This window comes from Methylosinus sp. DMC45, from assembly GCF_056313885.1.
Genome location: NZ_JBQUZK010000056.1, coordinates 1 through 57353 on the forward strand (window position 1 = coordinate 1; position 57353 = coordinate 57353).

49 protein-coding genes (1 of these 49 running past the window's edge) are annotated in these 57353 nt (G+C 66.0%); 17 read left to right on the top strand and 32 right to left on the bottom strand.

Features of this window, described 5'->3' with window-relative positions; genetic code table 11:
* The 4 genes from ACT53T_RS19130 to rpsL form a co-directional block, all read right to left on the bottom strand.
* Positions 1–563 (bottom strand): GTP-binding protein (locus tag ACT53T_RS19130; RefSeq protein ID WP_476162455.1); only part of this gene is annotated, 563 nt, incomplete at its 3' end.
* A 42-nt stretch (positions 564–605) separates the two neighbouring features.
* Positions 606–2681, bottom strand: coding sequence for an elongation factor G (gene fusA, locus ACT53T_RS19135; protein ID WP_400769699.1), 2076 nt, complete (start codon positions 2679–2681; stop codon positions 606–608).
* 35 nt (positions 2682–2716) lie between these two features.
* A complete protein-coding gene (rpsG, locus tag ACT53T_RS19140; protein WP_018266642.1) occupies positions 2717–3187 on the bottom strand; it encodes a 30S ribosomal protein S7 in 471 nt (156 codons plus the stop codon).
* 12 nt (positions 3188–3199) lie between these two features.
* The gene (gene rpsL, locus ACT53T_RS19145) at positions 3200–3571 is read right to left on the bottom strand and encodes a 30S ribosomal protein S12 (protein ID WP_003610013.1); all 372 of its coding nucleotides are present in this window, start codon (positions 3569–3571) and stop codon (positions 3200–3202) included.
* 488 nt (positions 3572–4059) lie between these two features.
* On the opposite strand from rpsL, the gene ACT53T_RS19150 reads away from it, so the two are divergent.
* On the top strand, positions 4060–5103 hold the full coding sequence (locus ACT53T_RS19150) for an HpcH/HpaI aldolase/citrate lyase family protein (protein ID WP_476162456.1): 1044 nt from the start codon (positions 4060–4062) through the stop codon (positions 5101–5103).
* A gap of 108 nt (positions 5104–5211) precedes the next feature.
* Positions 5212–5544, top strand: a complete 333-nt coding sequence (hspQ, locus tag ACT53T_RS19155) for a heat shock protein HspQ (RefSeq protein ID WP_024881014.1) — start codon at positions 5212–5214, stop codon at positions 5542–5544.
* A gap of 240 nt (positions 5545–5784) precedes the next feature.
* Here hspQ and ACT53T_RS19160 read toward each other — a convergent pair whose 3' ends face one another.
* On the bottom strand, positions 5785–6513 hold the full coding sequence (locus tag ACT53T_RS19160) for an invasion associated locus B family protein (RefSeq protein WP_476162457.1): 729 nt from the start codon (positions 6511–6513) through the stop codon (positions 5785–5787).
* Positions 6514–6823: 310 nt separating this feature from the next.
* Here ACT53T_RS19160 and ACT53T_RS19165 point away from each other — a divergent pair, with 310 nt between their 5' ends.
* Together ACT53T_RS19165 and ACT53T_RS19170 are read left to right on the top strand one after the other, a co-directional pair.
* Positions 6824–8644 carry an extracellular solute-binding protein gene (locus ACT53T_RS19165; RefSeq protein WP_476162458.1) on the top strand — a complete coding sequence of 607 codons (1821 nt, stop codon included), beginning with the start codon at positions 6824–6826 and terminating at the stop codon, positions 8642–8644.
* Entirely contained in the window at positions 8641–9669 is a 1029-nt protein-coding gene (locus ACT53T_RS19170; RefSeq protein ID WP_476162459.1) for an AMP-dependent synthetase, read from the top strand. The genes ACT53T_RS19165 and ACT53T_RS19170 overlap by 4 nt, the downstream gene beginning before the upstream one ends.
* Here the strand turns inward: ACT53T_RS19170 and ACT53T_RS19175 are convergent.
* From ACT53T_RS19175 to ACT53T_RS19185, 3 genes are all read right to left on the bottom strand, one after another.
* Positions 9663–10091, bottom strand: a complete 429-nt coding sequence (locus ACT53T_RS19175; RefSeq protein ID WP_476162460.1) for a DUF1810 domain-containing protein — start codon at positions 10089–10091, stop codon at positions 9663–9665. The genes ACT53T_RS19170 and ACT53T_RS19175 overlap by 7 nt on opposite strands.
* Before the next feature lie 157 nt (positions 10092–10248).
* On the bottom strand, positions 10249–11310 hold the full coding sequence (locus ACT53T_RS19180) for a quinone-dependent dihydroorotate dehydrogenase (RefSeq protein ID WP_476162461.1): 1062 nt from the start codon (positions 11308–11310) through the stop codon (positions 10249–10251).
* Positions 11307–11651 (bottom strand): DUF952 domain-containing protein, encoded by a 345-nt coding sequence (locus tag ACT53T_RS19185; RefSeq protein ID WP_476162820.1) that lies wholly within the window; start codon positions 11649–11651, stop codon positions 11307–11309. Before ACT53T_RS19185 ends, ACT53T_RS19180 begins: the two co-directional genes overlap by 4 nt.
* Positions 11652–11855: 204 nt before the next feature.
* Here ACT53T_RS19185 and ACT53T_RS19190 point away from each other — a divergent pair, with 204 nt between their 5' ends.
* Together ACT53T_RS19190 and ACT53T_RS19195 are read left to right on the top strand one after the other, a co-directional pair.
* Positions 11856–13085, top strand: coding sequence for a multidrug effflux MFS transporter (locus tag ACT53T_RS19190; protein ID WP_476162462.1), 1230 nt, complete (start codon positions 11856–11858; stop codon positions 13083–13085).
* Positions 13082–13369 carry a hypothetical protein gene (locus tag ACT53T_RS19195; RefSeq protein WP_476162463.1) on the top strand — a complete coding sequence of 96 codons (288 nt, stop codon included), beginning with the start codon at positions 13082–13084 and terminating at the stop codon, positions 13367–13369. The genes ACT53T_RS19190 and ACT53T_RS19195 overlap by 4 nt, the downstream gene beginning before the upstream one ends.
* A gap of 106 nt (positions 13370–13475) precedes the next feature.
* Here ACT53T_RS19195 and ACT53T_RS19200 read toward each other — a convergent pair whose 3' ends face one another.
* The gene (locus ACT53T_RS19200; RefSeq protein WP_476162464.1) at positions 13476–14465 is read right to left on the bottom strand and encodes a bifunctional riboflavin kinase/FAD synthetase; all 990 of its coding nucleotides are present in this window, start codon (positions 14463–14465) and stop codon (positions 13476–13478) included.
* Positions 14466–14870: 405 nt separating this feature from the next.
* Between ACT53T_RS19200 and ACT53T_RS19205 the strand changes: the two genes are divergently transcribed.
* Positions 14871–15395, top strand: coding sequence for a restriction endonuclease (locus ACT53T_RS19205; RefSeq protein WP_476162465.1), 525 nt, complete (start codon positions 14871–14873; stop codon positions 15393–15395).
* A gap of 38 nt (positions 15396–15433) precedes the next feature.
* Here ACT53T_RS19205 and ACT53T_RS19210 read toward each other — a convergent pair whose 3' ends face one another.
* The 5 genes from ACT53T_RS19210 to ACT53T_RS19230 form a co-directional block, all read right to left on the bottom strand.
* Positions 15434–15964, bottom strand: a complete 531-nt coding sequence (locus ACT53T_RS19210; RefSeq protein WP_476162466.1) for a hypothetical protein — start codon at positions 15962–15964, stop codon at positions 15434–15436.
* Positions 15965–15994: 30 nt separating this feature from the next.
* Positions 15995–16882 (bottom strand): transglutaminase family protein, encoded by an 888-nt coding sequence (locus ACT53T_RS19215; protein ID WP_476162467.1) that lies wholly within the window; start codon positions 16880–16882, stop codon positions 15995–15997.
* Positions 16879–19398, bottom strand: coding sequence for a circularly permuted type 2 ATP-grasp protein (locus tag ACT53T_RS19220; RefSeq protein ID WP_476162468.1), 2520 nt, complete (start codon positions 19396–19398; stop codon positions 16879–16881). The genes ACT53T_RS19215 and ACT53T_RS19220 overlap by 4 nt, the downstream gene beginning before the upstream one ends.
* The gene (locus ACT53T_RS19225; protein ID WP_476162469.1) at positions 19388–22684 is read right to left on the bottom strand and encodes a transglutaminase family protein; all 3297 of its coding nucleotides are present in this window, start codon (positions 22682–22684) and stop codon (positions 19388–19390) included. The genes ACT53T_RS19220 and ACT53T_RS19225 overlap by 11 nt, the downstream gene beginning before the upstream one ends.
* A gap of 178 nt (positions 22685–22862) precedes the next feature.
* Positions 22863–24056 carry a diguanylate cyclase domain-containing protein gene (locus ACT53T_RS19230; RefSeq protein ID WP_400769720.1) on the bottom strand — a complete coding sequence of 398 codons (1194 nt, stop codon included), beginning with the start codon at positions 24054–24056 and terminating at the stop codon, positions 22863–22865.
* Positions 24057–24200: 144 nt separating this feature from the next.
* On the opposite strand from ACT53T_RS19230, the gene ACT53T_RS19235 reads away from it, so the two are divergent.
* From ACT53T_RS19235 to metH, 3 genes are read left to right on the top strand one after another with little or no spacing between them, the layout of a single operon-like run.
* Entirely contained in the window at positions 24201–25214 is a 1014-nt protein-coding gene (locus ACT53T_RS19235; protein ID WP_018266659.1) for an ArsR/SmtB family transcription factor, read from the top strand.
* Positions 25214–26110: a methylenetetrahydrofolate reductase [NAD(P)H] gene (metF, locus tag ACT53T_RS19240; RefSeq protein ID WP_400770312.1), complete on the top strand. Its 897-nt coding sequence runs from the start codon at positions 25214–25216 to the stop codon at positions 26108–26110. The genes ACT53T_RS19235 and metF overlap by 1 nt, the downstream gene beginning before the upstream one ends.
* Complete coding sequence (metH, locus tag ACT53T_RS19245) at positions 26107–29829, top strand: methionine synthase (protein WP_476162470.1); 3723 nt, start codon at positions 26107–26109, stop codon at positions 29827–29829. The genes metF and metH overlap by 4 nt, the downstream gene beginning before the upstream one ends.
* A gap of 227 nt (positions 29830–30056) precedes the next feature.
* On the opposite strand, the gene ACT53T_RS19250 is transcribed toward metH, so the two are convergent.
* On the bottom strand, positions 30057–30506 hold the full coding sequence (locus ACT53T_RS19250; protein ID WP_024881032.1) for a GatB/YqeY domain-containing protein: 450 nt from the start codon (positions 30504–30506) through the stop codon (positions 30057–30059).
* A gap of 135 nt (positions 30507–30641) precedes the next feature.
* On the opposite strand from ACT53T_RS19250, the gene carA reads away from it, so the two are divergent.
* Entirely contained in the window at positions 30642–31832 is a 1191-nt protein-coding gene (gene carA / locus ACT53T_RS19255) for a glutamine-hydrolyzing carbamoyl-phosphate synthase small subunit (RefSeq protein ID WP_476162471.1), read from the top strand.
* A 19-nt stretch (positions 31833–31851) separates the two neighbouring features.
* On the opposite strand, the gene ACT53T_RS19260 is transcribed toward carA, so the two are convergent.
* The 10 genes from ACT53T_RS19260 to ACT53T_RS19305 all read right to left on the bottom strand — a co-directional run bounded on the left by ACT53T_RS19260 (position 31852) and on the right by ACT53T_RS19305 (position 42474).
* A complete protein-coding gene (locus tag ACT53T_RS19260) occupies positions 31852–32595 on the bottom strand; it encodes a hypothetical protein (RefSeq protein WP_476162472.1) in 744 nt (247 codons plus the stop codon).
* Between the two features lie 155 nt (positions 32596–32750).
* A complete protein-coding gene (locus ACT53T_RS19265; protein WP_400769724.1) occupies positions 32751–32933 on the bottom strand; it encodes a BrnA antitoxin family protein in 183 nt (60 codons plus the stop codon).
* 58 nt (positions 32934–32991) lie between these two features.
* Positions 32992–33291 carry a BrnT family toxin gene (locus ACT53T_RS19270; protein ID WP_476162473.1) on the bottom strand — a complete coding sequence of 100 codons (300 nt, stop codon included), beginning with the start codon at positions 33289–33291 and terminating at the stop codon, positions 32992–32994.
* Positions 33292–33351: 60 nt separating this feature from the next.
* Positions 33352–34140: a peptidoglycan editing factor PgeF gene (pgeF, locus tag ACT53T_RS19275; RefSeq protein ID WP_476162474.1), complete on the bottom strand. Its 789-nt coding sequence runs from the start codon at positions 34138–34140 to the stop codon at positions 33352–33354.
* Positions 34137–35219, bottom strand: coding sequence for a class I SAM-dependent methyltransferase (locus tag ACT53T_RS19280; RefSeq protein WP_476162475.1), 1083 nt, complete (start codon positions 35217–35219; stop codon positions 34137–34139). Before ACT53T_RS19280 ends, pgeF begins: the two co-directional genes overlap by 4 nt.
* On the bottom strand, positions 35216–36037 hold the full coding sequence (lgt, locus tag ACT53T_RS19285) for a prolipoprotein diacylglyceryl transferase (RefSeq protein ID WP_400769728.1): 822 nt from the start codon (positions 36035–36037) through the stop codon (positions 35216–35218). The genes ACT53T_RS19280 and lgt overlap by 4 nt, the downstream gene beginning before the upstream one ends.
* A 66-nt stretch (positions 36038–36103) precedes the next feature.
* Positions 36104–37150 carry an aldo/keto reductase gene (locus tag ACT53T_RS19290; protein ID WP_476162476.1) on the bottom strand — a complete coding sequence of 349 codons (1047 nt, stop codon included), beginning with the start codon at positions 37148–37150 and terminating at the stop codon, positions 36104–36106.
* Entirely contained in the window at positions 37150–39357 is a 2208-nt protein-coding gene (locus ACT53T_RS19295) for a 3-hydroxyacyl-CoA dehydrogenase NAD-binding domain-containing protein (protein ID WP_476162477.1), read from the bottom strand. The genes ACT53T_RS19290 and ACT53T_RS19295 overlap by 1 nt, the downstream gene beginning before the upstream one ends.
* Positions 39358–39382: 25 nt before the next feature.
* Entirely contained in the window at positions 39383–40591 is a 1209-nt protein-coding gene (locus ACT53T_RS19300; protein ID WP_476162478.1) for an acetyl-CoA C-acetyltransferase, read from the bottom strand.
* Positions 40592–40683: 92 nt separating this feature from the next.
* Entirely contained in the window at positions 40684–42474 is a 1791-nt protein-coding gene (locus ACT53T_RS19305; RefSeq protein WP_476162479.1) for an acyl-CoA dehydrogenase C-terminal domain-containing protein, read from the bottom strand.
* Positions 42475–42877: 403 nt separating this feature from the next.
* On the opposite strand from ACT53T_RS19305, the gene ACT53T_RS19310 reads away from it, so the two are divergent.
* Positions 42878–47272: a hypothetical protein gene (locus ACT53T_RS19310; RefSeq protein WP_476162480.1), complete on the top strand. Its 4395-nt coding sequence runs from the start codon at positions 42878–42880 to the stop codon at positions 47270–47272.
* Positions 47273–47396: 124 nt separating this feature from the next.
* On the top strand, positions 47397–48260 hold the full coding sequence (locus tag ACT53T_RS19315) for an ATP-binding protein (RefSeq protein WP_476162481.1): 864 nt from the start codon (positions 47397–47399) through the stop codon (positions 48258–48260).
* A 1-nt stretch (position 48261) separates the two neighbouring features.
* Here the strand turns inward: ACT53T_RS19315 and ACT53T_RS19320 are convergent, their stop codons facing one another.
* From ACT53T_RS19320 to ACT53T_RS19340, 5 genes are all read right to left on the bottom strand, one after another.
* Complete coding sequence (locus ACT53T_RS19320; RefSeq protein WP_476162482.1) at positions 48262–49326, bottom strand: sensor histidine kinase; 1065 nt, start codon at positions 49324–49326, stop codon at positions 48262–48264.
* A 220-nt stretch (positions 49327–49546) separates the two neighbouring features.
* A complete protein-coding gene (locus ACT53T_RS19325; RefSeq protein WP_476162483.1) occupies positions 49547–49945 on the bottom strand; it encodes a hypothetical protein in 399 nt (132 codons plus the stop codon).
* A 165-nt stretch (positions 49946–50110) separates the two neighbouring features.
* Positions 50111–50347, bottom strand: coding sequence for a 30S ribosomal protein S18 (gene rpsR / locus ACT53T_RS19330; protein WP_018266677.1), 237 nt, complete (start codon positions 50345–50347; stop codon positions 50111–50113).
* Positions 50347–50793 (bottom strand): 30S ribosomal protein S6, encoded by a 447-nt coding sequence (gene rpsF / locus ACT53T_RS19335; protein WP_024881051.1) that lies wholly within the window; start codon positions 50791–50793, stop codon positions 50347–50349. The genes rpsR and rpsF overlap by 1 nt, the downstream gene beginning before the upstream one ends.
* A gap of 218 nt (positions 50794–51011) precedes the next feature.
* Positions 51012–52226, bottom strand: coding sequence for an alpha/beta hydrolase family protein (locus ACT53T_RS19340; RefSeq protein ID WP_476162484.1), 1215 nt, complete (start codon positions 52224–52226; stop codon positions 51012–51014).
* A gap of 186 nt (positions 52227–52412) precedes the next feature.
* Between ACT53T_RS19340 and ACT53T_RS19345 the strand changes: the two genes are divergently transcribed.
* From ACT53T_RS19345 to hemH, 4 genes are all read left to right on the top strand, one after another.
* On the top strand, positions 52413–52991 hold the full coding sequence (locus ACT53T_RS19345; protein ID WP_476162485.1) for a L,D-transpeptidase: 579 nt from the start codon (positions 52413–52415) through the stop codon (positions 52989–52991).
* 80 nt (positions 52992–53071) lie between these two features.
* A complete protein-coding gene (locus tag ACT53T_RS19350; RefSeq protein ID WP_255461795.1) occupies positions 53072–53197 on the top strand; it encodes a hypothetical protein in 126 nt (41 codons plus the stop codon).
* A gap of 66 nt (positions 53198–53263) precedes the next feature.
* Positions 53264–54073 (top strand): 3-methyl-2-oxobutanoate hydroxymethyltransferase, encoded by an 810-nt coding sequence (gene panB, locus ACT53T_RS19355; protein WP_476162486.1) that lies wholly within the window; start codon positions 53264–53266, stop codon positions 54071–54073.
* Complete coding sequence (hemH, locus tag ACT53T_RS19360; RefSeq protein WP_476162487.1) at positions 54070–55065, top strand: ferrochelatase; 996 nt, start codon at positions 54070–54072, stop codon at positions 55063–55065. The genes panB and hemH overlap by 4 nt, the downstream gene beginning before the upstream one ends.
* A 6-nt stretch (positions 55066–55071) precedes the next feature.
* Here hemH and ACT53T_RS19365 read toward each other — a convergent pair whose 3' ends face one another.
* Together ACT53T_RS19365 and ACT53T_RS19370 are read right to left on the bottom strand one after the other, a co-directional pair.
* Positions 55072–56694: a cyclic peptide export ABC transporter gene (locus tag ACT53T_RS19365; protein WP_476162488.1), complete on the bottom strand. Its 1623-nt coding sequence runs from the start codon at positions 56692–56694 to the stop codon at positions 55072–55074.
* Positions 56695–56724: 30 nt separating this feature from the next.
* Positions 56725–57353: the 3' portion of a hypothetical protein gene (locus ACT53T_RS19370; RefSeq protein ID WP_476162489.1), read on the bottom strand. It continues 1669 nt past the right edge of the window; 629 of the gene's 2298 nt are visible here — the last part of the coding sequence; its start codon lies beyond the right edge, outside the window; it ends in the stop codon at positions 56725–56727.

Below are 57353 nucleotides of genomic sequence, written 5' to 3' on the forward strand. Positions count from 1 at the left end.
TGGCCGATCTCGGGCGTCTTATTCTCGAGCGCCGCCAGGGCCGAGCCCTTGGTGATCGGAATATCGTCGCCGGGGAATTCGTATTTCGACAGAAGCTCGCGAACCTCGAGCTCGACGAGCTCGAGCAGCTCGGGATCGTCGACCATGTCGACCTTGTTCAGGAACACGACCAGCGCCGGCACGCCGACCTGACGAGCGAGCAGGATGTGCTCGCGGGTCTGCGGCATCGGGCCGTCGGCGGCGGAGACGACGAGGATGGCGCCGTCCATCTGCGCGGCGCCGGTGATCATGTTCTTCACATAATCGGCGTGGCCGGGGCAGTCGACATGGGCGTAATGGCGATTGGCGGTCTCATACTCGACATGCGCCGTCGAGATGGTGATGCCGCGCGCGCGCTCTTCCGGGGCCTTGTCGATCTGGTCATAGGCCGTGAAGGTCGCGCCGCCCGTCTCGGCCAGAACCTTGGTGATCGCCGCCGTCAGCGACGTCTTGCCATGGTCCACGTGACCGATCGTGCCGATGTTGCAATGCGGCTTCGTGCGTGAGAATTTTTCCTTGGCCATGGCCACACTCCTTTAGAGACTGATTCCGCGACGTCGAGACGATCAGGCGTATTTCGCCTGAACCTTCTTCGATTCCGCCTCGGGGACCTGGTCGTAGTGGTCGAATTGCATCGTGTAGTTCGCGCGTCCCTGGGTGAAGGAACGCAGCTGATTGACATAGCCGAACATGTTGGCGAGCGGCACCATCGCATCGACGACGACCGCATTGCCGCGCATGTCCTGACCTTGGATCTGCCCGCGCCGCGAGTTGATGTCGCCGATGACCGAGCCCGTATATTCCTCGGGCGTCACCACCTCGACCTTCATGATCGGCTCGAGCAGCACCGAGCCGCCCTTCTGCAGCGCGTCGCGGAAGGCTGCGCGCGAAGCGATCTCGAAGGCGAGCACCGACGAGTCGACGTCGTGGAAGCCGCCGTCGATCAGAGTCGCCTTGACATCGACGACGGGGAAGCCCGCGAGAATGCCGGACCCCATCACGCTGTTGATGCCCTTCTCGACGCCGGGGATATATTCCTTCGGCACCGAGCCGCCGACGATCTTCGACTCGAAGACATTGCCGGCGCCGGGCTCGTTCGGCTCGAAAATAATGATGACGCGGGCGAACTGGCCGGTGCCGCCGGTCTGCTTCTTATGCGTGTAGTCGATCTCGACGCGCTTCGTCAGGCGCTCGCGATAGGCGACCTGCGGCGCGCCGATATTGGCGTCGACCTTATAGGTGCGCTTCAGAATATCGACCTTGATGTCGAGATGCAGCTCGCCCATTCCCTTCAGAATGGTCTGGCCGCTCTCCTGATCGGTCGAGACGCGGAAGGACGGGTCCTCGGCGGCGAGCTTCTGGAGCGCAATGCCGAGCTTCTCCTGATCGGCCTTGGACTTCGGCTCGATGGCGATCTCGATGACCGGCTCCGGGAACTCCATGCGCTCCAGAATCGCGGGCTTCAGAGTGTCGCAGAGCGTGTCGCCGGTGCGGGTCTCCTTGAGGCCGGCGAGAGCGACGATGTCGCCAGCATAGGCCTCCTTGATGTCCTCGCGGTTATTGGCGTGCATCAGCAGCATGCGGCCGACGCGCTCTTTCTTGTCCTTGGTCGAGTTGAGCACGGTGGTGCCCGACTCGATCTTGCCGGAATAGACGCGGCAGAAGGTGATGGTGCCGACGAAGGGATCGTCCATGATCTTGAAGGCGAGCATGGAGAAAGGCTCGCTGTCGGACGGATTGCGCACCAGCTCGTCGCCGGTGTTCATGTCCACGCCCTTGATCGCCTCGCGATCGACCGGCGACGGCAGATAGTCGACGACCGCGTCGAGCAGCGGCTGCACGCCCTTGTTCTTGAACGCCGAGCCGCAGAACACCGGATGGAAGGCGGTATAACGCACGGCTTTGCGGACGAGGCGCTTCAGCGTCTCCTCGCTCGGCTCCTGGCCGTCGAGATAGGCGGCCATGGCGTCGTCGTCGAGCTCGACCGCCGCCTCGATCAGCGTGGTGCGATACTCTTTCGCCTTGTCCAGCAGATCGGCCGGAATCTCTTCGTCGTGATATTTCGCGCCGAGGCCCTCGTCGTCCCAGACCACCGCCTTCATGCGGACGAGGTCGATGACGCCCTTGAACAGATTCTCGGAGCCGATCGGCAGCTGCAGGCAGACCGGCTTGCCGCCGACCTTGGTGACGATATCGTCGACGCAGCGATAGAAATCGGCGCCGATCTTGTCCATCTTATTGACGAAGACGACGCGCGGAACCGCATATTTGTCGGCCTGACGCCACACGGTCTCGGTCTGCGGCTCGACGCCCTGATTGCCGTCGAGAACGCAGACGGCGCCGTCGAGCACGCGCAGCGAACGCTCCACCTCGATGGTGAAGTCGACGTGGCCGGGCGTGTCGATGATGTTCAGGCGCTTGCCGTTCCAGAAGGTCGTCGTCGCGGCGGACGTGATCGTGATGCCGCGCTCCTGCTCCTGCTCCATCCAATCCATCGTCGCGGCGCCTTCATGCACCTCGCCGATCTTATGGCTCTTGCCGGAGTAGTACAGAATACGCTCGGTCGTCGTCGTCTTGCCCGCGTCGATGTGGGCCATGATGCCGAAGTTGCGATAGTCTTCGATGGGATGGCTACGGGGCATTTGAGATGTCCTCGATCAGAGGGCGACGAAAAGGGTTACCAGCGATAGTGCGAGAAGGCGCGGTTCGCTTCCGCCATGCGGTGCGTGTCCTCGCGCTTCTTCACCGCATTGCCGCGGTTGTTGGAGGCGTCGAGCAGCTCCGCCGAAAGACGATCGACCATCGTCTTGTCGTTGCGGGCGCGCGCCGCCGTGATGATCCAACGGATCGCCAGCGCTTGACGGCGCTCATTGCGAACCTCGACCGGCACCTGATAGGTGGCGCCGCCGACGCGCCGCGAGCGAACCTCGATGGCCGGCGCGACATTCTCGAGCGCCGATTTGAACACCTGCAGAGGATCGCTCTTGGCCTTGGCCTCGATGATGTCGAAGGCTCCGTAGACGATCGCCTCGGCGACCGACTTCTTGCCGTCGTACATGATCGAGTTCATGAACTTGGTGACGACGGAATCGCCGAACTTGGCGTCCTCGATGATTTCCCGCTTCTCGGCGCGATGGCGACGCGACATGTCTCTCGCTCCTTACTTCGGACGCTTCGCGCCGTATTTCGAACGGCGCTGCTTACGGTCCTTGACGCCCTGCGTGTCGAGCACGCCGCGCAGAATGTGATAGCGCACGCCGGGAAGGTCCTTCACGCGGCCGCCGCGGATCATGACCACCGAGTGCTCCTGGAGGTTATGGCCCTCGCCGGGGATGTAGCCGATGACCTCGAAGCCATTGGTCAGACGCACCTTGGCGACCTTGCGGAGAGCCGAGTTCGGCTTCTTCGGCGTCGTCGTATAGACGCGCGTGCAGACGCCGCGCTTCTGGGGGCAGGCCCCGAGATGGCGGGACTTCTCGCGGTAGGTCTTCGGTTGCCGCGGCTTGCGGATCAACTGGCTGATCGTCGGCATTCCAGTTCCTTCGCTCCAGATCAGACGCACGATTTGCGCGCCCGGCGAATTGGCGAATAATCGATACACCGCCCACGTTCGCTAGAACGCAAGCGAGCTGAGCGCCCTCGGCCCTCCGGCCCAAGGCGCTCCTCATGCAGAGGACCCCGTTTCCGGGGTCGTGCCTTCCTGGAGGACGCTCGCGCGCCCCATGATTACCAACTGCTTGGCAGTCTCAGGTGAGGCCGACAGCGTTTAAGTTCGAAGGGTTGCGAGCGCGGCGCTTGCAACGACGTGAACTTACTGCCTGTCGAAAGTGGGCGGAACCTAATGGCGCGTTACCTCCGCGTCAAGCGCAGATTGTGTCATGTAGAAGAAAATTAGTGGTTCGCGGAAATCGAGGCGAAAGCCGCGCCTTAGAGAGAACGCGAGCGCAGGCGCGCCCTATTCCCTCCGCGGAAAAGACCGGCTATCGCTGCGGCCACTCCCTTACGAGAAAGAGCCGCACGATGAAACTCCCCAATCAATTCTACCGCCCGCTCGCCATTGGCGCGCCGGCGCCCTTGCGCGAGCTTCCGGTCAAGGTCGAGCGGATGATCCATTTCGTGCCGCCGCATTTGGAGAAGCTGCGCGCCAAGGTGCCGGAGCTCGCCCGCCAAGTGGATGTGGTGCTCGGCAATCTCGAGGACGCCATTCCTGCGGACGCCAAGGAGGCGGCGCGCAAAGGCTTCATCGAGATGGCCAAATCCACGGATTTCGGCTCCACCGGCCTGTGGACGCGCATCAATTCGCTGAACTCGCCCTGGATTCTCGACGATCTGATCGAGATCGTCGCCGCGGTCGGCAATAAGCTCGACGTGGTGATGCTGCCCAAGGTCGAGGGGCCCTGGGACATTCATTATCTCGACCAGCTGCTCGCCCAGTTAGAGGCCCGCAATGGCGTGACCAAGCCCATTCTCATTCACGCCATTCTGGAGACGGCCGAAGGCGTGAAGAATGTGGACGCCATCGCCGCGGCGAGCCCGCGCATGCATGGCATCAGCCTCGGCCCGGCCGATCTCGCCGCCTCGCGGGCGATGAAGACGACGCGCGTCGGCGGCGGCCATCCCGATTATCGCGTGCTGGCGGACGCCGATCCGGGCCAGGGCCTGCGCCCCTCCTATCAGCAGGATTTGTGGCATTACACCATCGCCAAGATGGTGGACGCCTGCGCCTCGGCGGGAATCAAGGCGTTTTACGGGCCCTTCGGCGATTTCTCCGATTCGCCGGCCTGCGAATCGCAGTTCCGCAACGCCTTCCTGCTCGGCTGCGCGGGCGCCTGGTCGCTGCATCCGACGCAGATCGCCATCGCCAAGCGCGTCTTCTCGCCCGATCCGGCGGAAGTGGCCTTCGCCCGCCGCGTGCTGGAGGCGATGCCGGACGGCACCGGCGCGGTGATGATCGACGGCCGCATGCAGGACGACGCCACCTGGAAGCAGTGCAAGGTCGTCGTCGATCTCGCCCGTCAGGTCGCCGCCAATGACCCCGATTATGCGGCGATCTACGGCTTCTGAGCCCTACGCGCGGGCGGTTCGCCGCCCGCGCTTTACAGCGTTGACGCCAATGGCGGCGCTGCGCTACCGTTTCCTCCAGTATGCAGCGTAACAATGGCGTCGATCGATATGACGAGAGAATGTAGCGCCAAATTCACGATCGGGCAGGTCGTCAAGCACCGTCGCTATCCGTTTCGCGGCGTGATCTACGATGTCGATCCCGAATTCGCCAATACGGAAGAATGGTGGCTGTCCATTCCCGAGGAAGTCCGGCCGCGCAAGGACCAGCCCTTCTACCATTTGTTCGCCGAAAATTCCGAGACGGAATATGTCGCCTATGTCTCGGAGCAGAATCTCCTGCCCGACAATTCCGGCGATCCGGTGCGCCATCCGCAGGTCGAGGAGACCTTCGAGCGCTCCTCCGACGGCTATTATCGCGTGAAGTCGGCCAAGCGGCACTGAGACAGCCGCAAGAGAGGCGTCGATGCTCTGAATTCCCGGTCGGGCCCGCGCCCGGCCAGGCATGACGGCGTCATCTCGAATGCGAACCCACTCCGTCATTGCGAGCGAAGCGAAGCAATCCAGAGCCGCGGGGCGGCCCCTGGATTTGCTTTGTCGCTGCGCCGCTCGCAATGACGGCCGAGGGGACGAGGCCCGGCGCTCGCCCCCAACCGGGAGATCGAAACGCCGGCGCCTGCGAAGTTACTTCCCGGCGGGCGCGGCCGGCTTCTGCTGGCTCTCGAGCTTCTTGCGCTCTTCCTCGGCCTTCTTCTGCAGCTCGTCCTGAAGCTTCTTCTGCTGCTCCTCGAGGACCTTGGGGTCGACGGGCGGGCCGTCGAAGGACTTTCCGAAGCCCGTCAGCGGCAGAAGGAAGGTCACTTCATTGTTGACCTGGTTCTTGACCACAATGGTCATCTTGTCGGCCTTCTTCATCTGGTCGATGAGCGCCGCCTTGACCTTCGCCTGAGCGAAGCAGCCGTTGGGGAAGCAGATCTCGAACTCGCCGGCGTCCAGCGCGCCGGCGCCGACGGCGAAACGGAAGCCCGGCTTCAGCAGCAGGCCCGGCGGCAGCAGCAGGCGGATGATCTTGGTGTCCTCGCCCTTGGGGTCATAGACGGCGAGCGCCAGCAGCGGCTGATCGGCCTGAGCGCCGAAATCGCGCGTCGTGTAGCAGATTTCCTTCTTCGTCTGCTGATCCGCGCCGCAGACCTTGGTCCACTCCGGCTGCACCGGGACGAGATCGGCCTTGATCGGCCCTTGCGGAGCCTGCTGCTGCGCCGCGGGGGCGGCCGGCTGAGCCGGAGCGGCGGGGGCGGGAGCCGGCGCCGCAGGCCTGGGAGCCGGCTTCTGCTGAGCCTGCGCCACGCCCGCCGAAACGAGGAGAGCCCCCGTCAGAACCGCAGCGACGATCCGCGGAAATTGAATTGGCATAAGTCGTCCTTTCGAGTAGTGCACGATCGAGTGGGCGCACGGGGCGTCATTCGCGCGAGGAAAGAGCCTCTTACCTCCCCGTCCTCGGTCTTCGCCCTGGGACGGGGCGAAAGGTAGACGGCTAGCCTCATACAAAATCGACGCGCCGAATTCCAGCGGCCTGCGCGAGCCTCGAGCGAGACCGCCCCGCGCCGGGCGGCGAGACGCCCAAGCCTGCGCAGCCCTCGTATTTCCAAGAACATATGTGAATACCCCGAGTCCGTCCAAGACGTCTTGTCCCGGTCCACCCGCCCTGGAATATGGTCTGCCCATGACGATTCGAGCGATTCGCGCCGCAATTCTCGCCACGCTTTTCCCCTTGTTCTTCGCAGGGGCGCAAGGCGCGAGCGCCGTCGCCGCCGAGAGCCACGGCCTCGCAATGCATGGCGAGCCGGCTCTCCCGGCCGATTTCGACCATCTGCCCTATGCCGATCCGCAGGCGAAACAGGGCGGACGGCTGCGAATCGGCCTGCAGGGCGCCTTCGACAGCCTCAATCCCTTCAACCTCAAGGCCGGCTCGACCGCGCAAGGGCTCGAGGGCAATGTCATTCAGCGGCTGATGGCGCGCTCGCTCGACGAGCCCTTCACCGTCTATGGCGTGCTGGCGCGCTCGATCGAGGTGGATGATTCGCGCGAGCATGTGACCTTTCGTCTCGATCCGCGCGCCCGCTTCTCCGATGGCGCGCCGCTCACCTCGGCGGATGTGCGCTTCTCCTTCGATCTGCTGAAGGCCAAGGGCCGTCCGCAGCAGCGCAGCGCCTATGGGCTGGTGAAGCGCGTCGAGACGCCGGACGCGCAGACGATCAGCTTCGACCTCACCGGCGCCAATGATCGCGAGCTGCCGCTGATCCTCGGCTTTCTGCCCGTGCTGCCGAAGCACGCGACCGACGTCGAGCATTTCACCGACGCCACGCTGAAGCCGCCGATCGGCTCCGGCCCCTATGTGGTCGAGGAAGTGGAGCCCGGCGCGCGGCTCGTGCTGAAGCGCGACCCCGCCTATTGGGGCAAGGAGCTGCCCATGCAGCGCGGGCTCTATAATTTCGATCAGATCGACGTAAATTATTTCCGCGACGCCAATTCTCTGTTCGAGGCTTTCAAGGCCGGCGTCGTCGATTATCGCGAGGAGACGAACACCACGCGCTGGGCCAGCGGCTATGACTTCCCCGCCGTGCGCGACGGGCGCGTCGCCGTGGAGACTCTGCCGAGCCCCGGCCCCAAGGGCATGGAAGGCTTCGTCTTCAACACGCGGCGGCCGATGTTCCAGGACGCGCGGCTGCGCGAGGCGCTGGGCCTCATGTTCGATTTCGAATGGATCAACGCCAATCTCTATTCCGGCCTCTACACGCGCACCAAGAGCTTCTTCGACGAATCGGAGCTCGCCTCCACCGGCCGGCCAGCCAGCGAGGCGGAACGGGCGCTGCTCGCCCCCTTCCCCGGCGCCGTGCGCGAGGACATTCTGGAAGGGCGCTGGCGCCCGCCCGTGCATGACGGCAGCGGCCGCGACCGCGAGCCCGCCCGCCGCGCGCTCGAGCTGCTCGGCGAGGCCGGCTACAGGCTCGTCGACAATCGGCTGACGAAGAATGGCGATCCGCTCTCCTTCGAGATCATGGTCGCCAATCGCGATCAGGAGCGTCTGGCGCTGTTCTTCGCCTCCTCGCTGCAGCGCATCGGCGTGACGGCGAGCGTGCGCCTCGTGGACGAGGTGCAGTATCAACGCCGTCGCCAGAAGTTCGAATTCGACGTGATGTTCGGGACCTGGACCGCCTCCGCCTCGCCCGGCAATGAGCAGCGGATGCGCTGGGGCTCCGCAAGCGCCGCGCAAGAAGGCTCCTATAATCTCGCGGGAGCCTCCTCTCCGGCGATAGACGCGCTCATCGCAGCGCTGCTGTCCGCGCGCGGGCGCGAGGATTTCGTCGCCGCCGTGCGCGCCTACGACCGCGCGCTTCTCTCCGGTTTCTACATCGTGCCGCTCTATCACTCCTCGACGCAATGGATCGCTCACTCGACGAAAATCGCGAGGCCGTCGAAATTGCCCCGCTACTCTCCCTTGTTTGGCGCCACGCTCGAGACATGGTGGAGGACGGAGCCGTGACGCTCGCCGACAACTCCGGCCGCGCGCTCTCGCGCGCGCATCCGCTGACCATGTTCGGCCTCGACGCGCTGATCGCCGGCGCGGCGCGGCTACGCCCCATGCGCCTCGCCGCGGCCGACGCCTCGACCGGCGCGGCGATCGACCACGCCGAGCTCGACCGCCGCGTCGCCGCCTTTCGCGCCGATCTGCGCAGCTTCGATTTTCTGCCCGGCGAGCGCATCATTCTCTTCGCCGCGCCGAGCAGCGCGACGCTGATCGCGCTCATCGGAATCATCTCCGCCGGCCTCGAGCCGGTGGCGGCGCCGCTCGGCCTCTCGGTCGGCGCGCTGGCGGCCGGCGCGCGCGCCGTCGCGGCCGCGGCGCTCATCGCGCCGGCCTCGATCGGCGGCGAGAGCCTCGAGGAGCTGGTCTTCGGCGTCGCCGCGCAAGCGCCTTCGATAAGGCTCATCGGCTCGCTCGACGGAACCATAGACGGCGCCGTCGATTTCGGTCCGCGCTCGCGCAGCGAGAATGATTCTCCCGCCTCGACGCGCTCCGCGCCGGGCAAAAAAGTGCTGATCGGCGCGCTGGACCAATATGGCGCGCCGCATTTCCTCGAGCAGGCGGGGCTCGTCTCCAGCGGCCTCGGCCTCATCGCCAAAGCGCATGTCAATGGCTCGGCGCCGCTGCTGTCGCTGGTCTCGCCGGGCACGATCGGCGGCCTCGTCGCCGGGCCGCTCGCCGCGCTGCTCTCCGGCGCCGCGCTGCATTTCCTCGCGCCCTTCGATAGCGCCGCTTTCCTCGCGACGCTCGATGCGCTCGGCCCTTTGCGCCTCGTCGCTCCGCGCGCGGCAATGGCCGATCTCGACGCCGCCGGCCTGCTGACGAGCGGCGCGCTGCTCGCCTGCGTCGCCGTCCATCGCGCCGGCGAAGACGAGCCCGCCTTCGAGCCCTCGCACCCCTATTCCTGCCCGATCATCGAGATCGGCGCGGACGGCGCCCTCCGCGCCCCGCCCCGCCCCGTGGCAGGCCGCGCCGCCTATTGAGCTAGGCGGCGCAATGTCGCCGCGTCCCGCGCGCCGCCGCAGCAGCGCGTGATCGCTTCCGCGAACAGCGTCTCCTGCGGCGCGACTTCGGCGAAGAGCGTCATGGAGGATTTGAATTTGAGATCGTCCAGAGCGCCGAAAATCTCGGCGAGCGGATGCTTTGCGGCGAGAACCAGACGCGTGCAGGCGCGCAGCCTCTCGCCCAAAATCTCATGCGCGAGAAACGCGCGCGCCTCCGCCGCCGAGCTTATCGCATAGCGCATCGCCATAGGGCTGGAGCCCAGCCCTTCGAGCTGCGGAAAGACGAACCACATCCAATGCGTTCGCTTGCGCCCGGCGCCCAGCTCCGCCATCGCCGCCTCGATGACGGGAGCCTGCGCCTCGACGAAACGGCGTAGATCGAAGGGATCGTCGTCCGACATGCTTCACCTCCGTCAGCGTGGGAAGGCCCCCTCCCCAGCCCTCCCCCGCTATCGCGGGAGAGGGAGCAGATTCGCACCTTCATCGAAATTTCGCGCAACGCCCGCCGTTCCCCTCTCCCGCGATTAGCGGGGGAGGGTGAGGGAGGGGGCGCTCCCATTATTTCGCGCGCGCGCGCCGCCCGACGAGCGCCGCCAGCGTCACGCCCTCCCCCTCCAGCGTCTCCAAAATCCCGCTCTTGATGCGCCCCACCAGCCCCGGCCCCTCATAGACCAGCGCGCTATAGAGCTGCACCAGACTCGCCCCGGCCTCGATCTTGGCGAGCGCCGCAGCGGCCGAATCGACGCCGCCGACGCCGATGAGCGGAAACTGTCCCTCGACGCGCAGAAACGTCTCGGCGAGCATTTTCGTCGAGAGATCGAAGAGCGGCGCGCCCGAGAGCCCTCCCGCCTCTTTCGCGAAAGGCGAGGCCAAAGTCTCCGGCCGCGCCAGAGTGGTGTTGGAGACGATCATCCCGTCGATCTCGCGGGAGCGTGCGACGCTCACCACATCGTCGAGCTGCTCGAGCGAAAGATCCGGCGCGATCTTCAACAACACGGGCCGCCGGCGCCTCGCCCGCTCGCGCGCCGAGAGCACGCGCGCCAACAGCTCCGAGAGCGCGTTCTTCTCTTGAAGGTCGCGCAGGCCCGGCGTGTTGGGCGAGGAGACATTGACGGTGAAATAGCTCGCCAGCTCGGAGAAGGCCGCAATGCCGCGCTCATAATCGGCGATGCGGTCGGCGGCGTCCTTATTGGCGCCGATGTTGACGCCGACGATTCCGCCGCGCGAGCGACGCGCCAGAAGCCGCTCATAGGCGAGCGTATGGCCGACATTGTTGAAGCCGTAGCGATTGACGATTCCGCGATCCTCGGCCAGCCGAAACACCCGCGGACGGGCGTTGCCGGCCTGCGGCTTGGGCGTCAGCGTGCCGACCTCGGCGAAGCCGAAGCCCATGGCCAGCATTGCGTCGGGAACCTCGGCGTTTTTGTCGAAGCCGGCGGCGAGGCCGATCGGATTGGGAAAATCGAGGCCGAGGACGCTGACCGCGAGACGCGGATCGTCGCGCGGCGGCTTCGGCGCCGGCATCAGCTGCAGAGCGGCGATCGTCGCCTGATGCGCCGTCTCCGGCGGCAGGCGGCGGAACAGCGCGGTGGCGAGATCGCCGAAAAAAACCTCGATCATTCGATGAGCCCCGCGAAATCATGGCCGCCATCCGCGCGCATCGGCAAAGTCGCGACCTTCGCGACGCGCGCGACCGGCAGCGTTCCGTAGAGATGGGGGAAGAGATCGCCGCCGCGCGAGGGCTCCCACTTCAGCGCATCGCCGAGAGGCTCGGCTTCCACGGCGACGAGCAGAAGATCGGCGACGCCATTGAAATAACGCGCCGCCGTCTCCTCGACCTGCGCGCGCGTCGAGAAATGAATATAGCCGTCGGCAAGATCGATCCCGGCGCCAGCGAAAACGCCCGCCGCCTCGGCCTCACGCCAGAGGGAAGCGGGGAGAAGCTTGTAGATGAGGGTCATGGCGGAGAGATAGCAGGCGTTCGGGGCGCCGTGGTAGGGGGCTCGAATGAAAGGCTTGACCACCGCCGACTTAAAGATATATCTTAGATCGATCAAAATATGAACAGTCTGTCATCTTCAACCTTCGGCTCGATCCACTCCTCGAGCCTTCGAGCTCGGCGCGAACGCTTAACGAGCGCCGGGCGAACAGGTGATACTCCACTCATGCAAGACACGTCTTCCAGGCGCATAGCGCCTATTCTCGGAGCCCTCGGCGCTCTGGGGCCGCTGTCGATCGATATGTATCTGCCGGCCATGCCGCAGATCGCGGCGAATCTGAATGTCGGCGAAGGACAGGTGCAATTCAGCCTCATGTCCTTCTTCGCCGGCCTCATGATCGGCCAGCTCTTCTACGGCCCGATCTCCGACTCCGTCGGCCGCAAGCCGGTCATCTACGCCGGGCTCCTGCTGTTCATCGTCGGCTCCATCGGCAGCATCGCCGCCGGGACGGCCGAGCAGCTCGCCGCTTGGCGCTTCATCCATGGGCTCGGCGGCTCGGCCGGCATGGTGATGGGCCTCGCCATCGTGCGCGACCTGTACACGGGGCAGACGGCCGCCAAGCTCATCGCGATGATGATGCTCGTCCTCGGCGTCGCGCCGATTCTCGCGCCTCTGTTGGGCTCGGCAATCATCGCCGTCGCGCCATGGCAGGCTCTGTTCGGCGCGCTCGCGCTGTTCGGCGTCGCCGGTCTCGTCCTCGTGTGGATCGCCTTGCCGGAGACCCGCATGGAAGAGCTTCGCGCCGCCAGCCGCCCGCTCGACGCCGCGCGAAACTACGCGCATCTTCTCGCCAGCCGCCGCTTTCTCCCTTATGTCGCGGTGGCGGCGTTCGCGCAGGCTGGATTTTTCGCCTATCTCGCCGGCTCCTCCTTCGTCTTCATTTCGCTGCATGGACTGACGCCCGCCGCCTATAGCGCCGTCTTCGCCGTCAACTCCATCGGCCTGATCGCGGCCGCTCAGACCGTGCCGCACCTGATGGGCCGCTTTCGGCCGCAAACGATCGTGCGCGCTTCCGTCGCGGTCTATGCCGCGACGGCCGTTTCGCTGGCGGCGGTCGATATGGCCGGCGGCGCGAGTCTCGGCATGCTCGCCGCCTCGCTCTTCGTCATCATCGCCGCCAGGGCTGTCGTCATGCCCGTCTGCAGCGTCATGGCGCTGGAATCCTATGGCGCGATCTCCGGCACGGCCTCGGCGCTGCTGGGAGCGCTGCAATTCGGCGCCGGAACATTCGCCTCCTTCATCGTCGGCGCGACAGCCAATGGCGCGGCTCTGCCGATGATCGCCGCTATCGCCGTTTGCGGAGTCGCCGCATGCATCTTGGCCTTCGCCGCCTTTCCGAAGACGCCTTCCGCGCTCTCGCAGGAGCGCCATCGCCAGCCTGCGTCGGCCCCATGACCCCCGCCCAATTCCACGCCTCCCTCGCCGCAGAGACGCCCCCCGCCCTCTCGCCGCCGCTGCTCGCGCTGTGGAAGAACGCCAAGGGCGATTGGGACGGGGCGCATAAATGCGTCGACAGCTCCGGCGCGGCGGACGCCATGTGGGTGCACGCCTTTCTGCATCGGGCGGAAGGCGATCTCGGCAACGCCGGCTATTGGTACGCCCGCGCCGGCAAGCCGCCGGCGACCGGCCCGCTCCGGCAAGAATTCGAGGCGATTCTCGCCGCTCTGCTGGGGCGATAAGGACCAGCCCCTCACCCTGAGGAGCCGGCGAAGCCGGCGTCTCGAAGGGTCGGGCGCCCGGCCTTCTGGAGCGTCCTTCGAGGCTTTTTGCTGCGCAAAAAGCGCCTCAGGATGAGGGGGCTGTATGTCTCGCGGCCAGAATCTCCCGCGCCTTCGCCGCGTCCTCGCGCATTTGCCCGGTGAGCGCGTCGAGCGAGGGGAATTTCGCCTCGCCGCGGATGAAGCCGATGAAGGCGACCTCCACCGTCTTGCCATAGAGATCGCCGTCGAAATCGAAGACGAAGACCTCGAGCAGCGGCGCGCCCTCCGCCTCCACCGTCGGCCGGCGGCCGAAATTGGCGACGCCTTCGCGCAGCGCGCCGTCCACTTCCAGCGTCACCGCGTAAATGCCGTGGCGCAGCTTGCTGGACGGGTCGAGTGCAATATTGGCGGTCGGAAAGCCGAGCGTGCGGCCGAGCTGGCGGCCGCGGGTCACAACGCCCTCGACGAAATAGGGATGGCCGAGCAGCTTGGTCGCCAGCGCGACATCGCCGGCCGCGAGCGCCTCGCGCGTCGCGGTGGAGGAGACCGCCTCGAGGCTGCCGGCCTCGTCCTGCGTGATTCGCGGCACGATCTCCACGGCGAAGCCCAGCCGCCCGCCTTCGGCGCGCAGAAATTCGGGATTGCCGGCGCGCTTGGCCCCGAAGCAGAAATCATAGCCCGCCACCGCCGCCGAGACGCCGAGCCTCTTGTGGAGAATCTCCTCCGTGAACTCGCGCGGCGGGCGCGCGGCGAAGTCCTTGTCGAAGGTGAGGATCACCATGCCTTCGAGGCCGAGGCGGGCGAGCAGCGCAGCCTTGGCGTCGGGCGGGGTGAGGCGGAATATGATCGATTTTCCGGCGAAGCAATCGGCCGGATGCGGCTCGAAAGTGAGCAGAGCGCAAGGCTTGCCGAGCTTTTGCGCCAGAGCCTGCGCATGGGCGATGACGCCGCGATGGCCGCGATGCAGCCCGTCGAAATTGCCGATGGCGACGACGGCCCCCTCGAGCCCCGGCGGCGGGGCGAGCGGATCGCGGGCGACGATGAAGGGATGCGCGGAAGGCAAGGCGGCGTCCAAGGCTTTGTGCGGTGCAGGAGCCGGCTCACTTTGGTTCGGATGGCGCGCCATGTCCAGAGCGAGAGGGTCGCAGGACGCGCAGCGTCTGGAAACGCGCACCCTTCCCTTAGACCGTGCGTGACGCTTTCCACGTCCTTCGTGACGGCGGCTGCTTGGTTCGCGCGGCATTCGCCGCCTTCCTTCTCCCCGCTCGCGGGGAGAAGGTGAGGATGAGGGGCTCGGGGCGTTTTCCGTTTCTGTCTCATGCCCCGAGCCCCTCACCCCGGCCCTCTCCCCGCCTTGCGGGGAGAGGGAGGGACGCGCCTTCTAAACAGAGAGGACTGTCTCTTCGCGGCAAATTAACCTTTCTCCCCTTGCATGGCGGCGCCGCCCCTCTCGGCCGGGCGAAAGGCGATCTCGACAGCGATGACGCGCAGCAGAAAGAGACGATGCCTCGCCTTCATCATCGTCTGCGCCGCCGCCGCGGGCTGGCTCTGGCCGCATGTCGCCGGCGTCGGGGCGATGGCGCTCGCTTTTGTCGGCGTGCTGCATCTCGCCGTGCTCGCCTATGAGGAGATCGCCTTTCCGCAATATAGCGAGGCGATGAGCCCAGAGGATTACGAGCATTTCTGCGCCGCCCTGCTGCGCGAGGCGCGCTGGAGCGCGCGGGTCACGCGGCTGAGCGGCGATCAAGGCGTCGATATCGTCGCGGAGAAGCGCGGCCGCAGGATCGTCGTCCAGTGCAAGAAATATTCGAAGCCGGTCGGCAACAGGGCCGTGCAGGAGATCGTCGCCGCCATCGCCCATGAGGAGGCCGAGCGCGGAATCGTCGTCGCCACGAAGGGCTATACGGCGAGCGCCGTGCAGCTCGCCGCCTCCAATGAGGTGCTGCTACTGCATCATTGCGAGCTGACGAAGATCGACCGGCTGCTCAGACAAAGTTGCAATTGATCTCGCATAGCGTGACGCGAGGCGTGACTTTACGAATCCTAATAAGTGCTCCCCATCGGATCGCGTATTGATTTTGATCGTGCCGGTAACGTCGGAAGCTGTTGAATTGCATTACGAATAGAAAATGCTTCTTTCCTCGTCGCAGCGATGACTGCAAGGTCACTTTGAAGTTTCAACAAATCATGAGGCTTTGGCTCGAAACTTAAATGTCCTGGCGCCGTAATTTCCATACGTGCCATAATATTTTCGTCACGAATATCAACAAGCCACATATCATGAAGCGCGCGGTTTCGCTTTTCAGTCGCCCCTCTCACGTTCTCTGAAAATTTGTTGACTTGTTTCAGTAGAGGCTTCGGCGCCTCCACCAACTCGAGAAGGCTTTTTACGGCCGCCAGGCGCCCCTGCAATGTGAAGATTTGCGAAGTGATGCACGCGCCAGCTTCACCACTCAATATCCAAATCGATTGGTTCATTGCGAATTCAATATGAGCCCAGTTGTTGGCAATCTCGGCGAGGGTTTCAGCGAAACCGGGAGCCCATTTGAACGGTGGAATGGCACTCTCAACCATAAGGATCACCAATAAAAAGAAATAACAACGTCAGGCGGCCTCTTCTATCGGCGTGACGCTTACGCGCACATCCAGCTTCTGCTTGCCGGCGGCGAAGATCACGCCGTCGATCGGCGAGACATCGGCGTAATCGCGGCCTCGCGCGATGACGACATGGTCGTTCATAGCCAGAATGGCGTTGGTCGGATCGACGCCGAGCCAGCCGAACTCGCGCCCGCACCAGACGGAAATCCAGGCGTGGGAGGCGTCCGCGCCCTCGAGCTTGGCGGCGCCGGGCGCCGGAATGGTGCGGATATAGCCGCTGACATAGGCCGCCGGCAGGCCGAGGCCGCGTAGCGCCGCGATCATGATGTGGGTGAAATCCTGGCAAACGCCGCTGCGCTTGTCGAAGGCCTGCGCCAACGGCATTGCGACATGGGTGGCGTTGGGATCGTAGAGAAAATCACGATGGATGCGCCGCATCAGCTCCGCCGCGCCGCCCAGCATCGGCCGGCCGGGCGGAAAGCTCTCGCGCGCATACGCCGTCGCGGGCGCATAGAGGGGGGCGAGCCGGCTCGGAAAGATGAAATGCGCCGGCGCGTCGGGGCCGAGCGAGGGCGTCTCCAACGCCTCTGCGCGCACGGTCTCCCAAGGCGGCGTCGACGCCTCCTCGGGCGGCGCGGCGCGCTCGACGCGCACGCGCGCGCTCATTGCGATGCCGAGCTTCACATGGGGGGCGTCGAGCTGCGCCTCGGCCACGCGATTGCCGTAGAAGTCGACGCGCTCGCGCCAGTCGTGCGGGCTGGGCGTGATGTCGATGCGGCCGAAGACGACGCGCTGGCCGGCGTCGTCGCGCGGCAATAGGCGCAAAGCGCAGCGCGCCGCGGCGACGGGCGCCTCGTAGCTGTAGGTCGTCACATGGGTGATGTCGTAGATCACGCTAACCGGATCGGCTCTTCGAAATGCGCCGCGTTGGAGCCCTGCAGGAAGTAGCGGGAGGCGAGCGCATCCGCAAGGCTCATCAGGCGCTGCTCCAGGGCGAAGATTTTGGCGGCGTCCAGCTCGGCGGCGTTGGCCACCTCGATCTCGGCGCGCAATTTCACCGCGAGACGGCGCGGCGCCTCCAAGAGGCCGTCGTGACGCAGGGTCGGCAGAGAGGAGAGATGCTCCTCGATCTTGGCCACCTGAAAGCCGACCGAGCGCGGATTATAAGGATCGAGCACCGCCATATCGAGCACGGGCGCGAGAGCGGCGCCGGCGAGATAGCGGGAGCGATAGGTGATCTGCGAATCGATTAGCTCGAGCAGAGTGTCGAGACTGTCGATGGTCGCGCCCTCGTCGGCGAATTGGCGGGAGAAGCGGCAGGCGTTGATCGCCCGCTCGACCCGCTTGCCGAGATCGAGGAAGCACCAGCCGGCGACGCGGTTGAAATTCTCGTCGATGAGGCCGGAGAGCGCCGCCAGCACATGCAGCGATTGCTCGACGCCCTCGAGCACTTCCGGCTCCGAGGCGGGGCCTTGCGAGAAATCGTCGAGCCGCGCCTCCAGCAGGCGGACGAGATGCCAAATATCCTGCGACAGGCGCTCGCGCACGATGGAGGCGGCGTGCTTGGCGGCGCGGGCGATGGAGAGGGCGGAGCCGGCCGTCTCGGTTCCGCCGGCGGCGGCGAGAGCGAGCTCGGCCGCAGAGAGGCGCGGATCGCGTGTCGGCGCGGCGCCCCAGGCGAGCAGCACGCGCTCCAGCCGCTCGATCGGCTGGCGGCCGCTGTAATTGGGGGCGTCCGCCTCGGTGAGGCGATTGCACAGCGAGCGCACCAACCGCAGCGTCGCCTCGGCGCGCTCGAAATAGCGGCCCATCCAGAAGAGATTGTCGGCGGCGCGGCTCGGCAGATCGCCGACCATGCGGACGATCTCCACATCGTCGCTCATCGGCAGCAGGGTGGAATTGTCGGTCGGCCGGTCGCCCAGCACCCAGACATCGGCCGATTGCGCGCCGGCGCCCATGGAGATGGCGCGCACATCGAGACGATCCGACACGCGGCAGAAGCCGCCCGGCATCACGCGCCAGCCATCCGCCGTGGCGGCGGCGAAGACGCGCAGCGCGAAGGGGCGCGGAACCAGCGCGCCGTCCTGCCAGACCGGCGTCGTCGAAAGCTGCACGACCTCCTGACCGACATAATCCATGCCGCGGGCGCGCATCGCCTCGGTGAGACGCGCGCGCCCGGCGGCGTCGAACTCGGCGCCCAGCGCCACGCGGCGGCCGGGAAAGCCGGCGAGATGCTCGCCGAAGGCGGGCGCGACAGCGCGGTCCTCCAGCGAAGCGAGAACGGCGTCGCGGGCCTCGTCCTGGCCGCACCACCATGTCGCAATATTGGCGAGGCGCAGATCCTCGCCGAGCAGCCGGCGGGCGATGGCCGGCAAAAAGGAGAGCAGAGCGCGCGATTCGATGAGGCCCGCGCCCGGCATGTTGGCGATGGTGACATTGCCCTCGCGGATCGTGTCGAGCAGGCCCGGCACGCCGAGATGCGAGGCGGCGTTCAGCTCCAGCGGATCGCACCAATCGGCGTCGACGCGGCGCCACACGACGTCGACGCGCTTCAGCCCGGCGATGGTGCGCACATGCAGCTTGCGCTCGCTGGTGACGAGATCGGCGCCCTCGACCAGAAGAAAGCCGAGATAGCGCGCGAGGCTCACCTGCTCGGAATAGGATTCGCTGAACGGACCCGGCGTCAGCAGGCAGATGCGCGGGTCCTTCTGCTGCGCGGCCTTGGCGAGGGCGCCGCGGAAATCGCGGAAGAAAGGCGCGAGCCGCTCCACCTTCATATCGCGGTAGAGGCGCGGAAAGGTGCGCGCCATCACCAGCCGATTCTCCAGCGAATAGCCGGCGCCCGAGGGCGCCTGGGCGCGATCGCCCAGCACCCACCAGCGCCCGTCCGGGCCGCGGCCGATCTCCGCGGCGTAGAAGCGCAGCCAGCGTCCGCCGGGCGGCGTCGCGCCGCTCATCGGGCGGATGTAATCCGGCGAGCCGGCGATGACCGCCGCCGGCAGCGCGCCCTCCTTGACGAGGCGCTGCTCGCCATAGGCGTCGCGCAGCACCATGTCGAGCAGCTCGGCGCGCTGGGCGACGCCCGCGGCGATCTCCCGCCATTCGGCCTGCGGCAGCAGCAGCGGCAATCGGCTCAGCGGCCAGGTGCGCTCCTTGGTCTCGCCGAGCACGCGATAGGAGACGCCCATGTCCCGGATGCGCCGCCCGGCGGCGGCGAAGCGATCGTCTATATCCTCGCGGCTGAGGCCGCCCAGCGTGTCGAGCAGGCTCGCCCAATGCGGGCGCACGCGTCCGTCCGGGCCGACCAGCTCGTCCGGCACGCCCTCCGGCGGCGCATAGCGGGCGATCCAGGCGGCGACGCGACGCGCCGCCTCTCCCGTGCTCGTATCGATCGTCCGCTCAGCCGGCACAACTCCTCCGCAGGTCCAAAGTCAGCGGGAACTCTCCCGCCGGCTCCTCGCGCGGCGGCCTCACCCGGCCGGGCGTATGGCCGTGATCCTGGAACCGCGCCAGCCTGCGAGCCTCCGCCTCATGCGAGTTTACCGGAAACGCGTCGTAGTTGCGACCGCCCGGATGCGCCGTGTGATAGACGCAGCCACCGAGTGAGCGCTCGCTCCAGCTATCTATGACGTCGAAGGTCAGCGGCGAGTGGACGGGAACGGTCGGATGCATGCCGGAGGCCGGCTGCCACGCCTTGAAGCGGACGCCCGCCACCGCCTCCCCCGAGGCGCCGGCGCTGGTCATGGGGACGCGGCGGCCGTTGCAGGCGATGACGTGCCGGCCGGGCACGAAGCCCTTGGCTTTCACCTCCACGCGCTCCACCGAGGAATCGACGAAGCGCGCCGTGCCGCCGGCGACGCCTTCCTCGCCCAGCACATGCCAGGGCTCCAGCGCCTGACGTATTTCCAGCTCCACCCCGCCGTGCTCGACGCGGCCGGCGAGCGGGCAGCGGAACTCCTTCTGCGCCTCGAACCATTCCGGCTCGAAAGCGTAGCCCCCTCCTCGCAGATCGCCGAGAACGTCCAGGAAATCGCGCCAGATGAAATGCGGCAGCATGAAGCGGTCGTGCAGCGCCGTCCCCCAGCGCACGAGCCCGCCCCTCTGCGGCTCGCGCCAGAACCAGGCGACGAGCGCGCGCAGCAGCAATTGCTGCGCGAGGCTCATGCGCGCGTCCGGCGGCATCTCGAAGCTGCGGAACTCGACGAGGCCGAGGCGGCCGGTCGGACTGTCCGGCGAAAAGAGCTTGTCGATGCAGATTTCCGCGCGATGCGTGTTGCCGGTGACATCGACGAGCAGATTTCGGAACAGGCGATCGACGATCCAGGGCGGGAAATTGGCGTCGCTCCCCTCCGGCACATTCGAGAGCGCGATCTCCATCTCATAGAGCGAATCGTGACGCGCCTCGTCGAGCCGCGGCGCCTGGCTCGTGGGGCCGATGAAGAGGCCCGAGAAGAGATAGGAGAGCGACGGATGGCGCTGCCAATAGAGCACGAGGCTCTTCAACAGGTCCGGCCGGCGCAGGAAGGGCGAGTCGAAAGGCGTGCGGCCGCCGAGCACGACATGATTGCCGCCGCCCGAGCCGGTCTGGCGGCCATCGATCAGGAATTTGTCGGCGGTGAGCCGCGCCTGCCGCGCATCCTCATAAAGGCCGGTGGTGGTGGCCACGGCGTCGCGCCATGTGTCGCCCGGATGGATGTTGACCTCTATGACGCCGGGATCTGGCGTCACCTTTATGACCTCGAGGCGCGGATCGACCGGCGGCGGATAGCCCTCGATATGGACGGGGAGGTCCATCTCCTTGGCGGTCGCCTCGACCGCGGTCAGCAGCTCGAGATAATCCTCAAGCGTCGAGACCGGCGGCATGAAGACGCAGAGCACGCCGTCGCGCGGCTCTATGGCGAGGGCCGTGCGCACCGCGCCTTCGACCTGGAACTGCTCGCTGACCTCCTGACGATCGTCGAGCGCGCGGCTCTCGTAGATTTGCAGCAGATGCGCGGGGTCCGGCAGCGGGCCGCGCTTTTCGGTCGGGTCCTGCTGCCAGCTATAGGGATAGGCGCTCGGCGGAATCCAGGGCAGCGAGCTGATCGGCAGGCGCAGGCCGATCGGCGAATCGCCCGGCGCGAGGAACAGCCGGCCGCGCCGCAAAGGCCAGCGCTCCGACACCCAGCGCCGCTCGGCGCGGGCGTTCCAGCGCTGCACGGGCAGCACATAGCCGACCGGATTGGCGAGGCCGCGCTCGAAGGCCCGCAACATGCGGACACGCTCCTCGGCGTCGTCGATCTTCGAATCGAGCGGATCGACATTGACGGGCAGAGAGCCCTCCTTCAGCAGCCAATGCGAAGGGTCCTCATAGGCCGGGATCACATAGCGCCGCCCCAGCCCCAGACGCTCGGAGAGATCGTTGACGAACTCCTCGCTCTGCTGCGCGGTGGGGATTTTGGTCGAGCCGATGCGCGTCACCAGCTCGGGATCGCGCCACACCGGCTTGCCGTCCTTGCGCCAATAAATGGCGAAGGCCCAGCGCGGCAGGCTCTCGCCCGGATACCATTTGCCTTGCCCGTAATGCAGGAAGCCGCCTCGGGCGAAACGCTCCTGCAGGCGCCGCACGAGATCGTCGGCGCGGGCGCGCTTGGTGGGGCCGACGGCGGCGGTGGTCCATTCCGGCGCCTGGAAATCGTCGATGGAGACGAAGGTCGGCTCGCCGCCCATGGTGAGACGCACGTCCTGCGCCTGCAAATCCGCATCGACCGCCTCGCCGAGAGCGTCCAGCCGACTCCAGGATTCGTCGGAGAAAGGCGCGGTGATGCGCGGCGCCTCGCGAATGCGCTGCACCCACATCTCGAAGCCGAAATCGACCTCCGCCGGCTCGACGACGCCGGAGAGCGGCGCGGCGGAGCGATAATGCGGCGCGCTGCACAAGGGCAGATGCCCCTCGCCGCAGAAGAGGCCGGAGGTGGCGTCCATGCCGATCCAGCCGGCGCCGGGGACATAGAGCTCGGCCCAGGCGTGCAGATCGGTGAAGTCTTTGTCGGTTCCGGTCGGTCCCTCGATCGGATCGACGTCCGCCTTCAGCTGGATGAGATAGCCGGAGACGAAACGCGCCGCGAGGCCGAGGCTGCGCAGAACCTGCACGAGCAGCCAGGCCGAATCGCGGCAGGAGCCGGTGCCGGCGGCGAGCGTCTCCTCCGGCGTCTGCACGCCGGGCTCCATGCGGATGACATAGCGAATGTCGCGCTGCAGGCGCGCGTTGAGATCGACGAGAAAAGGGATCAGCCGGATGTCTTCGCGCGGCCGCACGCTCTCGACAAAGGCCTCGGCCAGAGGCCCGAGCGGCTCCACCTCGAGGCAGGAGGCGAGCTCGGCGCGCAGCTCCTCTGGATAGGCGAAGGGGAAGGTCTCGGCATAGGGCTCGACGAAGAAGTCGAAGGGATTGTAGACGGCGATCTCGGCATGGAGATCGACCTCGACGCGGAATTCCTCCGCCTTCTCTGGAAAGACGAGGCGCGCCAGCCAATTGCCGTGCGGGTCCTGCTGCCAGTTGATGAAATGATTGGCGGGCGCGATCTTGAGCGAATAGCTCGGCACGCGGGTGCGGCAATGCGGCGCCGGCCGCAGCCGGATCACCTGCGGCCCGAGAGCGACCGGCCGGTCATATTTGTAATGGGTGAGATGGTGGAGCGCGACCTTGATCGACACGGGAGCTGCTTCGCCTCCTCAGGACGACGCCGGGAAAGCGGCGACGGGCGATTAGCTTACGCGCTCGGCGGCGTGTCAATCGCACGCGCCGTAAAGCGCGGCGCTTTGCCGGAAATTGCCGCATGACGCATCCCGCCGGGGCGGCGGGCGCCGCAGCTTTCGGCGCCCTTTTCCGCGCTCACGAATCATTGGCGGCCGAGGGCGGCGGCGGCTCCTCGGCGAAGACGACCCCTCCCCTTCCGCCGCGCTTCATCCGATAGAGCGCCGCATCTGCGCGCGTGACGAGCTGCTCGAGCGTCAGCCCGTCGCGGGGCGCGAGCGCGACGCCGATGCTCACGCCGATCTGAATGCTGCGGCCCTCGATCTCATAGGGCGCGCCGAGGACACGGACGATGCGGCGCGCCAGCAGCAGCGCCTCGTCCGGGTGGCGGACGCCGATCTGGACGATGACGAACTCGTCGCCGCCGAGCCGCGCCGCCGTATCCTCCCGCCGCACCATGGTCAGCAGGCGCGCAGTGACGGCGCAGAGCAGGAGATCGCCGGTCAGATGGCCATAGGCGTCGTTGACGGCCTTGAAGCGGTCGAGGTCCAGGCAATGAATCGCCAGATATTCATTCGGCCCGAGGCGCGTCGAAGCCTCGTCGAAACGCTCGCGCAGCTCGACGCGATTGGCGAGGCCGGTCAAATCGTCACGCCGCGCCATTTTGGCGAAATCGAGCTTGGAGATGATCTGCCGGCGCGTCGTTGCATGCGTCTCGGCCGCCCAAAGGAGACCGACGACGGCGAAGGCGGAAAGAAGCAGCGCCTGCAGGACGAAGCCCAAGAGAATGTGGATGTCGGTCGCCTCCGTCGCGCGAACGACGAGGCCGATGACCGTCGGCGTCGCCGACAGGGCGAGGCCGACCGCGCAAAGACGGGGACGGAAGGCGACATTGGACACGACGCCGCCGGCGAAGACGAAGGCGAGGCCCGAGGTCAGCATCGGCACCAGCGACGATTCCGGGGGATGCGCCATCATGAGCGCGCGCGCATTGATCGCGCCGAGCAGAGCCGCGAAAGAGAAGAGGCCGATGGCGTAGCGGCGCTCCCACCCCCTCGCCTCATCGGCGAGAATCGTCGCCTGCGCTGCGCGCCTCTGATAGGCGAGAACCAGGAAAACGCTCGCAATGTCGACGGCGATGCCGGCGAGCGTAAGAGCGAGGAGCAATGCATCCTGCTTGCGCGAGGCGAGCAGCAGGCCGACGCAGGCGAGCGCTATGCCCATGAAGGCCACCGGCATGACCGGCCGCGCCACCATGTCGACCAGCTCGACGTAAGCGGCGTCCGGCAGCGGCGCCGATTTTCGAGACGTATGTCCTAGCCGACGCCACATGCTCACCCCAACGCGGTCTCATCTATGTCTGGCGGCTCGCATTTCCAGCTCGGCCGCACGGGGCGGGCGGCGTCTTGATTTCCCATGAGACGACGCATATAGATATCTTTATATCTAATCAGCGAAGCCCATGGCCGACGCCAAATGACCGATGTGAGGCGACCTCTTCTTCTCGAACCCGCGCTCGCCGCGCTCAATGCGGCGGGCGAGGAGACGCGTCTGCGCCTGCTCGGCCTGCTGGCCGAGACGGAACTGACGGTTAGCGAGGCCGTGGCCATTCTCGGCCAGTCGCAGCCGCGCGTGTCCCGCCATTTGAAGCTGCTGGTGGAGGCCGGCCTGGTGGAGCGCCGCCGCGAAGGGGCCTGGGCATTCTTCCGCCTCGCCTCCGCCGACGCGCCCGGCGAGATCGCCCGCAGCGTCGTCTCCTGGCTCGATCCGCTGGACCCGCGCGTCGCCGGCGACCGCGCCCGCCTCGCCGAGGTGCGGCAGGCCCGCGCCGACGCCGCCGCCCGCTATTTCGCCGAGCATGCGCCCGAATGGGACGCCATACGCTCGCTGCATGTGCCGGAGGCGCAGGTGGAGGCCGCCATGCGCGAGGCGGTGGGCGAAGCGCCGCTGCGCCGCCTGCTCGATCTCGGCGCCGGCGCCGGCCGCATGCTGGAATTGTTCGCCCCGCAGGCGGAGCAGGCCATAGGCGTCGATCTCTCCTCCGCAATGCTCGGCGTCGCGCGCGGACGGCTGGAAAAAGCCGGCGCGCGCAATGTGCAGCTGCGCCAGGGCGACATGTATGCGCTGCCGATCGAGCGAAACAGCTGCGATCTGGTCATCGTGCATCAGGTTCTGCACTATCTCGACGATCCCGGCCGCGCGCTGCGCGAGGCCGCGCGCACGCTCGCGCCCGGCGGCCGTCTGCTGGTCGTCGATTTCGCGCCGCATCGCGAGGAGACCTTGCGCGACGAGCATGCGCATCGCCGCCTCGGCTTCTCGCAGCAGGAGGTCACGACGCTGCTGGAGCAGGCCGGGCTGGAGATTCTGCGCCATCGCGATCTCGCGCCTTCCGCCGACGACGGCGCGAAGCTCACCGTATCCCTGTGGCTGGCGCGCGATCCTCGCGTCATCGCCGATCCTTTGCCCAAAGCCAGCTTCGAGACCGCATGATGTCCGACAATCGCAGCCTGTGGCCTCCGGGCCATTTCGATATTTCTTACGAATTCTTCCCGCCGAAGACGCCGGAGATGGAGGCGCAGCTGTGGGAGTCGATCGCGCGGCTCGCGCCTTTGAAGCCCAAATTCGTCTCCGTCACTTACGGCGCCGGCGGCTCCACGCGCGAGCGCACGCATAACATCGTCGCGCGCCTCGCCGCCGAGACCGACATACTGCCCGCCGCGCATCTCACCTGTGTCTCCGCCGCGCGCGCGGAGATCGACGAGATCGTGCGCGACTATTGGAACGCCGGCGTCCGCCATATCGTCGCGCTGCGCGGCGATCCGCCGACCGGCGTCGGCACGCGATTCGAGCCGCATCCAGAGGGCTATCGCAGCTCCACCGAGCTGGTGCGCGGCATTCGCGCCATCGGCGATTTCGAGATTTCCGTCTCCACCTATCCCGAAGGCCACCCCGAGAGCCGCACGATCGACGACGATCTCGATGCGCTCGAGGCCAAGATCGACGCCGGCGCGACGCGCGCCATCACGCAGTTCTTCTTCGAGAACGACATCTATTTTCGCTTTCTCGACAAGGCGCGCGCGCGGGGAATCACGATCCCGATCGTGCCCGGCATCATGCCGGTGCAGAACTTCAAGCAGACGGCGAATTTCGCGCGCAAGGCGGGCGCGAGCGTGCCCGATTGGCTCGCGCATCGCTTCGAGGGATTGGACGACGATCCCGTCACGCGCCGTCTCATCGCCGCAGCGGTCGCCGCCGAGCAGGTGCTGGGCCTCGCCGAGAACGGCGTGAGAGAATTCCACTTCTACACCAATAATCGCGCCGATCTCGTCTTCGCGATCTGTCATCTTCTGGGCGTGCGCCCCGTCACCGAGAAAGCCGCAGCATGAGTTTCGACAAGACCCACGGACCGAAGATTCAGGCGGCGCTGGAGAAGGCGGCGAGCGAGCGCATTCTGGTGCTCGACGGCGCCATGGGCACGATGATCCAGCGCCACAAATTCACCGAGGACGATTTCCGCGGCGATCGTTTCAAGGATCATGCGAAGGATTTGCGCGGCGACAATGATCTGCTGACGCTGACGCAGCCGGCGGCGATCAAGGCGATTCATCGCGCCTATCTCGAGGCCGGCGCCGACATTATCGAGACCAATACTTTCTCCTGCACCTCTATCGCGCAGGCCGATTACGGGCTCGAGCATATCGTCTATGAGCTCAATTACGAAGGCGCGCGCCTCGCCCGCGCGGCGGCCGACGAGGTGGCGCGCGAGACCGGCGTGCCGCGCTTCGTCGCCGGCTCCATGGGGCCGACCAATCGCACCGCCTCCATCTCGCCGGACGTCTCCAATCCCGGCTTTCGCGCCGTCACTTTCGACGATCTGCGCGCCGCCTATCTCGAGGAGGCGCTCGGCCTGCTGGAGGGCGGCGCCGATATTCTCCTGATCGAAACGATCTTCGACACGCTGAACGCCAAAGCGGCGATCTATGCGGTGGAGGATGCTTTCGAGAAAGTCGGCACGCGCTTTCCGGTGATGATCTCCGGCACCATCACCGATCTCTCCGGCCGCACTCTCTCCGGCCAGACGGCCGCCGCCTTCTGGAACTCGATTGCGCACGCGAAGCCTTTCTCCATCGGCTTCAATTGCGCGCTCGGCGCGCGCGAGATGCGCCAGCATATCGCGGAAGTCTCGCGCATCGCCGACACGCGCATCTGCGCCTTCCCCAACGCCGGCCTGCCCAATGAATTCGGCCTCTATGACGAGAGCCCGGAATATATGGCCGAGCTGGTCGGCGAATTCGCCAAATCCGGCCTCGTCAATGTCGTCGGCGGCTGCTGCGGCACGACGCCGCCGCATATCGCCGCCATCGCCGGCGCCGTGAAAGGCGTCGCGCCGCGCGCTGTTCCGACGATCGCGCCGCTGCTGCGCCTCGCCGGCCTCGAGCCTTTCACGCTGACCAAGGACATTCCCTTCGTCAATGTCGGCGAGCGCACCAATGTCACCGGCTCGGCGAAGTTCCGCAAGCTCATCACCGCCGGCGATTACGCCGCGGCGCTGGATGTGGCGCGCGATCAGGTCGCCAATGGCGCGCAGGTCATCGACGTCAATATGGACGAAGGTCTGCTCGACTCGAAAAAGGCGATGGTCGAATTCTTGAATCTCCTCGCCGCCGAGCCGGACATCGCCCGCGTGCCGGTGATGGTGGATTCGTCGAAATTCGAGGTGATCGAGGCCGGCCTGCAATGTCTGCAAGGCAAGGGCGTCGTCAACTCCATCTCGCTGAAGGAAGGCGAGGAGAAATTCATCGAGGCGGCGACCAAGGTGAAGCGCTATGGCGCCGCCGTCGTCGTCATGGCCTTCGACGAGGCGGGACAGGCCGACACTTTCGCGCGCAAGGTGGAAATCTCCGGCCGCGCCTATAAGATTCTCACACAGGAAGTGGGTTTCGCGCCGCAGGACATCATCTTCGATCCCAATATTTTCGCGGTCGCGACCGGCATCGACGAGCACTGCAATTACGGCGTCGACTTCATCGACGCCGCGCGCGCGATCAAGACGACGCTGCCGCACGCCCATGTGTCGGGCGGCGTGTCCAATCTGTCCTTCTCCTTCCGCGGCAATGAGCCGGTGCGCGAGGCGATGCACTCCGTCTTCCTCTATCACGCCATTGCGGCGGGGATGGATATGGGCATCGTCAACGCCGGCCAGCTCGCCGTCTATGAGAAGATCGACCCCGAGCTGCGCGAGGCCTGCGAGGATGTGGTGCTGAACCGCCGCCCCGATGCGACAGAGCGTCTCGTCGAGATGGCCGAGCGCTTCAAAGGCGCAGGCGCGAAGGCGGCGGAGAAGGACGCCGCTTGGCGCGAAGCGAGCGTCGAGAAGCGTTTGGAATATGCGCTGGTCAATGGCGTCGCCGATTATATCGAGCAGGATGTGGAAGAGGCGCGTCTCTCGAGCACGCGCCCGCTCGATGTGATCGAAGGTCCGCTGATGGCCGGCATGAATGTCGTCGGCGATCTCTTCGGCCAGGGCAAAATGTTCCTGCCGCAAGTGGTGAAATCGGCGCGCGTGATGAAGCAGGCCGTCGCGCATCTCCTGCCTTACATGGAGGCGAATAAGGAGAGCCGCTCCTCGGCCGGCAAGATTCTTCTCGCGACCGTCAAGGGCGACGTCCACGACATCGGCAAGAATATCGTCGGCGTCGTGCTCGGCTGCAATAATTTCGAGATCATCGATCTCGGCGTGATGGTTCCGACCGCCAAGATTCTCGAGACGGCGAAGGCCGAGAATGTCGATATCATCGGCCTCTCCGGCCTCATCACGCCCTCGCTCGACGAAATGTGCTTCGTCGCCTCCGAGCTGGAACGCGAAGGATTCGACGCGCCGCTGCTCATCGGCGGCGCCACGACGAGCCGCGTGCATACGGCGGTGAAGATCAGCCCCAATTACACCAAGGGCCAGGCGGTCTATGTGACCGACGCCTCGCGCGCCGTGGGCGTCGCGCAAGCGCTGATGTCGCAATCGTCTCGCGCGGACTATGTCGCCAAGACGCGTGAGGAATATGAGAAGGTCGCCGACGCTCATGCGCGCGCGCAGGCCGACAAGCAGCGCGTCTCGCTCGCTTCCGCCCGCGCCAATGCGCTGAAGATCGATTGGGCCGCCTATGCGCCGCCCAAGCCGACATTCCTCGGCGCGCGCGTCTTCGCTTCCTATGACGTGGCGGAGCTGGTTCCCTATATCGATTGGACGCCCTTCTTCCAGACATGGGAATTCAAGGGCCGCTATCCCGCTCTGCTCGACGATCCCGAGCGCGGGCCGGCGGCGCGGCAATTGCTCGAGGATGCGCAGGCGATGCTGACGCGCATCGTGGAAGAGCGCTGGTTCAATCCCAAGGCCGTCATCGGCTTCTGGCCCGCCAACGCCGTGGGCGACGATATCGCGCTCTATACGGGCGAGGGCCGCGTCGAAAGACAAGCGACGCTGCACACGCTGCGCCAGCAGCTCACGCGTCGCGACGGCAAGCCCAATGTCGCGCTCGCCGATTTCGTCGCGCCGGAGGGCTCCGGCAAGGCGGATTACATCGGCGCCTTCGTCGTCACCGCCGGCGCGCAGGAGGCGAAGATTTCCGAGCGCTTCGCCCGCGCCAATGACGATTATGGGGCGATCATGGTGAAGGCGCTGGCCGATCGTCTCGCCGAGGCCTTCGCCGAGCGCATGCATGCGCGCGTGCGCCGCGAGTTCTGGGCCTATGCGGCGGATGAGACGCTGACGCCGGAGCAGCTGATCGGCGAGGATTATCGCGGCATTCGCCCGGCGCCGGGCTATCCGGCGCAGCCCGACCATACGGAGAAGGCGACGCTCTTCGATCTGCTGGAGGCGACGAAGCGCACCGGCGTCACGCTGACGGAGAGCTTCGCCATGACGCCGGCCTCATCGGTCAGCGGCCTCTATTTCGCGCATCCGCAGGCGCATTATTTCGGCGTCGCCAAAGTGGAGCGCGATCAGGTGGAGGATTACGCCGCGCGCAAGGGCGTCTCCGTGGCCGAGATCGAGCGCTGGCTCGCCCCCGTGCTCAACTATGAGACGCGCGTGGCCGAGCCGGCGGAGTGAGTCTTCCTTCTCCCGCTTGCGGGAGAAGGTGGCCTCGCCATAGGGCGTCCATAAGGACGCCCGTCTCGAGAGACGGGCTATTGCGAGGTCGGATGAGGGCCCCTCGACCTCTCGCGGCCCCTCGTCATCACCGTTCGGTCATTCCACGCAGACGGCCGGCCCTCATCCGACCCTCGCTGACGCGAGGGCCGCCTTCTCCCGCCCGCGGGAGAAGGAAGGCCGCGCCCTCAGCCGCCGAGCGCCGCCTTCACCGCGGCGCTCGCCTTGCCGAAATCGATGCGGCCCGTGTATTTCGCCTTGAGCGCGGCGACGACCTTGCCCATATCCTTGATCGAGGCGGCGCCGGTCTCGGCGATGGCGGCCTTTATCGCCTCGGCGACCTCGGCCTCGCCGAGCTGCTGGGGCAGATATTCCGTGATCACGGCGATCTCGGCGCGCTCCTTCTCGGCCAGCTCCGGGCGGCCGCCCTTCTCGTAGATTTCCACCGATTCCTGGCGGCTCTTCACCATTTTCTGCAGCAGAGCGAGAATATCGTCGTCGCCCAGCGTCTTGCCCGTGGCGCGCGCCTCTATGTCGCGATCCTTGAGCCCCGCGGTGATCATGCGGATCGTCTCGACCTTCTGCTTTTCGCCGCTCTTCATCGCCGCCTTGAGGTCGGCCGTGAAACGTTCGCGCATTGTATTTCCACTTCGCAGTGAAATGTTCTAGACGTGCTTGCGATCCGAAGGGATCGCGGCAATCTAGATTTTTCGAGGGATGGCGGGCGCCCGATGGCGGCGCGCCGGCGGATGAGGGTGAGGCATAGAGCGCGGATGAGCCCGGATCAAGACGAAGCGACGGGTTGGACCGTTCCGGTCCACACGGGGGTTCTGGTTCTCGCCAGCGGCGAGGCGATTTTCGGGTTCGGCTTCGGCGCCGTCGGCTCGGCCGTCGGCGAGGTCTGCTTCAACACCGCCATGACCGGCTATCAGGAAATCCTCACCGATCCTTCCTACGCCGGGCAGATCGTCACCTTCACCTTCCCCCATATCGGCAATGTCGGCGTCAATGACGAGGATGTCGAGACCGTCGATCTCGAGAACCGCGCAGGCGCGCGCGGCGTGATCGTCGCGGCGCCGTCGAGCGATCCGTCCAATTATCGCGCGCTGCGGCCGCTCGGCGAATGGCTCGCCGCCCGCGGGATCATCGGCCTCTGCGGCATAGACACGCGCGCGCTGACGGCGCTGATCCGCGAGAAGGGCATGCAGAACGCCGTCATCGCCTTCGCGCCGGATGGCGTGTTCGACCTCGCCGCGCTGCGCGCCGAGGCCGCCGCCTGGCCGGGCATAGACGGAATGGACCTCGTGCCCTCCGTCACCGCGCCCGCGCGCTATGAGTGGGACGAGACCGTCTGGCGGCAGGCCACGGGCTATGGCAAGCGCGACGGGAAGAAGTTCCGCGTCGTCGCCGTGGATTATGGCGTGAAGCGCAATATTCTGCGGCTGCTGGCGGAGGCCGGCTGCGAGGTGATCGTGGTGCCGGCCACGACCAGCGCCAAGGATATTCTCGCGCTCTCGCCCGATGGCGTGTTTCTCTCCAACGGGCCGGGCGATCCGGCCGAGACCGGCAAATACGCCGTGCCGACCATTCGCGAGCTATTGGCGGCGAAGGTTCCCACCTTCGGCATATGCCTCGGCCATCAGATGATGGCGCTCGCCGTCGGCGCGAAGACCAAGAAAATGCCGCAGGGCCATCATGGCGCCAATCATCCGGTGAAGGATTTCACCACCGGCAAGGTGGAGATCGTCTCGATGAATCACGGCTTCGCCGTGGATCGCGACAGCCTGCCGGCCAATGTCGCCGAGACGCATCGCTCGCTGTTCGACGGCTCCAATTGCGGCATTGCGCTGGCCGACCGCCCGGCCTTCTCCGTGCAGCACCACCCCGAGGCCTCCCCCGGCCCGCAGGACAGCCATTATCTCTTCGCGCGCTTTGTGGATATGATGGAGAAGGCGCGGGCGTGAGCCGCGCGCCGAGCCTGACTCACGCGAACCAATCGACGGGGAACGGGCCGCCCGCGCAATATTGCCGTTCGGCCCAGTCGCGAAAGGCGGGCTCCTCATGCGGACGCAAATAGACCGCAATGAGAGCTTCCCCATTGTCCGGCAGCGCGACCACGAAGCGGCCCTTGCGCAAATGCGCGACGAGAGCGCTCATGGCTTCGAAGAAAGGCGTGAGATCGGGCCGTTTCTCGTCGCTGATTTCGATAATGCCGGAATGTCCGTCCGCCAGAACGACATGGCCGATGAGCTGATCCTGTAGATGCGACTCCGTCACCGACTGAATGACGAAATCGCCGCACGCCAAGGATTCGAGCTCGCCCACATGCTGCGGCAAATATTCTCCGGGCGCGTGCTCGTCGACGATGCAAATCTCCATAGCGTTTTCGAAAATCGAAAAGCTATGCGCTTCGAGTAGATCGCTCAGCTGCTCGTCGTCCAAGCTCGATAGGCGCGGCAATATCTCGCCTATATCGTCTAAGCCATCGAATGCAGCTGCTTCGCCGGCCAGAGACCACAGCATCAGAAGGTCGAACGCGTTGGTTCCGTCTCTCGCCGCGCCGGAAATATAATTCGCGAATTTGTCGCCGTCGTAGAAGTCGGCGAAACTCGTCATGAACCGAGTGACGATCAGCTCTCGATCGAGATCGGGGCGTATCCGCAGGCCCGCCGCCTCGAGCCGCCGCAGCGATTCTCGTACGAATTGCTTGTTTGACTCCCTCGACAAGAGCGCGAGCGCCGTAGCATTCCGCTTCGAGAAAATCGCTTCGGACGAGGCCGCCGCCCGGGCCGGAAAAATGCGTCCGATCAGCTTCGCCCAAATCGACATGACCGAGCCTATTTTCCAAATCTTCCCAAGGAAACGAATAAGGCTCTCGCGCTTCACTTCTGCTTGCGCGACATCGCCTCGTAATAAGCGCGCAAAACGGCGTTCATGCGGGTCAGATGGCCGGCGCCCTGCGCCTTGAACCAGTCGAGCACATCGGCGTCGATGCGCAAATGCACCGACGCTTTGCGCTCGCGCGAGTGAACGCGCGTCGCGCGCGCCCAAAACTCCTCGCCCAATTCACCGGCCTCCGGGGCGTCGGCCCTCGTCCGCGACAGGCCCTTCGCCCGCGCAGACTCAATCTCTGCGAGAGAGAATTTCTTGATAGAAGCGTTCTCTGTCACGGCGATCGGCCTTCTGCGCGCTGATGATGCGGATCGTATCGACACGCATCGTGTAGACCACTCGATAGACGGCGCCATCGACATGTCCGATCGCTATCCAGCGTTCCTCGCCGTAATCTTCACGATCGTCCAGAATTTCAAACGTGTCATTCGCGAACATCGCGGCGGCGTCCAGAAAATCTACGCCATGCTTTCGAAGATTCGACTGACGTTTGGACTCGTCCCACTCGAATTCCATGTCGGTGACGCTCAATTGTGTACACAAAACGTGCTGACATGCAAGCACTCGGTATCGTTGCGGTCAAGCCGCCCCTCACCCGATCGCGATCGCCGACACCAGCCGCCCATAATCCGGCTCCTTGCGATGCACGCTGCGGCGATAGCTGAAACAGCGGGCCTCGTCCGCATAAGTGTCGATGCGCAAATTCTCGAAAGAAGCGACATTCGCCGCCTCGACGCGCCGCGTGATGAAAGCCGGCAGATCGAACATGGAATGCCCATCGCGCATCGAAGGCGTGAAGAAGCGCGTAAAGCCCGCATCCTCGGCGAGGAAACGCTCGACGAATTCCGCGCCCACCTCGTAGCTCTCGCGGCCGATCGCCGGACCGAGCGCGACATGGATATCGGCGCGATGCGCGCCGCGCGTCTCCATCAGAGCGATCGTCGCCTCGATCATGCCGGTCAGCGCGCCCTTCCATCCCGCATGGCAGGCGCCGATGACGCCGGCGCTTGCGTCGGCGAAGAGCAGCATGCCGCAATCGGCGCCGGTGACGCCGAGCGCCAGCCCTTCGACATTGGTGACGAGGCCGTCGCAGCGCGGCCGCTCCGTCTCCGCCCAAGGCTCCGCGACAAAGAGCGCGTCGCGCGAATGAATCTGATAGGGCACGAGCAGACGATGCGCCTCCGCGCCGAGCCGCCGCGCCATGCGCGCGCGATTCTCGGCGACGCGCGCGGCCTCGTCATTGGAGCCGACTCCGCCATTGAGCGAAGCGTAGACGCCCTCCGACACGCCGCCGGCGCGCGTGAAGAAAGCGTGGCGAACGCCTGGCAGAGCGAGATTGCCGGCGCCGAGCGCGTCCAGCGCCTCCATTGTCTCGGTCATTGGAAAAACCCTGGCAGAAGCGGCATGTCGGGATGCGTCACGGCGATGACCTTGAACAATTCGCCCATGTCGCGCTTGGGATCGCCAGCGCCGATGAGACGCGCCAGCGCAATGTCGATCTCGGCGCGCTGCTCTGATGTTGCGCGTTTCTTCAAAGCTTCGGCGCGCTCGACGACGCCGAGCTGTCGCAGAAAGGCGCCCTGCGTCACCAGCCCTTGCACTTTCGCGCCGGCCGCCGTCGCGGCGCGCGCCAGCGCGGCGAAATCGACATGTGTGGTGAGATCGGCCTCGCCCGGCGCCTCCAGCGGATCGACATAGGCGTGGCGCGACACGGCCTGCAATGTCTCGCCCAGCGCCGTCTGCGTATAGCCATAGTCGACGACGAGCAGCACTCCGCCCTGCGCGACGAGACGCGCGGCGATATCGCGCATGATGCGCGCGCCGATCGCGCCGATCTCGATGATCGAGCCTTCCGGCGCGGCGACGGTGAGATCGGCCTCGACGCTTTCGCCGACGCCGAACGCGAGCGCGTCATTCTCGTCCATGCCGACGAGCCGCTCGCTCCAGCCGCGCTCCGTCTGCACGAAATGGCGCACCGGCAGCGCGTCGAAAAACTCATTGGCGATAATGATCGCCGGCCCATCGGGAATGCGCGCGACATCCGCGCTCCAGGAGACTTGCGCCGGCGCATTGGCGAGCGTCTGCCGCTGCCGCGCCTCGAGCACAGGGCTCGTCTCGACGAGATGCACGTCCAGAGCCGCGAGAAAATCCGGCGCGATGCGCGCGACGCGCAGCGCATCCGCCATCAGCGTGCCACGGCCCGGACCGAGCTCGACGAGCCGCAGCGGCGCAGGCGAGCGCGCGGCGCGCCACGCCTCTTGCGCGAACAGGCCGATGAGCTCGCCGAACATTTGGCTGATCTCCGGCGCGGTGATGAAATCGCCGCCGGCACCGAAAGGATCGCGCGTCGTGTAATAGCCTTTGCTGGGATGCGACAGCGCGAGCGTCATGTAACGCTCGAGCGTGATCGGCCCCTCCTGCGCGATGAGCTCGAGGATTTCTTCACGCAAGGCGCTCATGCGGCGACTCTCTGCGGGCGCAGCGCATAGATGATGAGCGCGGCGCCGATCAGCATCATCGGCGCCGAAAGCGCCATGCCCATTGTGAGGCCATTGTCCAAAGCCTCCGACAGCGGATCGGGCTCGCGAAAGAATTCGCTGACGATGCGCGCCGCGCCATAGCCCAGGCCGAAGAGTCCGGTGGCGAGGCCCGGCCGCTTCAACGCGCCCCGCTGCGCCGCGATGGCGAGCAGAATATAGAGCGCGACGCCCTCGAGCCCGGCCTCATAGAGCTGGCTCGGATGGCGCGGCGCATCGCCGGCGCCGGGAAACACCATGGCCCAAGGAACATCGCTCTCGCGGCCCCACATTTCCGGCTTGATGAAATTGGCGAGGCGGCCGAAGAAAATGCCGATCGGCGCGACGGTCGCGCAAATATCGGCGACGGTGAGCGCGAGAATCTTCTCGCGCCATGCGAACAGCGTCATGGCCACGATCGCACCGATCAGCCCGCCGTGAAAAGCCATGCCGCCTTTCCAGGTTTTCACGATCTCTTCGGGATGCGCGAAATAGAAGGCGCGCTCATAGAAGAGCACATGGCCGAGCCGCCCGCCGATGATGACGCCGAGCGCGACATAGACGAGCAGATCGTCGAGGCTCTCGCGCGACGGATGCGCGACCTTTCCCCATAAATGCTCGCGCGAGACGAGCCGGCGCGCATAGAGCCAGCCGAGCGCGAGCCCGGCGATATAGGCGAGCGCATACCAGCGTATGGGCAGCGGTCCGAGCTCGACCAGAACCGGATCGATCATCGGAAAGGGAAGCGCGAGGATTGGCATGACGACTCGTGGTTGCAGCGAATGGCCGCGAGCTTAGCGCGCGATGGCGCGTCTGTCATGACCGCTTCATTTCGGCTCGAATGGCGCAGGACGGCGAAAAGCGCCCTGACGCTCGAGCATCCAGCCCGGATATTCCTTCGCCAGCGCGCTCGCCGCGTCGAGCCGCTCCATATCCTGCGCATCGAGCTGCAGCTTCACAGCTGCGAGATTTTGCTCGAGCTGATCGATGCGCCTCGCGCCGATGATGACAGTGGTGACGAAAGGCTTGGCGAGAACATAGGCGAGCGCGACCTCGGCGACGCTCGCGCCATGCTTCGCGCCGATCTCGCGCATCGCCGCGACGCAAGCCCAGGCGCGATCCTTGTCGACGGGCGGAAAGTCGAAAGAAAGGCGGCGTCCCTCGGCGCCCTCCGGCGCGCCCGGTCCATATTTGCCCGAGAGCAGGCCGCCGGCGAGCGGCGACCACACCATGAGGCCGAGCTTCTCCTCTGTGAGAAGCGGGACGATCTCGCGCTCGAGATCGCGGCCGGCGATGGAATAATAGGCCTGCACCGTCTCGTAACGCGCATAGCCCAGCCGCTCGGAAACGCCGAGCGCCTTGGCGATGCGCCAAGCCTGCCAATTGGAGAGGCCGATGTAGCGCACCAGCCCGCGCGAGACGAGATCGTCCAGCGCGCGCAATGTCTCCTCTATCGGCGTCACCGCATCATTGCCGTGGATTTGATAGAGATCGATGTGATCGGTCTGCAAGCGCTCGAGGCTCGCCTCGACGCTGTCCATTATATGCCCGCGCGAGGCGCCGCGATCATTGGGACCGGCGCCGGACTCGCCATAGAATTTCGTGGCGATGACGACATCCTTGCGCTTCACGCCGAGATCGACGAGCGCTTGCCCCACCATTTTCTCCGAGCGGCCGAAGGAATAGACATCGGCCGTGTCGATGAAATTCACGCCGGCCGCGAAAGCGCGCTCGACGATGCGCGTCGCCGCCTGCTGATCGACGTCGGCGATCGCGCCCCAGATGCCGGCGCCGCCCGCCTCGCCGAACGTCATCGCGCCGAGGCAGATTTCCGAGACAAAGAGGCCTGTGCGGCCGAGCTGATTGTAACGCATCACGCCGCCTTCGCCTGCGCGCCATATTTGCCGTAGAAGCTCTCGCCTTTTTTCGCCATGTCGCGCAGCTCGGCGGGCGCAGCGAAGCGCTCGCCATATTTCTGCGTGAGCGCGTCGCAAATGGCGACGAAGGCCGCCGTTCCGACGCCGTCGATGTAAGACAAAGTGCCGCCGGTGAAGGGCGCGAAGCCGAAGCCGAGAATGGAGCCGACATCCGCCTCACGCGGATCGGTGACGACGCCCTCGAACAATACGCGCGCCGCCTCCACCGCCTGCACGACGAGGAAGCGCTGCTTCAGCTCCTCCACATCGATCGAGTCGGGATCGAGCTTCTCGTCGGCGAGCGCGGACAGACCGGGCCACAGGCTCTTCTTGCCGCTCGCCGGATAATCATAGAAACCCTTGCCGTTCTTGCGGCCGAGGCGTCCCTCCTGCTCCACCATGAAATGCAGCACGCGCTCCTGCGTCGGATCGACGGCGGCCTCGCCGAGATCCTTCTTGGTCGCGAGATGAATCTTCCAGGCGAGATCGAGCGCGATCTCGTCATTGAGCGAGAGCGGGCCGACCGGCATTCCGGCCATGCGCGCGGCGGTCTCGATCATCGCTGGCGGCACGCCTTCGGTGAGCATGATCTGCCCTTCGCGCACGAAATTGAGCACGCAGCGATTGGCGTAGAAGCCGCGTGAATCATTGACGACGATCGGCGTCTTTTTCAGCACGCGCACGAAATCCAGCGCCGTCGCCACGGCGCGGTCATTGGTCTTCTTGCCGCGGATCACTTCGACGAGCAGCATTTTCTCGACCGGCGAGAAGAAATGAATGCCGACGAAATTCTCGGGGCGAAGCGACGTCTCGGCGAGCGAGGTGATGGGCAGAGTGGAGGTGTTGGAGGCGAAGATCACATCCGGCCCCACGACCGCTTGCGCTTTCTTCGTCACTTCCGCCTTCACGCCGCGCTCCTCGAACACGGCCTCGACGATGAGATCGGCGCCGGCGAGCTTCTCATAATCGGGCGTCGCGGTGATGCGCGAAAGCAGCGCTTCCTTGTCCGCCGCCGTGGCGCGGCCGCGCGAGACCTGGCCTGAGATGAGCTTGTCGATCACCGCCTTGCCCTTGTCGGCGCTCTCCTGATCGCGATCGATCAGCACCACTTCTATGCCGGCGAGCGCGCTGACATAAGCGACGCCCGCGCCCATGAAGCCGGCGCCGAGCACGCCGATCTTGGCGAATTTCGCCGGCGGAATGTCCTTCGGCCGATGCGCGCCCTTCTCCAGCTCATTCTTGGAGAGGAAAAGCGAGCGGATCATCGCCGCGGCCTGCTTGGAGCGCAGAATATGCGCGAACCAGCGCGCCTCGACGCGCAAGCCGAGATCGAAGGGCAATTGCAGCCCCTCGAACACGCTGTGCAATATCGCCTTGGCGGCCGGATAATTGTCGAAGGTCTCGCGGCGATAGATGGCGTTGGCGGCCGGCCACACCATCATGCCGCCGGGCGAATAGACGCGGCCGGACGGCGGCTTGAAGCCTTCGACGTCCCAAGGCGCCTTGCCCTTGCCGCCATTGACGATCCATGCGCGCGCCCGCTCGACGATCTCATTCTCCGGCGCGAGCTCGTGAACGAGTCCGGCGGCCTTTGCCTTGGACGCTTTCAATTGCTCGCCCTTGAACAGCAATTGCAGAGCGTCGCCCGTCTGCATCAGCCGCGCGATGCGCTGCGTGCCGCCGGCGCCGGGGAAGAGGCCGACCTTGATTTCCGGCAGGCCGACCTTGGTTTTGTCGGAGTCGGAGAGCACGCGATAATGGCAGGCGAGCGCGAGCTCGAAAGCGCCGCCGAGACAGGCGCCGTGAATGGCGATGGCGAATGGCTTGCCATTGGTCTCGAGCTTGCGATAGAGCAGCGACAATCTGCGCGCGCCTTCGAAGAACTGCTTCATCGCAGCCTCCTCGCCCTGCTCGCGCACGGCCTTCGCGTATTCCACCGCGCTCTTCTGCAGCATGGAGAGATCGGCGCCGCCGGAAAAGGCCGGCTTGCCCGATGCGATCACGCAGCCCTTGATCTCGGCGTTGCTCGCCACCTCGTCGATGACTTTTTCCAATTCGTCCATCACCTCGACGGTGATGACGTTCATCGAGCGTTCGGGGCTGTCCCAAGTGAGCAGAGCGACGCCGTCGGCGCCGGTCTCGAAACGGAAATTGACGAGGTTCATCGGGTCGCTCCCGCAGGCTTGAAATTCACACGCGCTCGATGATCGTCGCGGTTCCCATTCCCGCGCCGATGCAGAGCGTCACCAGCGCCGTGGACTTGCCGCTGCGCTCCAATTCGTCGAGCGCCGTCCCCACCAGCATCGCGCCCGTGGCGCCGAGCGGATGGCCGAGGGCGATGGCGCCGCCATTCACATTCACTTTGGAATCGTCGAGGCCGAAAGCCTGCATGAAGCGCAGCACCACGGCGGCGAAAGCCTCGTTCACCTCTATGAGGTCTATGTCGGAAAGGCTCATGCCGGCCTTGGCGAGCAGCTTCTTCGTCACATCCACCGGGCCGGTCAGCATCAGCGCCGGCTCCGAGCCGATATTGGCGAAGGCGCGCACGCGCGCGCGGGGCTTCAGCCCATGGCGCTCGCCCGCCTCGCGCGAGCCGAGCAGCACCGCCGCGGCGCCGTCGACGATGCCGGAGGAATTGCCGGCGTGATGCACATGAGTCAATTTCTCGACATCGGGATGCGCCTGAATGGCGACAGCATCGAAGCCGGCCTGCTCGGCGAAGAAAGCGAATGACGGCTTCAGCGCGGCGAGCGACTGCATATCGGTCGCGGGGCGCATATGCTCGTCGCGGTCGAGAATGGTGAGGCCGTTGACGTCCTTCACCGGCGCGATGGATTTAGAAAAGCGCTTCTCTTCCCAGGCGCGCGCGGCGCGCTGCTGCGACTGCACGGCATAGGCGTCGACGTCGTCGCGCGAGAAGCCGTATTTCGTCGCGATGAGATCGGCGGAGACGCCCTGCGGCATGAAGTAGGAGGGAATGGCGATGGTCGGATCGACCGGCCAGGCGCCGCCGGAAGCGCCGATGCCGACGCGGCTCATGCTCTCGACGCCGCCGCCGATGGTCAGCTCATGCTGGCCGGACATGATCTGCGCCGCCGCGAAATTCACCGAGTCGAGACCGGACGCGCAGAAGCGATTGATCTGCACGCCGGGCACGCCATAGCCATAGCCGGCGGAGATCGCCGCGGCGCGGGCGATGTCGCCGCCCGCCTCGCCGACGGGATCGACGCAGCCGAGGATCACATCGTCGACCGGCGCGCCGTCGAGATTGTTCCTCTCCTTCAGCGCGGAAAGAGCGGTGACGGCAAGGCCGAGGCTCGACACCTCATGCAGCGAGCCATCGGGCTTGCCGCGACCGCGCGGCGTGCGCACGGCGTCGTAGATATAGGCTTCGGGCATGAAGCAGCTCCGTTGCTGGGCGAGTGGCGAATAGGGAGCACCGAATAGCTCGTCTCTCTCTATTCGCTACTCCCTATTCGCTATTCGCTTCGTCAAAACATCTCCGCCGGCAGGCTCATCAGCGTGTCGACTCCCGCCGTGATGCGCGCCAGACGAAAGCTCGTCTCGGGCAGCATCTTCTCCATGAAGAATCTGCCCGTCGTCAGCTTGGCGTCGAGCCAGGCGCCGTCGCCGGCGCTCTCCTTCTTCTTGTCGAGCGCCGCGCGGGCGATGCGCGCCCATGTGTAGCCGAGCGCCACGCGGCCGAAGAGATGCATGTAATCATAAGACGCGCCGGCGCCATTGTCGGGCTTGGCGAGCGCATTCTGCATCAGCCAGATCGTGGCCTTTTGCAAATCGCCGAGCGCGGCCTTCAGCGGCTCCACGAAGGGCTTCATCTCGTCGGAGCTCTCATGGGCGATGAAGCCGCTCACCTCGGCGAAATAGGCCATTGCGGCGCGGCCATTGTCCTTGGGCAATTTGCGGCCGACGAGATCGAGCGCCTGAATGCCATTGGCGCCCTCATAGATCATGGTGATGCGCGCGTCGCGCACGAATTGCTCGACGCCATTCTCGTCAATATAGCCGTGCCCGCCCCATATCTGCTGCGCCTTCACCGCGCTCTCGAAGCCGAGATCGGTGAGCACGCCCTTCAGCACCGGCGTCAGCAGGCCGAGACGATCGTCCGCCGCCTGACGCGCCGTGGCGTCCTCTGATCGATGCGCGATATCGCTGTCCAGCGCGGTGGCGAGAGCGAGGCCGCGCGCCGCCTCGTTGAAGGCCTTCATCTCCATCAGCGCGCGACGCACGTCGGGATGCACGATGATGGGATCGGCGCCGCCGCCGGCGTTCTTCGCGCCGGTGAGCGCGCGGCCTTGCAGGCGCTCCTTGGCGTAGGCGGCCGCATTCTGATAGGCGACCTCCGATTGCGCGAGACCCTGCACGGCGACGCCGAGCCGCGCCTCGTTCATCATCACGAACATCGCATTGAGGCCCCGATTGGGCTCGCCGACCAGAAAGCCCCTGGCGCCGTCATAATTCATCACGCATGTGGCGTTGCCGTGAATGCCCATCTTATGCTCGAGCGCGCCGCAGCGCACCGCATTGCGCGCGCCGAGCGTCCCATCGGGATTCACCTCGTATTTCGGCACGATGAAGAGGGAGATGCCCTTCACCCCCGCCGGCGCGCCTTCGATGCGCGCGAGCACGAGATGTATAATGTTCTCGGAAAGATCATGCTCGCCGGCGGAGATGAAAATCTTCTGCCCCGTGATGGAATAGGAGCCGTCCTCGCGCGGGCTCGCCTTGGTGGTGAGCAGGCCGAGATCGGTGCCGCATTGCGGCTCGGTGAGATTCATCGTGCCGGTCCAGCGGCCCGCCGCCATGGGCGGCGCGAACAGGCGCTTCTGCTCCTCGCTGCCATGGCGCAGCAGCGCGGCGAGCGCGCCTTGCGTCAGGCCCGGATACATTGCGAAGGACATGTTGGCCGCCGAGGCGAATTCATTCATCACCACAGCCAACGTATAAGGAAGGCCCTGCCCGTCATATTCGGGCGGGACGGCCAGCCCAACCCAGCCGCCGGCGACGAACTCGCGATAGGCCTCCTCGAAGCCCGCGGGAGTCGCGACATCGCCGGCCGCGCTCAGCCGGCAGCCTTCCGCGTCGCCGCTGCGGTTCAAGGGCTGCAGCCGCTCCTCGCAGATTTTCCCGGCCTCGCCGATGATCTGCGCCAGAACGTCGGGCGCAGCGTCCGCGAATCCGGGCAGATCGCCATAGCGCTCGAAATGCAGGACGTCGTTCAAGAGGAAGAGCGTGTCGTCCACCGGGGCCTTGTAGATCGGCATGAGAGCCCTCCCTGCGCGGATCCTTTAAGTGATATCTCGATATAGGCGTTTTCCCGGTGGTCGGCCGGCTCGTCGACAATCATGCCCCTGTCCCGGTTACGAAAACGCGACGCCGAACGCGCTTGGACGCGGAAAGACAAGTCGTTCATAATGCGTGCGAATCGGGGATTCGTTGCGTGCGTCCTGCGCAGCAATAGGTAGAGAGCCGGCCCTTCCCGCGCAATAGGGGAGCCACGCGGTCGGCTCCGCGCAAGCGTTAACCATTTATTTACCTTCTTCGAAGGAAAGTCCCCGGCGACGGCGTACCCCCGCCCTCACAGCGTTCCGGCGCGATTCGCGCCTCTCGAGTCGTCGCTCGTCCAGTTTTCCCCAGCCAACACGGGTCGAGCCCGCCGGATATCCGATGACAGAGGCATTTCCCTGGAGCTTCAAGGGTATAGATCACGAAACCCGCGATGTCGCGCGCGCCGCCGCGCGACGATCGGGCAAGAGCCTTTCTGCTTGGCTCGATGACGTGATCCAAGAAAAAGCCAATTTCGACGAGCGGTCTTACGCCGTCGACGACGAGGAGCCGAACGCTCCGGCGCGCCGACGCGCGCTGCGCTCGCGTCTCTACGGACGCAATGATCGCGGCCGCATGCGCCGCGACGCCGCGCCGAGACGCGACCTGCGCGACGAGGAGCCGGAAGAGGATTTCCGCTCGCTCGCGCCGCGCGGCCGCGCCGATGTCGACGCCAAGGCCATCGTCGACGACGCCGTCGCCCTTTTCGAGCGGCGCTCCGCCGATAGCGAGCGCAAGACGGCCAACGCCCTCTCCGGCCTCGCCAAGCTGATCGACCGCAATCACACGAGCCGCGCCCGCCTCGGCGACGATATCGGCGCGGTGATGGACCGGCTCGGCCGCATAGAGGAGCGCATCGCGACCCGCCCGGACGACGGCGTGCGGCCGATCCGCAATGCGCTGGCCCGGCTCGAGGCGCGCATCGACAGCCTCTCCAACGACGATCGCGCTTATGAGTTCGAGAATGCGCTCGGTGCGCTCGATCAGCGGCTCGCCGAAATTGCGGCGCGGCTGGACGAGGAAGCCGAGGAGCGCCGGCGCAAAGAGCGCGAGAAGCAAGAACGCGAGAAGCAGGAGCGCGACAGCCGGCAGGAGCGCGATCGTCGCGCCGCCGCGCGGCGTCCGCTCGCGGAGGCCGTCGCCGAGATCACCGAGCGCCAGCGCGCGCTCGAGGAGCAGGCGGGCGGCGATTTCGTCGCCAGAGCGGCGATCGAGGCGCGGCCGGCGATCTTCGACGGTCTCGCCGAATCGATCGAATCGCTGTCGCGCCAGCTGATGTCTGCCCGCGCCGAGCAGAGCGTGCAGGGCGAGCAGCAGGCGGCCGTCGTCGCCCAGATCGACCTTTTGCGCTGCGATCTCGAAGGCCTCTCCCGCGCCCTCGTCGATCTCGCGCCGCGCGCCTCCGTCGCCGCCGTCGAAGCGGCGCTGCGCGAGCTGGCCGAGCGCGTCGAGACGCAGCGCCTCTATGGCGTCGAGGAGATGGTGCTGGCGCCAGTGGAGCGCCTCACCGCCGATCTCGCCTCCATATTGCGCGATCTCGATCCGAGCCGCATCGTCGCCGTCCTCTATGAGGAAGTGCGCGCGCTGAACGACAAGCTCGCCGAGCATCACGCCGCCGGCGGCGCCGATCGCGCCGCCATAGACGCGATCACGCGCGAGACGCGCGAGATTCACGAGCTGCTGAAGGCGGTTTCGCGCCGCCCTCTGCCGATCGAGAAGCTCGAGGCCGGCATCGCCGCCCTGACCACGCAGGTCGACGAGCTGAGCGCCGCCGGCGCCAATGTCGCGACGGTCAAGGATGTGAGCGAGCTCGTGCAGGGCATTCGCTCCATCGTCTCCACCGAGATCGGCGGCTCCTTCGCCGCCTTCGAGCGCCGGCTGGAGGAATTCGCCGCCAAGCTCGATTCCGTCTCGACCAAATCCGGCGGAGCCAAGCGCTTCGACGAGATTCACGAGCGCATCGACCAGGTGCACAAATCGCTCGCCGCGCGCATAGAGCGAAGCGGCTCGGGCGTCGACGCGAGCAAGGTGGAGCAGCTCTTCGCCTCCTTCGCCAAGAAGATCGACGCGGCCGCGCAATCCAAGATCGTCGATCCGGTGGGCGAGCTCGGCCGCAAGATCGAGAAGCTCGAGGAGCGGCTCCAGCCCGGCATTGCGCAAAAATCCGCCGAAGCCGAGCAGCTGCGCCAGATCGCCCGCAACATGGACGAGCTGCGCGCCGAGCTCGAGCGCAAGGAGCGCGCGGGCGCGAGCGTCGATCCGCGCCAGTTCGAACGTCTCTTCGCCTCGCTGGCCGAGAAGATCGACGCCGCGACGGAAGCCAAGATCGCCAATCCGGTCGGAGAGCTCGGCCGCAAGATCGAGAAGCTCGAGCAGCGGCTGCAGCCCGCCGCGGCGGCGCAGAAGTCCGCCGATTCCGAGCAGCTGCGCGAGATCGCCGCGGCGATGCACGCGCTGCGCTCCGAGGTCGAGCGCAAGGGCAATGGCGCCGGCGTCGATCCCAATCAGTTCGAGCGGCTGTTCAGCTCGCTCGCCAAGAAGATCGACGCGGCGAGCGAGGCGCGCATCGTTCATCCGGGCTTCGACGAGCTCGGCCGCAAGATCGAGAAGCTGGAGCAGCGGCTCCAGCCCGTCGCCGCCAGCGCGCAGAAATCCGCCGGCTCCGAGCAATTGCGCGAGCTGGCCGAGCGCATCGACCATGTCCACGCCGAGCTGGCCGCGCGCATCGATTCGACCGCGCGCCGGCGCGGCGACGACGCCAATGTGCAATTGGCGGAGCTGGTCGGGCAGCTGGCGCAGAAAATGGACGCGGCGCTCGACCCGGAGGCCGATCGCTCGACCTTCGGCGCGCTCGAGCAGCAGATCGGCCGGCTCGCGGAACGGCTCGACCGCTCCGACATGAACGCCGACTCCTTCGCCGCCATAGAGCGCGCGCTGGGCGCGCTCTCCACCAAGGTCGAGGAGACGCGCAGCTCCACCATGCGCGTCGCCGAGATCGCCGCGCGCGAGGCGGCGCAGGACGCGCTGCGCGACGCGACGCTTCACGGCGGCCTGCAGGACGCGCTGGAGAAGGAGCTGGTCGAGCTGCGTCATTTCCAGGACGAGGCCGGCCATCGCACCAATCAGACGCTCGCCGCCGTCCATGAGACGCTGCAGCGCGTCGTCGAGCGGCTCTCCGTGTTCGAGGACGAGCTGACCGATCTGCGCAAGGCCAAGCCGGGCGCAGCCGCGGAGCCGCAGCGCGCCAAGGACGGGGCCGAGCCGCGCCGCGCCGCGCGCGTGAAATCCGCGGCGCCGGTCGGCGATGTGGAGGATATTCTGCTCGAGCCGGGCGATCGCCGCCCGCGCCGCGAGCCGATGGTCTCCCGCGACGACGATCGCTCCGGCTCTGTGCAGCAGGATTTCATCGCGGCCGCGCGCCGCGCCGCCCAGCAGGCCGCGGTCGACGCCCAGGCGGCGGCCGCGCAGGGCAAGGCCGCCAAGGGCAAGGCGGCCAAGAAGATCGCCGCCGAGCAGAAGCCGGAGCCCGAGCGCGCCGCTGCTGCGGGCGGCGGCGTCGGCGCGGCGCTGCAATCCCGCCGCCGGCCGCTGCTGCTCGGCGTCGGCGTGCTGGTGCTGCTCTACGGCGCCTATCAGATCGCGCGCGTCACGCTCGACAATCCGGCTCCGCAGGCTTCCGCCATTCAGGCGGAGCCGAACGAGGCGACCGCCTCCGTCGAGCCCGCCGACAAGGATGCGGCCGGCGAGCCCAAGGACGCCTCCGCCAAGGATGCTGCTCCCAAGGACGCCTCTTCCAAGGACGCCGCCTCGCACGAGCCGAGCGCCCCCGCCACTGTTTCGGCAGCCGAGCCCGCCAAGGCGCCGGCCGCCGCGCCGAGGCCGATCGGCCTTCCGGCGCTCGCGCCCGGCGGCTCCGGCGTCGGCTCCTTCGCTCCCAATCCGCAGGCTCCGGCGCCCGGACGCTTCGGCGCCCAGATTGTCGATCCCATGCCGGTCGGCGCGATCGGAACGCCCGCGGCCAATGCGCCCGCCGCGCCGCGGCAGGATGTCTTCGGCGTCATCAAGGAGATCGCCGCCGCCGGCGACGCCAGCGCCCAATACGAGCTCGGCCTGCGTTATTCAGAAGGGCGCGGCGGCGCCCCGCGCGATCCCAAGATCGCCTTCCAATGGTTCGAGAAGGCGGCCGAAAAGGGCCTCGCCCCGGCGCAATATCGGCTCGGCTCCATCTATGAGAAGGGCATGGGCGTCGAGCGCGACTACGCCAAGGCGCTCTCCTGGTACAAGCGCGCCGCCGACGCCGGCAACGCTCGCGCCATGCACAATCTCGCCGTGCTGCACGCCGGCGGCGGCGACGGCAAGCCGGATTACGACCAGGCGGCGCTATGGTTCCGCAAGGCGGCCGAATATGGCGTGCGCGACAGCCAGTTCAATCTGGCCATTCTCTACGCCCGCGGGCTCGGCGTTCCGCAGAGTCTGACGCAGTCCTATCTGTGGTTCTCGGCCGCCGCCGCGCAGGGCGACGAGGACGCCGGCAAGAAGCGCGACGAGGTCCGCGCCCGTCTCGACTCCAAGGACATGGCCGCCGCCAAGGCGCTCGTCGACGGGTTCCGTCCCAAGCAGCCGGACAACGCCGCCAATGACGTGCCGCCGCCGCCCGGCGGCTGGGAGAACGCCAAGGCGCCCGCCAAGCCGGAGGGCAAGCCCGCCGCCGGCAAGCCGAAAGTCTCCGCGCTTTAAAACGCCGCGGCGACCGCGAAACGAAATCGAAACGCCCCGCGCCGGCCGCGGGGCGTTTTCGCTTTCGACGCGCCAATTCTGCTATAAGCGCCCGACCCCGTTTGCCGCGCGGCCGAGGAGCCTCATGTCGGAAGAAGCCAAGCTCGCATTGCTCGAGCGCATCGCCGCCGCGCTGGAGCGGCTCGCCCCGCCGCCGCCGCGCGCGGTGGATTTTTCCAGCGCCGAGGCCTTCGTCTGGCGGGCGCGCGGAGAATTCTCCGCCGTCGCGGAGATCAATCGCGTCGATCTCTCGCTGCTCGAGGGCGTCGAGCGGCAGCGCGATCAGCTCATCGACAACACGCGCCGCTTCGCGCGCGGGCTGCCGGCCAACAATGCGCTGCTTTGGGGCGCGCGCGGCATGGGCAAATCCTCGCTCGTCAAAGCCGTGCATGCGACGATCGCGCGCGAGAAGGAATGCGCGCGGCCGCTGAAGCTCATCGAGATTCATCGCGAGGACATAGAGAGCCTGCCCATTCTGCTCTCCTCCCTGCGTGAAAAGCCGTTCGGCTTTCTGCTCTTTTGCGACGATCTCTCCTTCGACGCGGCGGAGACGAGCTACAAATCTTTGAAGTCCGCGCTCGAGGGCGGCGTCGAGGGACGGCCGCGCAATGCGCTTTTCTACGCCACCTCCAATCGCCGCCATCTGCTGCCGCGCGACATGATGGAGAATGAGCGCTCCTCCGCCATCAATCCCGGCGAGGCGGTGGAGGAGAAGGTCTCGCTCTCCGATCGCTTCGGCCTCTGGCTCGGCTTCCACAATTGTAGCCAAGCCGAATATCTCGCCATGATTTTCGGCTACGCCCGCCATCACGGGCTCGACGCGCCGCAGGAGACGATCGAGCGCGAGGCGCTGGAATGGTCGATCACCCGCGGCGCCCGCTCGGGGCGCGTGGCGTGGCAATATGTGCAGGACCTCGCGGGCAGGCTCGGCAAGCGGCTCGACGAATAATTCAAGCCGTCTCGCGCAACGGCAGCACGATGAAGAAGGTCGCGCCGACGCCGGGCGCCGCCTCGACGCTGAGGCGCCAGCCATGGCGATCGGCGATCGCCTTGCAAATGGCGAGGCCGACGCCCGAGCCCGGATAATCGACCTTGCTGTGCAATTGCTTCAGCGGCTCGAAGATCTTCTGCGCATATTGCGCCTCGAAGCCGATGCCGTCGTCGGCGATGGCGAGGCAGAGCGAGCTCTCGTCGCAAAAGCCCCTTATGTCGATCGCCGCCGGCTGGCCGGGCTTTCTGTATTTGATGGCGTTGGCGAGAATATTCTGCACCAGCCGCTGAAATTGCGTGGCGTCGGCCGTGATGGAGACCTCGGGCAGATCGATCTCCACCCGCGCGCTGGTCTCGGAGATCGTCGGCGACACCGCCGCCAGCGCGAGCGCGATGGCCTCGCGCAGATCGAGCGCGGCGAACTCCAGTTCATCGTTCACGATGCGCGAGAAGGACAGAAGATCCTGCACCAGCGCGCGCGCCCGCAGCGCGGCAAAGCGCATGACGCTATTGGCGCGGACGATCTCCTCCTGCGCGCCGCGGGCGATCGCCTGCTCCATCAGATCGCCGAAATCGGCGATCTTGCGCAGCGGCTCCTGAAGATCCTGCGAGGCGACAAAGGCGAAACGCGCGAGGCGCTCATTGAGCCGCTCCAGCTCCTCAGCATGGGCGATGAGCGCGGCCCCCTCTGCGCTGGCCTCGCAAAGATCGACGATCGTCGCCAGAATGAGCGACTCGCCGTCGCGCGCGATGGCGGAGAAGCGCGCATCGACCGGAAAATGCGCGCCGTCGCGGCGGACGCCCTCCAGGCCGAGGCCGGAGCCGCCGCTCCACGGCGACGCCTGCGGCAGAAGGCGGGCGAATGGCAGGCCGATGACCTCCGCCGCCGCGCCATAGCCGAACATGCGCCGCGCGCAGGGATTGGCGCCGATGATGACGCCGCGCTGGTCGACGAGCACGAGGCCCGCGACCGTCTCGTCGAACACGAGTCGACGCCAATCGTCGGCCGTCGCGGCCTCCGACATTCTCCCTCCTCTGGTCGCCTCCGGCCGCGCTGCGGTTTCTCCGCGCGCATTGTCGAGCTCTCGTCTCGCCGGACGCAGTCTCCCGCGCGGGATATTGACCCGAGGCGCCGTGAAGGTAAAGAAGAAATCGACAGCGATGCGCTCGATTTGTCTCTAAGACTTCGATTGCGCAGCGGGAATTGTCTTCAGTTCTTCTCGAATTCTCTTCAATTCTGATAGATCACGGCCAATGTCTCAGCGCATGCGCGACGAAGGCATAGGCGATCCACAGAAAGCCGATGGACGTCACCACGAAAGTCGCGGCCGTGTAGATTTTCCAGATCGCCTTTTCCCAGAAATTCGGATCGAAAGCGGCGATCACGAAGACAGTGGGATTGGTGAAGCCGCCGATCGCCACGCACCAGCAGGCGGCGGCCGGAAGCTCGACGCCGGAGCCATAGAAGGCGACGCCGAAGCCCGCCATCATCGCATAATCGATATGGGCGCGGATCAGCGTCTTATAATCGATCGCCAGCCTGTCGACGCCGCCGAGGGGAAACCATCTCGCGAAGGTCATCAGCCAAGCGCTGGAGATCAGGGCCGTCATGCAGGCCGCGGCGCCGATGAGCAGAACTTCCATATCGAGGACTCCTTTTGAACGAGAGCGCTTCCTCGCCCGAAACACCCGCTTTTGCTCGGGCATTTCGCCCAAAGCGCATCGGGATGATTGCCTAAGATCGAAACGGACAAAAAAACGGCCGCGTCGAACGCGGCCGTCGGTCGTTTCACGATCCGAGAGGAAAGCTCAGCGGATCACATAAGGCAGAAGGCCGAGGAAGCGGGCGCGCTTGATGGCCTGGGCCAGCTCGCGCTGCTTCTTGGCCGAGACGGCCGTGATGCGCGAGGGCACGATCTTGCCGCGCTCGGAGATGTAGCGCGAGAGCAGGCGCGTGTCCTTATAGTCGATCTTCGGGGCGTTGGCGCCGGAGAAGGGGCAGGACTTGCGGCGGCGGAAGAAGGGGCGGCGTGCTGCGGCGCTCATCAGAAAGTCTCTCCTTCGGCGCGGGGTTCGTCACGGCGCGGGCGACGGTCGCCACGGTCGCCTCTATCGCCACGGTCGGGGCGCGGGCCGCCGGGGCCGCGGCGGTCGCCACGGTCGTCGTCGTCACGCTTGCGGAGCTGGGCGGAGGGGCCCTCCTCCAGCGCATCGACGCGCAGAGTGAGGAAGCGCAGAACGTCCTCGCTCAGGCCCTGCTGACGCTCGACCTCGGCGAGAGCCGCCGGCGGGGCGTCGATGTTGAGAAGGGTGAAATGCGCCTTGCGGTTCTTCTTGATCCGATAGGCGAGGGACTTCACGCCCCAATATTCGGTCTTCGTCACCTTGCCGCCGAGCGAGGCGATGATGCCCTTGAACTGCGTCGTCAGCGCTTCCACCTGCTGGGGCGAAACGTCCTGGCGCGCAAGATAGATATGCTCGTAGAGAGCCATTCTCTTGCCTTTCCTCATCGTCGCGAGCCCGCTCTCGGCGCAGAGCCCTTCGAGCCTTCAAAGGAAAGGCTCGATCGGGAAGTTCGAAGGCGGAGACACTGGAAGACGGGCGAACCCTGCCTGTGGCGGAGCCAAAGGCCTTCCGTTCAGCCCCCGGCCGGAAGCGTCGCGAAGCGCGCTTTATAGCGGCGTGGGCGCAGGATGCAAGGGCCGCGCGCTCAGCGGCCGTCGAACCAGGCCTTCCATTGCGGGACCGCGGTCACGAAAGTGCCGCGATGCGTCGTCGGTCCGGTGGAAACGGCCTCGACGACCTTATTGCCGGAGCCGAAAGCCTGCGCATAGGTCATCGCCATTCGGCCGACGCCCTGCGTGATCGCCTCGTCCGCTTCGCCGTAATAGTTGCGGACCGGCGATTTTATCACCCAGCGATAGGCCTGCGTCGCCGCAATGAGCCGGCCGAAGGCCGAATTGGCGAAATAATGCGGATCGAAATAATCCGGCTTGATGAGCTTGCGCAGATCGGTCGGCACGGCCGCAGGGTCGATAGGCTCGCGGTCATAGGCCTTTTTGGCGATGTCGTAATGCTCCTCGGCGAAGAGCGAGCGGGCGAGGCCAGGGACGCCATAGTAGTTCTCATAGGAAAAGGCCGAGAGGATGAAGATGCTGTTCAGCCAGACGGCGTCGTTCGGCCGCGGAAAGTCGAGAAAGCCCTCCATGGCGGCGAAGAGATCCAGCGGCGCGCTGGCGGTGGCCGCGCCGCGCACGGCGACGCCCGCGCTCTCGAGCTTCTCCAGAAAGGCCATGGTGACGAAGCCGCCCTGCGACCAGCCCGAGAGAAAGAGCTTGTCGCTCGTCAGCTTCAAATGGCCGAGCACGCTATGGCTGGCGACCAGCAGATCGTAGCAGGCCTGCTGATGGCTGGCCTTGACCATATAGCCCTCGGGCTCCTGCGAGACGCCGAGGCCGAAATAATCGGCGCCGATCACGGCGTAGCCCTGCCCCGCGAATTGCGCGATCATCAGCTGCGTCTCGGGAGAGTCCTCGGCGAAGGAAGGAACCTCGTGGCGCCCGTAGACGGTGCCATGCTGATAGGAGACCATCGGAAACGACGTCTCCTTCGTGTCCGGCACGGCGAGCAGGCCGGAGGCGACGGTCGGGGCGTTGCCCTTCTCCGGCATGACGGAGGAATAGGTGATTCTGTAGAGCTTCACGCCATTGCGCGCCGGCGTGTAGTCCACTTTGACGCCCGCGAATTTCGGCGTGTCGGTCTGCAAAATCTGATTCAGCCGATGAACGTCCCAGCGCGCCACCAGCTCGTATTTCACGCCGGAAGAGACTTCGACCGGCGCATTTCGCGAGGCGGGCGCCGCCTGCGCGGCCGCGCCGAAGAATAGCGCCGAGACGAGGATCAGCGCGCGAAGAGTGATCGGCATGAGGGAGCCTTTTGGGTTTCGGGGGAGAGCTGAGGTCAACAGCGCGCCGAGCGGCGCAAGCGACGTATAGACCGCAATATTTTCCAAATCGCATCCATCGCCGAAAATGCGCCGCCGGCCTCGCCATCCCATTTCGGCCGCATTTGCTCCCGAGAAACGACGCGGACGTAAACGGAACGGAGAGCAATGGGCATGATCTCGACCTGGGCGCGCTGCGCGGGAGCTATCGCATTCGGCATCGTCCTTTCGGGGAGCGCGCAGGCGGCCAATCCCTTCGATCGCGGCCCGGTCGCGGATTTCGTCAACAACTTCCGCCTGCAGTCGATCCCGAGCCAGGAGGTCGTCTGGAGCCATCCGCAATATAAGAAGGGCACGATCGTCGTCTCCACCAAGGAGCGGCGGCTCTATTATGTGCTCGGCCCGACGCGGGCGATCGAATATGGCGTCGGCGTCGGCCGCGAGGGCTTCACCTGGTCCGGCGTGAAGACGATCACCGCCAAGAAGGAATGGCCCGATTGGCGCCCGCCCGCCGCCATGCTGAAGCGCCGGCCGGATCTGCCCCGCTATATGGCGGGCGGCCAGGACAATCCGCTCGGCGCGCGCGCGCTCTATCTCGGCTCCAGCGAATATCGCATCCACGGCTCCAATGAGGGCGACACGATCGGCGAGGCGGTCTCCTCCGGCTGCATCCGCATGACCAATCGCGACGTCGCCGATCTCTATGACCGGGTGAAGGTCGGAACCCGCGTGGTCGTGCTGAAATGACAGCGGCGCCCTTCTCGAGCTATTAACCCGCGCGACGCTATCGTGGCGGCGACGGCGGCGGAGTCTCGAGGAAGAAGATCATGCGCAAGCTCTGCATTCTGGCGGGTCTCGTCGTCGCCTATGCGCTGCTCGCGGGTTGCGACAAATGCACCCACGAGCTGCAGGACATACGCCTGCCGCTGCCGCCGCAGGCCTGCGCGCGCTGAGCGGCTTTTTCCGCGGCCGCCTTTGCTCTATACAGCGCCCTGACGCGCATCAGGGAAGGTGAGCAGATGGCGGCCGGCCGTTTCGTCGAGAAGAAGAAGCGCGGCGAGAAATTCGTCGTGCTGACCGCCTATGACGCGCCGACCGCGCGGCTCGAGGCGGAGGCGGGCGTCGATATCCTCATGATCGGCGACAGCGTCGGCACCAATGTGCTGGGCTACGCCAGCGAGCGCGAGGTGACGCTGGACGATATGGCGCATCACATCGCCGCCGTGCGCCGCGGCGCGCCGGGCGTCTATCTCATCGGCGACCTTCCTTTCGCGACTTATGAGAGCGAGGCGCAAGCGCTCGCCAGCGCCACGCGTCTCGCGCAGGCCGGCGCCGATTGCGTGAAATTCGAAGGCGCGCGGCCCGACATAGTGCGCGCGCTGAAGCGCGAGGGCTATGAGGTGTGCTGCCACATCGGGCTCGAGTCGCAGCATCAGGAGGGCAAGCGCCGCCAGGGCAAGACCGCGGAAGCCGCGGCCAAGCTCCTCGCCGACGCGCTGGCGCTGGATGCGGCGGGCGCCGATTTCCTCGTTCTCGAGCTGATCCCGCGCGAGCTCGCGGCGAAGATCACAGAGCGCCTGCGCGCGCCGACGATCGGCATAGGCGCCGGCGCCGATTGCGACGCGCAAGTGCTGGTCGTGCACGACCTCGCCGCATTGGGAACGCGCGACTTCAAGCATAATCGCCGCTATGTGGAGCTGGGCGCGGCGCTGCGCGCGGCTGTCGCCGCTTATTCGCAGGACGTTCGCGAGGGACGCTTTCCGGCCGAGGAGAATGGCTTCTCCATGGAGGCGGCGGAGCTGGCGGCATTGGAAAAGATCATCGCATGAGCGCGTCTCGCATCGGGCTTCTGCTCGTCAATCTCGGCACGCCGCAAGGCGCCGATTATTGGTCGGTGCGCCGCTATTTGCGCGAGTTTCTCTCCGATCGCCGCGTCGTCGATCTGCCGCCGCTGCTGTGGCGTCCCATTCTCGAGAGCTTCGTGCTCACCTTTCGGCCGCGCCGCTCCGCGCGCGCCTATCGCTCCGTCTGGAACGAGGAGCGCGACGAAGGTCCGCTGAAGACGATCACCCGCGCGCAGGCGGAAAAGCTCGGCGCGCGCTTCACGGAACAGAATGTCATCGTCGATTTCGCCATGCGCTACGCCGGGCCGTCCATCGGCGAGAAGATCGACGCGCTGCGCGCCGAGGGCTGCGAGCGCATCTTGCTGTTTCCGCTCTATCCGCAATATGCGGCCTCGACGACGGCCTCCGTCTTCGACGAAACGGCGCGCGCGCTGGCGCTGCTGCGCGAGCAGCCGACATTGCGCATCGTCCCGCCCTTCTATGACGATCCCGCCTATATAGAAGCGCTCGCCGCCTCGACGCGCGCGCAGCTCGCTGCGCTCGATTTTACGCCGGATGTTCTGATCGCCTCTTTCCACGGATTGCCGCAAGCGCAGATCGACCGCGGCGATCCCTATCGCCGCCATTGCGAGGCGACATACGATCTTCTGCGCGCCGCGCTCGGCATGTCGACGCAGCATTTGCGCCTCGCCTTTCAATCGCGCTTCGGCCGCGCGCAATGGATCGGCCCCTATACGGCGAATGTGCTGCAAGAGCTGGCGCAGAACGGCGTGAAACGCGTCGCCGTGCTGACGCCGGGCTTCGTCTCCGATTGTCTGGAGACGCTCGAGGAGATCGGCGTCGAGCTGCGCCATTCTTATTTGACAGCCGGCGGCGAAAAATTCGCGCGGCTCGACTGCCTCAACGACAGCGACGATGGATTGCGCGCGCTGGAGACGATCGCGCGGCGGGAGCTCGCCGGCTGGCTGGACTCGTGAGCGGCGTCAGGCTTCTGCGGAAATCTTTCCGCCGCTGATCGTGACGATACGGTCGGCGGCGTCGAAATAGCGGTCGTCATGCGAGATGACGACGAGCGTCTTGCCGCGCCGTTTCAGATCGGGAAGAATCTCGCGATAGAAGGCGCGGCGAAACGCCGGGTCCTGCTCCGCCGCCCATTCGTCGAAGACCATCACCGGCCTCTCCTCGGCGAAGGCGGACACGAGCGCGAGACGCTTGCGCTGTCCGGCGGAGAGCGCCGTGGTCGTATAGACTCCATTCTCGATCGCGGTCTTTTCCGAAATCTCCATGAGCGCGAGATAATCCTGCGCCGCGGCGGCCGACTCCTGCGAGACGCTCACATCGTCGAAAAGGAAATAATCGAAGAAGACGGCGGAGAAGAGCTGGCGATAATCGTCGCGCTCGGCGTCGGAGACCGGCCGGCCGTCGACGAGAATTTCGCCGCTCGTCGGCGGATAGACGCCGAGAATGAGCTTGAGCAGCGTGGTCTTGCCGCCGCCATTCTCTCCGACGATGAACACGATCTCGCCGGGGCGAATGTGAAAATCCGCCGGACCGAGCGTGAAGCCGGCGACATTCTCCTCCTGCGCATATTGAAAGGTCACGCCGCGCAATTCCACCGAGCCGAAGAACGGCGAAGGCGGCCGCGCTGCGCATTCGACGAGCCGCGGCTCCGCCGTCGTGAAGCTCTCGGAGAGATCGACGACGCGGCGAAACGAGGTCGCGGCGCGGCCGAACATCGCGACATGGGCGATCACCGCATTGACGGGCGCGCGCATATAGAGAAGCGCGACGATGAAGGTTCCGGTCGTCGCGGGCGCTTCCCCCAGCGCCGATTGCGCGGCGGTCAGGCCGCCGATGACGATGAAGATGGACGTCGTGTCGATCGCCTCGACAGTGGAGAAGATCACGAAATTGCGGGTGGTCAGATCGCGTATGCGCTCGATCCGCGCAAACAGCCGATCATTGCGGAAAACAGCGCGCCGCGCGCGATTGAGGCGAAGCTCCTTCGCGCCCTCGATCAACGCGTCATAATCCTTCTGCAGTTCGTCGCGCGCGCGTCTTTCGGCGTCGAATAGCACGAAGGCCGTCGAAAGGGCGCGCCGCATGAGATAGATCGGCAGGCCGGCGAAGGCGACGGCGACCAGCGCGAGGCGCCAGGACAAAAAGACGAGATAGGCGGCGCAGCCGAGCGCGGTGAGCACGGACACGAATAGAAAGGGAAGTCCGCGCACGAACTCGCAGATTTCATCGACGTCGTGATTGAGCGCGGTGACGATGCGATGCCGCTGCAAGCGCTCGAGCGCCGCGACCGGCGCGCAGAGAATCTTGTCGACCAGTTCCTTGCGAAGATCGGCGACAGCGCCCTGGACGACCTCGCTGTTCGCGCGGTTCGCGACGATTTCGCCTGCGAGAATCGTCGCGCAGAGCCCAGCGAAAATCGCAATCTCGGCGGCGGCGAGGCCATTGCCGAGGGCGCGCTCGATCATGGCGAGAACGCCGACCGTCGCGAGGCTCGACGCGCCGCCCGTCAGCGCCGCGGCGAGAGCCTGCCTTTTATAGGGCGCGAGCAGGCGAGCGGACGCGCGCAGAAGAAACCTGTTCCGCATCTATGGCCTCGGTGAAATGAATGAATAAAATCATTGCGTCCGCCCCGTCAGCCGCCGCCACAGCTCGTCGAAGGGGCGATAGACGAAACGCACCTCATGCTTTCCCTGCGATACGGCGACGGCGCGGAATATAACATTGGCGCGGAGAATTTCCGCCGGCTCGCCGTCGATTTCCGCCGTCCAGGACGGGTGGTAGATGTCATTCAGCACCACATAGCCGCCGCCGCGCGGAACGTTGGCGTCGATGACCACTTCCGTATTGCCATAGGAGCGGATGCGCGCGCCGCTCTCCTCGCCCTCCTCCGGCCGCGAATGGCGGCAGACGGGCGGCTCCTGCAGCAGAACGCTGGCGCGATAGTCGAGATCGGGCCAAACGCCATCCTCGATCATTTGCGCGAAATCGACGCGCGTGGCGCAGGTCGCGAGCAGCACACGCGGCAGCGCGCGCTTATTCTCATAGACATAGGCGTCCTTGGTGCGCGCGATGAATTCGAGATCGCCGGGCTTCAAATTCTTGTCGATCTGCTCGATCGGCACGCCGGTCGCGATGAAGCGCAGCCCCATGAGATCGGCGAGCGTCGAACGATAGGAGGGATAGAGCTTGGAGAAGACGCGCTGATCGGGAAGCGCGAGATGGTCGCCGACGCCGGTCGCATCCT

Excerpts from the sequence above, each read along its gene's own strand:
- fusA (WP_400769699.1), bottom strand. The coding sequence starts at position 2,681 with ATGCCCCGTAGCCATCCCATCGAAGACTATCGCAACTTCGGCATCATG.
- ACT53T_RS19180 (WP_476162461.1), bottom strand. The coding sequence starts at position 11,310 with ATGATCGAGGTTTTTTTCGGCGATCTCGCCACCGCGCTGTTCCGCCGC.
- rpsR (WP_018266677.1), bottom strand. The coding sequence starts at position 50,347 with ATGAGCGCCGCAGCACGCCGCCCCTTCTTCCGCCGCCGCAAGTCCTGC.
- lgt (WP_400769728.1), bottom strand. The coding sequence starts at position 36,037 with ATGCCAATCCTCGCGCTTCCCTTTCCGATGATCGATCCGGTTCTGGTC.
- ACT53T_RS19315 (WP_476162481.1), top strand. The coding sequence starts at position 47,397 with ATGTCGGAAGAAGCCAAGCTCGCATTGCTCGAGCGCATCGCCGCCGCG.
- ACT53T_RS19185 (WP_476162820.1), bottom strand. The coding sequence starts at position 11,651 with ATGACCCTCATCTACAAGCTTCTCCCCGCTTCCCTCTGGCGTGAGGCC.
- ACT53T_RS19295 (WP_476162477.1), bottom strand. The coding sequence starts at position 39,357 with ATGAACCTCGTCAATTTCCGTTTCGAGACCGGCGCCGACGGCGTCGCT.
- hspQ (WP_024881014.1), top strand. The coding sequence starts at position 5,212 with ATGACGAGAGAATGTAGCGCCAAATTCACGATCGGGCAGGTCGTCAAG.
- ACT53T_RS19290 (WP_476162476.1), bottom strand. The coding sequence starts at position 37,150 with ATGCGTTACAATCAGCTCGGCCGCACAGGCCTCTTTGTCTCGGAAATC.
- ACT53T_RS19210 (WP_476162466.1), bottom strand. The coding sequence starts at position 15,964 with ATGGTTGAGAGTGCCATTCCACCGTTCAAATGGGCTCCCGGTTTCGCT.
- ACT53T_RS19325 (WP_476162483.1), bottom strand. The coding sequence starts at position 49,945 with ATGGAAGTTCTGCTCATCGGCGCCGCGGCCTGCATGACGGCCCTGATC.
- ACT53T_RS19160 (WP_476162457.1), bottom strand. The coding sequence starts at position 6,513 with ATGCCAATTCAATTTCCGCGGATCGTCGCTGCGGTTCTGACGGGGGCT.
- ACT53T_RS19310 (WP_476162480.1), top strand. The coding sequence starts at position 42,878 with ATGACAGAGGCATTTCCCTGGAGCTTCAAGGGTATAGATCACGAAACC.
- ACT53T_RS19150 (WP_476162456.1), top strand. The coding sequence starts at position 4,060 with ATGAAACTCCCCAATCAATTCTACCGCCCGCTCGCCATTGGCGCGCCG.
- hemH (WP_476162487.1), top strand. The coding sequence starts at position 54,070 with ATGAGCGCGTCTCGCATCGGGCTTCTGCTCGTCAATCTCGGCACGCCG.
- ACT53T_RS19235 (WP_018266659.1), top strand. The coding sequence starts at position 24,201 with ATGACCGATGTGAGGCGACCTCTTCTTCTCGAACCCGCGCTCGCCGCG.
- metH (WP_476162470.1), top strand. The coding sequence starts at position 26,107 with ATGAGTTTCGACAAGACCCACGGACCGAAGATTCAGGCGGCGCTGGAG.
- ACT53T_RS19365 (WP_476162488.1), bottom strand. The coding sequence starts at position 56,694 with ATGCGGAACAGGTTTCTTCTGCGCGCGTCCGCTCGCCTGCTCGCGCCC.
- ACT53T_RS19195 (WP_476162463.1), top strand. The coding sequence starts at position 13,082 with ATGACCCCCGCCCAATTCCACGCCTCCCTCGCCGCAGAGACGCCCCCC.
- ACT53T_RS19175 (WP_476162460.1), bottom strand. The coding sequence starts at position 10,091 with ATGTCGGACGACGATCCCTTCGATCTACGCCGTTTCGTCGAGGCGCAG.
- ACT53T_RS19320 (WP_476162482.1), bottom strand. The coding sequence starts at position 49,326 with ATGTCGGAGGCCGCGACGGCCGACGATTGGCGTCGACTCGTGTTCGAC.
- rpsF (WP_024881051.1), bottom strand. The coding sequence starts at position 50,793 with ATGGCTCTCTACGAGCATATCTATCTTGCGCGCCAGGACGTTTCGCCC.
- ACT53T_RS19340 (WP_476162484.1), bottom strand. The coding sequence starts at position 52,226 with ATGCCGATCACTCTTCGCGCGCTGATCCTCGTCTCGGCGCTATTCTTC.
- ACT53T_RS19190 (WP_476162462.1), top strand. The coding sequence starts at position 11,856 with ATGCAAGACACGTCTTCCAGGCGCATAGCGCCTATTCTCGGAGCCCTC.
- ACT53T_RS19300 (WP_476162478.1), bottom strand. The coding sequence starts at position 40,591 with ATGCCCGAAGCCTATATCTACGACGCCGTGCGCACGCCGCGCGGTCGC.
- panB (WP_476162486.1), top strand. The coding sequence starts at position 53,264 with ATGGCGGCCGGCCGTTTCGTCGAGAAGAAGAAGCGCGGCGAGAAATTC.
- metF (WP_400770312.1), top strand. The coding sequence starts at position 25,214 with ATGTCCGACAATCGCAGCCTGTGGCCTCCGGGCCATTTCGATATTTCT.
- pgeF (WP_476162474.1), bottom strand. The coding sequence starts at position 34,140 with ATGACCGAGACAATGGAGGCGCTGGACGCGCTCGGCGCCGGCAATCTC.
- rpsL (WP_003610013.1), bottom strand. The coding sequence starts at position 3,571 with ATGCCGACGATCAGCCAGTTGATCCGCAAGCCGCGGCAACCGAAGACC.
- ACT53T_RS19165 (WP_476162458.1), top strand. The coding sequence starts at position 6,824 with ATGACGATTCGAGCGATTCGCGCCGCAATTCTCGCCACGCTTTTCCCC.
- ACT53T_RS19305 (WP_476162479.1), bottom strand. The coding sequence starts at position 42,474 with ATGCCGATCTACAAGGCCCCGGTGGACGACACGCTCTTCCTCTTGAAC.
- ACT53T_RS19230 (WP_400769720.1), bottom strand. The coding sequence starts at position 24,056 with ATGTGGCGTCGGCTAGGACATACGTCTCGAAAATCGGCGCCGCTGCCG.
- ACT53T_RS19205 (WP_476162465.1), top strand. The coding sequence starts at position 14,871 with ATGACGCGCAGCAGAAAGAGACGATGCCTCGCCTTCATCATCGTCTGC.
- ACT53T_RS19280 (WP_476162475.1), bottom strand. The coding sequence starts at position 35,219 with ATGAGCGCCTTGCGTGAAGAAATCCTCGAGCTCATCGCGCAGGAGGGG.
- ACT53T_RS19250 (WP_024881032.1), bottom strand. The coding sequence starts at position 30,506 with ATGCGCGAACGTTTCACGGCCGACCTCAAGGCGGCGATGAAGAGCGGC.
- rpsG (WP_018266642.1), bottom strand. The coding sequence starts at position 3,187 with ATGTCGCGTCGCCATCGCGCCGAGAAGCGGGAAATCATCGAGGACGCC.
- carA (WP_476162471.1), top strand. The coding sequence starts at position 30,642 with ATGAGCCCGGATCAAGACGAAGCGACGGGTTGGACCGTTCCGGTCCAC.
- ACT53T_RS19350 (WP_255461795.1), top strand. The coding sequence starts at position 53,072 with ATGCGCAAGCTCTGCATTCTGGCGGGTCTCGTCGTCGCCTATGCGCTG.
- ACT53T_RS19345 (WP_476162485.1), top strand. The coding sequence starts at position 52,413 with ATGGGCATGATCTCGACCTGGGCGCGCTGCGCGGGAGCTATCGCATTC.